The organism is Sphingobacterium sp. JUb20 (assembly GCF_004342035.1).
GTDB classification, from domain to species: domain Bacteria; phylum Bacteroidota; class Bacteroidia; order Sphingobacteriales; family Sphingobacteriaceae; genus Sphingobacterium; species Sphingobacterium anhuiense.
On sequence record NZ_SLYV01000001.1, the window covers coordinates 461,372 to 519,042 of the forward strand.

Annotated in this window: 55 protein-coding genes and 1 tRNA gene (1 of these 56 cut by a window edge); 24 read left to right on the forward strand and 32 right to left on the reverse strand. The window is 35.5% G+C overall.

Annotated features, from left to right (window positions below; all coding sequences use genetic code 11):
• The first annotated feature begins 264 nt into the window (after nucleotides 1-264).
• From EDF66_RS02100 to EDF66_RS02110, 3 genes are all read left to right on the forward strand, one after another.
• Nucleotides 265-525 (forward strand): SemiSWEET transporter, encoded by a 261-nt coding sequence (locus EDF66_RS02100; protein ID WP_021188382.1) that lies wholly within the window; start codon nucleotides 265-267, stop codon nucleotides 523-525.
• A 259-nt stretch (nucleotides 526-784) separates the two neighbouring features.
• Nucleotides 785-970, forward strand: coding sequence for a hypothetical protein (locus tag EDF66_RS02105; protein WP_021188383.1), 186 nt, complete (start codon nucleotides 785-787; stop codon nucleotides 968-970).
• Between the two features lie 99 nt (nucleotides 971-1,069).
• Nucleotides 1,070-2,956 carry a PAS domain S-box protein gene (locus EDF66_RS02110; protein WP_132840224.1) on the forward strand — a complete coding sequence of 629 codons (1,887 nt, stop codon included), beginning with the start codon at nucleotides 1,070-1,072 and terminating at the stop codon, nucleotides 2,954-2,956.
• A 33-nt stretch (nucleotides 2,957-2,989) separates the two neighbouring features.
• Here EDF66_RS02110 and EDF66_RS02115 read toward each other — a convergent pair whose 3' ends face one another.
• The gene (locus EDF66_RS02115; protein WP_132840226.1) at nucleotides 2,990-3,568 is read right to left on the reverse strand and encodes a hypothetical protein; all 579 of its coding nucleotides are present in this window, start codon (nucleotides 3,566-3,568) and stop codon (nucleotides 2,990-2,992) included.
• 411 nt (nucleotides 3,569-3,979) lie between these two features.
• On the opposite strand from EDF66_RS02115, the gene EDF66_RS02120 reads away from it, so the two are divergent.
• A complete protein-coding gene (locus EDF66_RS02120) occupies nucleotides 3,980-4,192 on the forward strand; it encodes a hypothetical protein (RefSeq protein ID WP_021188388.1) in 213 nt (70 codons plus the stop codon).
• A gap of 106 nt (nucleotides 4,193-4,298) precedes the next feature.
• On the opposite strand, the gene EDF66_RS02125 is transcribed toward EDF66_RS02120, so the two are convergent.
• Nucleotides 4,299-4,496, reverse strand: coding sequence for a hypothetical protein (locus EDF66_RS02125; protein ID WP_021188389.1), 198 nt, complete (start codon nucleotides 4,494-4,496; stop codon nucleotides 4,299-4,301).
• 296 nt (nucleotides 4,497-4,792) lie between these two features.
• Between EDF66_RS02125 and EDF66_RS02130 the strand changes: the two genes are divergently transcribed.
• A complete protein-coding gene (locus tag EDF66_RS02130; protein WP_132840228.1) occupies nucleotides 4,793-5,041 on the forward strand; it encodes a Rho termination factor N-terminal domain-containing protein in 249 nt (82 codons plus the stop codon).
• Between the two features lie 96 nt (nucleotides 5,042-5,137).
• Nucleotides 5,138-6,181 carry a DNA topoisomerase IB gene (locus tag EDF66_RS02135; RefSeq protein WP_132767789.1) on the forward strand — a complete coding sequence of 348 codons (1,044 nt, stop codon included), beginning with the start codon at nucleotides 5,138-5,140 and terminating at the stop codon, nucleotides 6,179-6,181.
• A gap of 107 nt (nucleotides 6,182-6,288) precedes the next feature.
• On the opposite strand, the gene EDF66_RS02140 is transcribed toward EDF66_RS02135, so the two are convergent.
• From EDF66_RS02140 to EDF66_RS02150, 3 genes are all read right to left on the reverse strand, one after another.
• Nucleotides 6,289-6,762 (reverse strand): ferritin-like domain-containing protein, encoded by a 474-nt coding sequence (locus EDF66_RS02140; RefSeq protein ID WP_021188392.1) that lies wholly within the window; start codon nucleotides 6,760-6,762, stop codon nucleotides 6,289-6,291.
• Between the two features lie 169 nt (nucleotides 6,763-6,931).
• Nucleotides 6,932-7,600 (reverse strand): DUF421 domain-containing protein, encoded by a 669-nt coding sequence (locus EDF66_RS02145; RefSeq protein ID WP_243655973.1) that lies wholly within the window; start codon nucleotides 7,598-7,600, stop codon nucleotides 6,932-6,934.
• A 21-nt stretch (nucleotides 7,601-7,621) separates the two neighbouring features.
• Nucleotides 7,622-7,837, reverse strand: a complete 216-nt coding sequence (locus tag EDF66_RS02150; RefSeq protein ID WP_021188394.1) for a hypothetical protein — start codon at nucleotides 7,835-7,837, stop codon at nucleotides 7,622-7,624.
• Between the two features lie 238 nt (nucleotides 7,838-8,075).
• On the opposite strand from EDF66_RS02150, the gene EDF66_RS02155 reads away from it, so the two are divergent.
• Together EDF66_RS02155 and EDF66_RS02160 are read left to right on the forward strand one after the other, a co-directional pair.
• Nucleotides 8,076-8,570: a hypothetical protein gene (locus EDF66_RS02155; RefSeq protein ID WP_132767783.1), complete on the forward strand. Its 495-nt coding sequence runs from the start codon at nucleotides 8,076-8,078 to the stop codon at nucleotides 8,568-8,570.
• Between the two features lie 96 nt (nucleotides 8,571-8,666).
• Nucleotides 8,667-9,278 carry a hypothetical protein gene (locus EDF66_RS02160; RefSeq protein ID WP_132840231.1) on the forward strand — a complete coding sequence of 204 codons (612 nt, stop codon included), beginning with the start codon at nucleotides 8,667-8,669 and terminating at the stop codon, nucleotides 9,276-9,278.
• A 172-nt stretch (nucleotides 9,279-9,450) separates the two neighbouring features.
• On the opposite strand, the gene EDF66_RS02165 is transcribed toward EDF66_RS02160, so the two are convergent.
• Nucleotides 9,451-10,164, reverse strand: coding sequence for an HAD family hydrolase (locus EDF66_RS02165; RefSeq protein ID WP_132840233.1), 714 nt, complete (start codon nucleotides 10,162-10,164; stop codon nucleotides 9,451-9,453).
• A 621-nt stretch (nucleotides 10,165-10,785) separates the two neighbouring features.
• Here EDF66_RS02165 and EDF66_RS02170 point away from each other — a divergent pair.
• The 5 genes from EDF66_RS02170 to bglX all read left to right on the forward strand — a co-directional run bounded on the left by EDF66_RS02170 (nucleotide 10,786) and on the right by bglX (nucleotide 22,346).
• Nucleotides 10,786-13,671 carry a transcriptional regulator gene (locus EDF66_RS02170; protein WP_132840235.1) on the forward strand — a complete coding sequence of 962 codons (2,886 nt, stop codon included), beginning with the start codon at nucleotides 10,786-10,788 and terminating at the stop codon, nucleotides 13,669-13,671.
• Nucleotides 13,672-14,030: 359 nt separating this feature from the next.
• Nucleotides 14,031-17,144, forward strand: a complete 3,114-nt coding sequence (locus EDF66_RS02175; RefSeq protein WP_132767777.1) for a SusC/RagA family TonB-linked outer membrane protein — start codon at nucleotides 14,031-14,033, stop codon at nucleotides 17,142-17,144.
• A gap of 19 nt (nucleotides 17,145-17,163) precedes the next feature.
• A complete protein-coding gene (locus tag EDF66_RS02180; RefSeq protein ID WP_021188399.1) occupies nucleotides 17,164-18,591 on the forward strand; it encodes a RagB/SusD family nutrient uptake outer membrane protein in 1,428 nt (475 codons plus the stop codon).
• 86 nt (nucleotides 18,592-18,677) lie between these two features.
• Nucleotides 18,678-20,024 carry a glucoamylase family protein gene (locus EDF66_RS02185; RefSeq protein ID WP_021188400.1) on the forward strand — a complete coding sequence of 449 codons (1,347 nt, stop codon included), beginning with the start codon at nucleotides 18,678-18,680 and terminating at the stop codon, nucleotides 20,022-20,024.
• A gap of 33 nt (nucleotides 20,025-20,057) precedes the next feature.
• Entirely contained in the window at nucleotides 20,058-22,346 is a 2,289-nt protein-coding gene (gene bglX / locus EDF66_RS02190; protein ID WP_132767773.1) for a beta-glucosidase BglX, read from the forward strand.
• Between the two features lie 139 nt (nucleotides 22,347-22,485).
• Here the strand turns inward: bglX and EDF66_RS02195 are convergent, their stop codons facing one another.
• The 10 genes from EDF66_RS02195 to EDF66_RS02240 form a co-directional block, all read right to left on the reverse strand.
• Complete coding sequence (locus EDF66_RS02195; RefSeq protein WP_132840237.1) at nucleotides 22,486-23,172, reverse strand: hypothetical protein; 687 nt, start codon at nucleotides 23,170-23,172, stop codon at nucleotides 22,486-22,488.
• A gap of 243 nt (nucleotides 23,173-23,415) precedes the next feature.
• Nucleotides 23,416-23,489 (reverse strand) — tRNA-His (locus EDF66_RS02200).
• A 115-nt stretch (nucleotides 23,490-23,604) separates the two neighbouring features.
• Nucleotides 23,605-25,494 carry a molecular chaperone HtpG gene (htpG, locus tag EDF66_RS02205; protein WP_132840238.1) on the reverse strand — a complete coding sequence of 630 codons (1,890 nt, stop codon included), beginning with the start codon at nucleotides 25,492-25,494 and terminating at the stop codon, nucleotides 23,605-23,607.
• Between the two features lie 129 nt (nucleotides 25,495-25,623).
• Nucleotides 25,624-26,484 carry an energy transducer TonB gene (locus EDF66_RS02210; RefSeq protein WP_165902335.1) on the reverse strand — a complete coding sequence of 287 codons (861 nt, stop codon included), beginning with the start codon at nucleotides 26,482-26,484 and terminating at the stop codon, nucleotides 25,624-25,626.
• 4 nt (nucleotides 26,485-26,488) lie between these two features.
• Complete coding sequence (locus tag EDF66_RS02215; RefSeq protein WP_132840241.1) at nucleotides 26,489-27,613, reverse strand: DUF2891 domain-containing protein; 1,125 nt, start codon at nucleotides 27,611-27,613, stop codon at nucleotides 26,489-26,491.
• 86 nt (nucleotides 27,614-27,699) lie between these two features.
• On the reverse strand, nucleotides 27,700-29,202 hold the full coding sequence (locus EDF66_RS02220; protein ID WP_132840243.1) for an alpha-L-fucosidase: 1,503 nt from the start codon (nucleotides 29,200-29,202) through the stop codon (nucleotides 27,700-27,702).
• A 10-nt stretch (nucleotides 29,203-29,212) separates the two neighbouring features.
• On the reverse strand, nucleotides 29,213-30,838 hold the full coding sequence (locus EDF66_RS02225) for a beta-N-acetylhexosaminidase (protein WP_132840244.1): 1,626 nt from the start codon (nucleotides 30,836-30,838) through the stop codon (nucleotides 29,213-29,215).
• A 177-nt stretch (nucleotides 30,839-31,015) separates the two neighbouring features.
• A complete protein-coding gene (locus tag EDF66_RS02230) occupies nucleotides 31,016-31,717 on the reverse strand; it encodes an SIR2 family NAD-dependent protein deacylase (protein WP_132840246.1) in 702 nt (233 codons plus the stop codon).
• Nucleotides 31,718-31,731: 14 nt separating this feature from the next.
• A complete protein-coding gene (locus EDF66_RS02235) occupies nucleotides 31,732-32,178 on the reverse strand; it encodes a hypothetical protein (RefSeq protein WP_165902336.1) in 447 nt (148 codons plus the stop codon).
• A 42-nt stretch (nucleotides 32,179-32,220) separates the two neighbouring features.
• Complete coding sequence (locus EDF66_RS02240; RefSeq protein WP_132840250.1) at nucleotides 32,221-34,062, reverse strand: alpha-L-fucosidase; 1,842 nt, start codon at nucleotides 34,060-34,062, stop codon at nucleotides 32,221-32,223.
• 107 nt (nucleotides 34,063-34,169) lie between these two features.
• Here EDF66_RS02240 and rnhA point away from each other — a divergent pair, with 107 nt between their 5' ends.
• Complete coding sequence (gene rnhA / locus EDF66_RS02245; protein ID WP_132840251.1) at nucleotides 34,170-34,667, forward strand: ribonuclease HI; 498 nt, start codon at nucleotides 34,170-34,172, stop codon at nucleotides 34,665-34,667.
• Between the two features lie 77 nt (nucleotides 34,668-34,744).
• On the opposite strand, the gene trxB is transcribed toward rnhA, so the two are convergent.
• The 6 genes from trxB to EDF66_RS02275 all read right to left on the reverse strand — a co-directional run bounded on the left by trxB (nucleotide 34,745) and on the right by EDF66_RS02275 (nucleotide 41,263).
• On the reverse strand, nucleotides 34,745-35,695 hold the full coding sequence (trxB, locus tag EDF66_RS02250; protein ID WP_021190301.1) for a thioredoxin-disulfide reductase: 951 nt from the start codon (nucleotides 35,693-35,695) through the stop codon (nucleotides 34,745-34,747).
• 47 nt (nucleotides 35,696-35,742) lie between these two features.
• Complete coding sequence (locus EDF66_RS02255; protein WP_021190300.1) at nucleotides 35,743-36,693, reverse strand: 3'-5' exonuclease; 951 nt, start codon at nucleotides 36,691-36,693, stop codon at nucleotides 35,743-35,745.
• A gap of 92 nt (nucleotides 36,694-36,785) precedes the next feature.
• The gene (locus EDF66_RS02260) at nucleotides 36,786-38,090 is read right to left on the reverse strand and encodes a M16 family metallopeptidase (RefSeq protein WP_132840253.1); all 1,305 of its coding nucleotides are present in this window, start codon (nucleotides 38,088-38,090) and stop codon (nucleotides 36,786-36,788) included.
• Complete coding sequence (locus tag EDF66_RS02265) at nucleotides 38,080-39,333, reverse strand: M16 family metallopeptidase (RefSeq protein WP_132840255.1); 1,254 nt, start codon at nucleotides 39,331-39,333, stop codon at nucleotides 38,080-38,082. The genes EDF66_RS02260 and EDF66_RS02265 overlap by 11 nt, the downstream gene beginning before the upstream one ends.
• Nucleotides 39,334-39,352: 19 nt before the next feature.
• On the reverse strand, nucleotides 39,353-40,252 hold the full coding sequence (hemF, locus tag EDF66_RS02270) for an oxygen-dependent coproporphyrinogen oxidase (RefSeq protein WP_132840257.1): 900 nt from the start codon (nucleotides 40,250-40,252) through the stop codon (nucleotides 39,353-39,355).
• Between the two features lie 6 nt (nucleotides 40,253-40,258).
• A complete protein-coding gene (locus EDF66_RS02275) occupies nucleotides 40,259-41,263 on the reverse strand; it encodes an NAD(P)H-dependent glycerol-3-phosphate dehydrogenase (RefSeq protein WP_132840258.1) in 1,005 nt (334 codons plus the stop codon).
• Nucleotides 41,264-41,576: 313 nt separating this feature from the next.
• Between EDF66_RS02275 and EDF66_RS02280 the strand changes: the two genes are divergently transcribed.
• Together EDF66_RS02280 and EDF66_RS02285 are read left to right on the forward strand one after the other, a co-directional pair.
• Nucleotides 41,577-41,894, forward strand: coding sequence for a hypothetical protein (locus tag EDF66_RS02280; protein WP_132767745.1), 318 nt, complete (start codon nucleotides 41,577-41,579; stop codon nucleotides 41,892-41,894).
• 314 nt (nucleotides 41,895-42,208) lie between these two features.
• Nucleotides 42,209-42,451, forward strand: coding sequence for a DUF1456 family protein (locus EDF66_RS02285; RefSeq protein WP_021190295.1), 243 nt, complete (start codon nucleotides 42,209-42,211; stop codon nucleotides 42,449-42,451).
• A gap of 81 nt (nucleotides 42,452-42,532) precedes the next feature.
• Here EDF66_RS02285 and EDF66_RS02290 read toward each other — a convergent pair whose 3' ends face one another.
• Nucleotides 42,533-43,021, reverse strand: a complete 489-nt coding sequence (locus EDF66_RS02290) for a hypothetical protein (protein WP_132840260.1) — start codon at nucleotides 43,019-43,021, stop codon at nucleotides 42,533-42,535.
• Nucleotides 43,022-43,425: 404 nt separating this feature from the next.
• Between EDF66_RS02290 and EDF66_RS02295 the strand changes: the two genes are divergently transcribed.
• From EDF66_RS02295 to EDF66_RS02305, 3 genes are all read left to right on the forward strand, one after another.
• Entirely contained in the window at nucleotides 43,426-44,406 is a 981-nt protein-coding gene (locus tag EDF66_RS02295; protein ID WP_132840262.1) for a helix-turn-helix transcriptional regulator, read from the forward strand.
• Entirely contained in the window at nucleotides 44,406-45,434 is a 1,029-nt protein-coding gene (locus tag EDF66_RS02300) for a helix-turn-helix transcriptional regulator (protein ID WP_132840263.1), read from the forward strand. Before EDF66_RS02295 ends, EDF66_RS02300 begins: the two co-directional genes overlap by 1 nt.
• A 366-nt stretch (nucleotides 45,435-45,800) precedes the next feature.
• Complete coding sequence (locus EDF66_RS02305; protein WP_132767738.1) at nucleotides 45,801-46,034, forward strand: TIGR04139 family peptide modification target; 234 nt, start codon at nucleotides 45,801-45,803, stop codon at nucleotides 46,032-46,034.
• 281 nt (nucleotides 46,035-46,315) lie between these two features.
• Here the strand turns inward: EDF66_RS02305 and EDF66_RS02310 are convergent, their stop codons facing one another.
• From EDF66_RS02310 to EDF66_RS02330, 5 genes are all read right to left on the reverse strand, one after another.
• The gene (locus tag EDF66_RS02310; protein WP_132840265.1) at nucleotides 46,316-46,867 is read right to left on the reverse strand and encodes a hypothetical protein; all 552 of its coding nucleotides are present in this window, start codon (nucleotides 46,865-46,867) and stop codon (nucleotides 46,316-46,318) included.
• 156 nt (nucleotides 46,868-47,023) lie between these two features.
• Nucleotides 47,024-47,548 (reverse strand): hypothetical protein, encoded by a 525-nt coding sequence (locus tag EDF66_RS02315; protein WP_132840267.1) that lies wholly within the window; start codon nucleotides 47,546-47,548, stop codon nucleotides 47,024-47,026.
• A gap of 276 nt (nucleotides 47,549-47,824) precedes the next feature.
• Nucleotides 47,825-49,291, reverse strand: coding sequence for a sigma 54-interacting transcriptional regulator (locus EDF66_RS02320; RefSeq protein ID WP_132840268.1), 1,467 nt, complete (start codon nucleotides 49,289-49,291; stop codon nucleotides 47,825-47,827).
• A 59-nt stretch (nucleotides 49,292-49,350) separates the two neighbouring features.
• Nucleotides 49,351-50,472, reverse strand: coding sequence for a vWA domain-containing protein (locus tag EDF66_RS02325; RefSeq protein ID WP_132840270.1), 1,122 nt, complete (start codon nucleotides 50,470-50,472; stop codon nucleotides 49,351-49,353).
• A gap of 357 nt (nucleotides 50,473-50,829) precedes the next feature.
• Nucleotides 50,830-51,147, reverse strand: a complete 318-nt coding sequence (locus EDF66_RS02330; RefSeq protein WP_132840272.1) for a hypothetical protein — start codon at nucleotides 51,145-51,147, stop codon at nucleotides 50,830-50,832.
• A 308-nt stretch (nucleotides 51,148-51,455) separates the two neighbouring features.
• Here EDF66_RS02330 and EDF66_RS02335 point away from each other — a divergent pair, with 308 nt between their 5' ends.
• The 3 genes from EDF66_RS02335 (at nucleotide 51,456) to EDF66_RS02345 (ending at nucleotide 54,189) form a co-directional block, all read left to right on the forward strand.
• A complete protein-coding gene (locus tag EDF66_RS02335; protein WP_132840273.1) occupies nucleotides 51,456-52,070 on the forward strand; it encodes an MCP four helix bundle domain-containing protein in 615 nt (204 codons plus the stop codon).
• Nucleotides 52,071-52,356: 286 nt separating this feature from the next.
• Nucleotides 52,357-53,049, forward strand: a complete 693-nt coding sequence (locus EDF66_RS02340) for a DUF1080 domain-containing protein (RefSeq protein ID WP_132840275.1) — start codon at nucleotides 52,357-52,359, stop codon at nucleotides 53,047-53,049.
• A gap of 300 nt (nucleotides 53,050-53,349) precedes the next feature.
• Nucleotides 53,350-54,189, forward strand: coding sequence for a DUF5694 domain-containing protein (locus EDF66_RS02345; RefSeq protein WP_132840276.1), 840 nt, complete (start codon nucleotides 53,350-53,352; stop codon nucleotides 54,187-54,189).
• Nucleotides 54,190-54,420: 231 nt separating this feature from the next.
• Here the strand turns inward: EDF66_RS02345 and EDF66_RS02350 are convergent, their stop codons facing one another.
• From EDF66_RS02350 to EDF66_RS02365, 4 genes are all read right to left on the reverse strand, one after another.
• Nucleotides 54,421-54,813 carry a hypothetical protein gene (locus EDF66_RS02350; protein ID WP_132840278.1) on the reverse strand — a complete coding sequence of 131 codons (393 nt, stop codon included), beginning with the start codon at nucleotides 54,811-54,813 and terminating at the stop codon, nucleotides 54,421-54,423.
• A gap of 74 nt (nucleotides 54,814-54,887) precedes the next feature.
• A complete protein-coding gene (locus EDF66_RS02355) occupies nucleotides 54,888-55,538 on the reverse strand; it encodes a hypothetical protein (protein ID WP_132840279.1) in 651 nt (216 codons plus the stop codon).
• Between the two features lie 243 nt (nucleotides 55,539-55,781).
• Complete coding sequence (locus tag EDF66_RS02360) at nucleotides 55,782-56,267, reverse strand: hypothetical protein (RefSeq protein ID WP_132840281.1); 486 nt, start codon at nucleotides 56,265-56,267, stop codon at nucleotides 55,782-55,784.
• A gap of 82 nt (nucleotides 56,268-56,349) precedes the next feature.
• Nucleotides 56,350-56,685: a hypothetical protein gene (locus EDF66_RS02365; RefSeq protein ID WP_132840282.1), complete on the reverse strand. Its 336-nt coding sequence runs from the start codon at nucleotides 56,683-56,685 to the stop codon at nucleotides 56,350-56,352.
• A gap of 134 nt (nucleotides 56,686-56,819) precedes the next feature.
• Between EDF66_RS02365 and EDF66_RS02370 the strand changes: the two genes are divergently transcribed.
• Together EDF66_RS02370 and EDF66_RS02375 are read left to right on the forward strand one after the other, a co-directional pair.
• Nucleotides 56,820-57,278, forward strand: coding sequence for a Crp/Fnr family transcriptional regulator (locus EDF66_RS02370; protein WP_207898393.1), 459 nt, complete (start codon nucleotides 56,820-56,822; stop codon nucleotides 57,276-57,278).
• A gap of 175 nt (nucleotides 57,279-57,453) precedes the next feature.
• Nucleotides 57,454-57,671: the beginning of an MFS transporter gene (locus tag EDF66_RS02375; protein ID WP_207898395.1), read on the forward strand. Its footprint extends 1,012 nt past the window's final position; only the first 218 of its 1,230 coding nucleotides appear in the window; it begins with the start codon at nucleotides 57,454-57,456; the stop codon falls past the right edge of the window.

Here is a 57,671-nt window from a genome sequence, read left to right on the forward strand (position 1 = left end):
CTGGTAAATCTTTTTGAAAACCATCATATTTCTATAGCAAGATAGTTTCGCAAAAAAAATAGGGTCACAGCCTGTTCAAAGCTGAAACCCTTTTATATACCAAATTAATAGCACGGTGATGAACCGAATATCAAAATTAATATCTATTACTTCTTATTTTCAACAATGCGTCCTAAAACCCGTATTTAATTTCAACATACGGTACAAATACGAAAGCGAACATAAAGAAAATGGATATTCACGCACTTTGTAAAAATAAAAATTATGATCCTAGAAAATATAATCGGAATCACTGCCGGAATTTTAACATCAATATCCATGTTGCCTCAGCTTTTAAAAGTGATAAAGGAAAAAACCGTTGAAGACCTTTCTTTGCCCATGATCATTATTCTGATAACGGGCTTATCCTTATGGGTGTGGTATGGAATAATAAAGAATGAATTACCGATTATTATTTCAAACGCTTTTGCTGTCCTAGTCAATTTGTTTTTACTGAGTTATTACCTGAGATTTAAGGACAAATAAGTATAGCAACTAGGATCTTCTCTCCTTATTACCTATTTACTTTTTTACTAATCTCTAAAACTCGAACCTTTTGCATTATCAGTTGTTGTATAAGAAATGCATCAAAACCAATACGAAACAAAAACCATGACTAGCAACCAAAAGACAGCAACCGAATAAGGGTAATCTTAATTGCTATCCATAACAGTTTACTATTCTGGGTGGAAGTATGATGTTGGTAAGATAAAATTTCAAAAAAAATCACTTATAATAAAAAAAGATGAATGTAAAACGAATTTTCGGAACGATACTGACGCTATTAGGTGTTGTAGGAATGATTTATACGGGCTATGAATTGGTTAATAAGAGTACGGCCTATACGACGCTCATCGTAGTCGGAATTATTGGACTAATCTTTTTCTTCTCTGGAATAGGCTTGGTTAAAAACACCAAGGACGAAGCGTAATGCAATTCCAAAAACTTCCTTAATTGCTAATTTATATGACTATTAGTACAAAATTGTGCAGTTATTCTTTATCTTTAAATACAAAAAGAGACGTACAGCATGAATAAGATTGATATATCTAATAATTTAGCAATTCTGGAAAAGGAAAATAATGAACTTAGAAATCGCGTTGCTGAACTCTCCGACTTTATTGAAAATGGTTCTGTCCCATTACATTGGGTGGATGAGAGCGGGATTATTATTTGGGCAAACCAAGCAGAATTAGATCTATTGGGTTATGACAAAGAAGAATATATTGGCCATCCGATCAGTGATTTCCATAAGGATGCAGCAGTAATCGAAGAAATTCTTAACCGCCTTACCGCCAAAGAAACCATACGGGATTTTCCTGCAAGATTGAAATGTAAAAATGGTTCTATTAAGTATGTTGTAATCAGTTCAAATGTACTTTTCAAAGATGGAAAGTTTATACATTCGCGCTGTTTTACAAAAGATGTAACGCCGCTGGTTGAAGAAGAAAAAAGGAAAAACAAGCTCATGACTTTACTGGAAGAGAGTGAAGAACGACTTAGACTGGCCATTGAGGCCACTGATCTAGGCACTTGGGACTGGGATTTTGAAGAAAACAAACTCTATATTTCTAAACAAGCCGAAAAAATTCTTGGATTACACCTCAATGACCTTAACTACCACCACATTTTAGAGCTCCTTCACCCAGAGGATCAAAATAACGTTAACCTTATAATACAAAAGCTAAAAGAAAGCAGTTCCAATTCACACTTTGATTTTGTATGCCGGGTATTAAAGAGCGATAAAAATAGTACCATATGGATACGCGTTCAAGGAGCTACCTATATGGATAATACAAATAAGATGCATAGAATTATTGGTTCGGTACTTGATATTACTGAACTTAAAAATTCGGAAACTAAAAATGCTGAACTGGCGGCAATTGTTAATTCTTCCAATGACGCCATTGTCAGTAAAACTTTAGAAGGCATCGTAACAAGCTGGAACGCTGCAGCAGAAGAATTATTTGGGTTTAAAGCTGGTGAAATAATCGGTCAGCCTATTTTGAAGTTAATTCCTGAAAACCGCAAAAGTGAAGAGGATCATATCCTTGCGAAATTACGAGCTGGTCAATCATTAAAACACTTTGAGACTATTCGTATCTCCAAAACGGGACAGCTGCTGGACGTGTCTCTAACCATATCACCCATTAGGGATATTACTGGTCAAATAATAGGAGTTTCAAAAATTGCTAGGGATATTTCTGAAAAAAAACAGGAAGAAAGGAGGAAAAATGATTTTATCTCCATGGTGAGCCATGAACTGAAAACTCCGCTTACCTCCATTTTATTATTTACTCAGATCATGCAGAAAAATTACCAGGACAATAAAAATGATTTGGGTAAACAGATGAGTAACAAAATTGAAACCCAGTCTAAAAAAATGATTGCCATGATACGGGATTTCCTCAGCCTCGCCAGGATTGAAGAAGATCAATTGCAAATAAATAAAGAGTCCATAACACTTCTATCTTTATTTGAGGAAGTGCGAGAGGAAGCGCAATTGATGATATCTAAGCATAAAATTAAGTTTGCATGCGCAGAACCAATTACAATCTTTGCAGATCATGATAAAATAGCACAGGTCTTTACCAATTTGATTTCAAATGCAATAAAATATTCACCTGCCGGTGGCACCATCACGATTGGTTGTGAGAAAAAAGACGGGAAAGTCAAATTGTTTGTTAGTGACGAAGGTATCGGAATTGCTAAAGAAGATCAAGAGAAGTTATTTAACCGTTTCTACAGAGTTGATAATGATGAAATTGCACACATATCAGGGTTCGGCATCGGGCTTTACATTGTTTCTGAGATCCTGCGTTATCATGATTCAGCAATTGAAGTAGAAAGCGAGAAAGGATCTGGAACGACCTTCTACTTTTCACTTGATGAGATCGGTGATCCAATCCCTAGCTAGGAATAAACATAAATAGAAACGTCCAATTAGTCATTAAATTATCCTGGGATCTATCCAGAAAATATCACGTAATAACACGAGTTCTTGCGGGTTAATTAGATTATAGATCATTTCCTCTGTATCATCTAAAATTCCCCAATGATGGTCATGCTCTTTCACAGCAAGTACTTTGAGAATAGCATCTTCGTCACATATCCAAATATCTGATTCCATAACGGTTACATGATGCTTTTTAAACCATTTTTCAGCTTGATTTGCATCCAGACACATTAGCGTTCCGGTCAGTTCTTCTATATCCCGCCTTTCATAAGTCACATGCTCCTGATAGTACATCGCTAGGTATTTAAAATAAATGTCGTGGTCACCCGTACGTAAGGCATGATTCCGGATCAGTAGCCGTTGTGGATCGAATGAAAAATCGTAAATTTCAGGATTGGCTGTGAAATGATAACGAAGATCATATAGTCTACATTTTTGTTGCAAACGTTGCGAATGATCATCTTCGACAAATACTTCTCCACCAAATTTATTATCATCTATGTGTTTTAAAACCTGATCTATTACGAGAATGGTCGGCTTTTTTAGATAAGTATTACTTCCATTAAAATTCATTTGTAGAAGATATTCGTGTACATTGTGAACCCGGAGAGGTTGCCATGTCGAGTTAGATAAATCAAGAGAATTATAGGACGTCAATAAGTTATATCCTCTGCACTTGAGATCTAGAAGTAAGGGTCGGGATAAGGAAGTGAATCGCATAACATGTAGGATTAGGTAAATAAAAAATTTTACTTCATAGAAGTTTGTTGTTATTATAGAACAAATCTGTAATTCAAGTTGTTTGCTTTTTTATTCGGTTTTTGAAGAAAATTTATAATTTCTCTTTATCTGGAATATAAGAATCAACTTTATAAGCGCTTATGTGTTATATAATTACAGTTCACAAAAGATTTTAGTGAGTCACCGACTTTCTAGAACTCATTGCTTTGATATTGTTTATTTAACTACTAGAAAGGAGAATTTATGCCCTGGTACAATAATGATTATCCACCGTCCTATAAAAACCAACCCGTTGAAATTCGTGATAAAGCTGTAGAAATTGCGAATGCGCTATTAAAAGAAGGCGCCAGTGAAGGAACGGCTATTGCAATAGGACTAAAGCTTGCGCGAGAACATTTTGCAAAAAAGGAGGCTGATAATAATATCGCAAAACTTATGGATGATCACGATACGTGATCATCTACCAGCTTCACTCTAATTTATATCAATAATTTGAAATTTACCTAAATGGTTCATTAATATGATAATAATCACAATACGATGCATTCTTAATGGCAGATTGTTACATAAAGATCGTGTCGCTATTGTAAATTCCATTAATCAGGACTGCAGTAATGAAATTTTTCTTACCCTTGTCTTCTGATTTAAAAAATGAATATGCTCTTAGTCTGATGCGGGTTAGCATAGCAATAAGCAGATTAATCACTAAGCCTAAAAATGACAGGACCGGAATAAATAAAAGTACAATCAGGTTTTTCATATTTAAAAGTTATAACGGAAATACTATTATAAAACAAAGTGAAATAAAAGTGGTTAATAAAATATTTTAAAACAGGTATAATTTGGTAAGATATCATTGTATGTACGTGAGACTACAAGTCAAAATACCTGATTGATAAAATCATAACTTTCTGTCCAGAATAGTAAGAAAATACCTGTTTTTTTCAAATACTACGCATTCGAAGCGTCTTCTTAAACATTGTTCGTTTCAAGCCGTTCTTACTTTGGGAAATCTCAGCTAAGAAGAGAGTAATGTAAACTTTAAAATGTAAAACAATGGCAAAAGATCACGGAAAACAGATTAAAGACGATGCTCAATATGAAGCATTACGCAAGAAAGGAATGAGTAAGGAAAAATCCGCACGAATTGCAAATTCTCCGGATGCCAGCAAGAAAGGCGGAGAAGCTACTGACTTGGATTCGAGGACAAAATCAGACCTACTTGCAGAAGCAAAAAGAATTGGCATAGCCGGTAGGCATTCAATGAAAAAAGATGAACTGATAAAGGCTATTAGGAACCATTAAATTTATTTCAATTAATCAAAATAATTTCTTCCGCATATTACATGTGGCGGCGGAATTGAATATTAACAAAACATTTCCTTCACAAATTTGGAGCACATGAAAACATTAACACCTTCATCTCATCCATCTGTCGCTCTAAATCTACGTTACGTTACAGATACGGAACCTGGTTATTGCCGCACATACACAAAAGGCAAATTCACTTATCTATCCAAGAACAAGCCTATCAAAAATAAAAATACCTTAAAGCGGATAGCGTCTCTTGTGATTCCACCAGCATGGGAAAATGTCTGGATATGCAAATTTAAAAATGGTCATATACAGGCAACAGGTATTGATAAGCGTGGTAGGAAGCAATATATTTATCATCTGGACTGGTCAACCATACGCAATGTCAAAAAATTTGATCGTTTACTGGGCTTTGCAAATAAGATGAAATTACTCCGCACGCAATTGCGGAAAGATCTACGGAAAAAGAAATTATCCAAAGAAAAAGTCTGTGCGATTGCAATCTCTACCATGAATGCAACTTACATACGTGCAGGAAACAAATCCTATGAACATAACTACGGCTCATATGGGCTCACCACATTGAAAAACAGACATGTCAAAATTGACAAAAATGAAATCTTTTTTAAATTTAAAGGGAAAAAAGGCGTACTTCAGCAGGTTTATATCAAGGAAGCAAAAATAGCTAAAATGCTTAAAAACGTCAAAGAAATCCCCGGTCAGGAGCTTTTTCAATATTACGATCATGATGGTGCTATTCAACGGCTTGATTCAGGAGATCTGAACCGCTATTTAAAACAAGCGATGCAAGAAGATTATACCTGTAAAGATTTCCGTACATGGGCAGGTTGCACTCTTGCCTTTATGATGATGGCTAATGAGCCTTATGGCGAACTTATTTCTGAACGTAAAAAAGTACTGGTCACCATCCTTGATCATGTCGCTAAACAACTCGGCAATACCAGATCAGTTACAAGGAACTATTATATTCATCCGGAATTGCAGAAACAGTATGTAGATGGTGATTTAAAAAATGAATTATTAAAACTTAAACGGAAAATGGTGCAAAACACAGATGGTGCGACCGAAAAAGCGCTGCTGAAATTTATCAGATCACGTTGTGAAAAATAACCTATTATATTTGATCATCGTGCAAACTATGAAAAAAGGGGCAATTGCCCCTTTTCCCTGTTAACCTCAATATTGAAATGATTTTTTATACTAAACGCCTGATATAATTAAATCGTATCGGAAATGGTATCTCGTAACAATTTAATCTGGTCGTGCGCAACCAATTGTTTACTTAATTGATTTTCAATTAAGCTGACCACATGGATGGATAAAGCCTCCCGATCTTCTTCAAGGGTCTTCCTATAGGTAGCTTTAAAAGCATCTTCTCCTTTTTCACAGCTTTCCAATAGACTTTTACGATCATTTCCCGAAATATTAACTTTTATATTCATCCAAAGTCTAAAAAGTTTACCGCTCAACATCGTACTGTCTGTAGGTTGTTCACCTTCAAGTGTGACATATGGAGTAAGCTCGGTAATAAATTGTTCTGACTGCAGGATATATTTGGCAAATATACCACCTAGATCATCGATCCGCATACTATGTGCTAGATCTAATGCTTCTCTATATCCAGCTATCCTATCGTTGTTAATTTTTATCAGATCATTGATAATTGCCGGATCATTTGCTCTGTTTTCCATAGCTCTATTTTTTGAAATATAAATTTAAAACTCTTGATTTATCTAGAAAACAACCTCAAGGCAGAAATAGTTTAAATCATAATCATTTCGGGTATTTAGAACATTTGAATCGTATTTATAACCCCTAGGGGAAGTACTGAAGCATGCATGATGGCTTTAAAAGAATAGATTAATTTCGTTTTGTGTTGATTGCTTTACTCCATTCTGTATGTCTACATCGTGGACATTGTGATTCTCTATTATGCAATTGTTCGATAAAACCACAATACATGCAGGCGTGAAAGTCATATAACTGAAATGATTCAAATTTTTTATAATCATCTGGAAATAAAGGCAGACCATACTTCACCTCATCTTCTGGGTAAAATAAAATACTCATCGAACCATCAATTTCTAATAAGGCCATTCTCACTTGACCTAAGTGTTCAACCGACTGATTACGTAGTTCGGAAAAGAATTCCATTTTTGAAAAGTCACCATCATGTTCATGTTTTAAATCAAACATTCCATCCCTCACAACTACCATCGCTTCCCCTTCTAAAATCTTATTGATAAATACCGATTTTGATGATAACCAAGTTATAAATTTATAGATAATGATAACCGAAAATAATACAACAAAGGCATAAATAACGGGTAATTCTTCTTGAAACATGGGATCACCAGCCGCCGATCCGAGACTCAGAATAATCGCCACCTCGAAAAGCGTTAATTGCCTTACACCTTTTTTTCCTGAAAGCCTAAGAATCACCAATATCAGGATAAACATGATGACTGACCGTCCCACAATTTCTAAAAGGAAATCCCATTCCGCGCCTTCCCAAATTATCTTTTTCATTTCAAACATACGTCCTCTGCACTAAGGTTTTACCTGCTCACGAGGAAATGTATCTGGCTCTGGCATATCATTCAATTGATCATTTTGAGGATCAACGCCGGCTTCCCCGTCACCTTCCTGCTTTTTATTTCTCTTATCTACAACTGAGGTAATTGTTTTCTTTTTCTTCGGTTGCTTGTCCTTATCAACAATACCGACTTTTGCATTTTCATTTTTAGTAGCCATAATCGTATTCATTTAGTTTATTGTAATGATATAACGTGGTGCTATGTCAAAAGTTTGTATTTCAATCACCGTAACAAATACCTGAAATTAACGACAGTATACCTGATCAATGCTTCAAAAATATACTTTAAACGTGCATCACGTATCCTTCTACTTATCCTAAAGTATTCTTAAACAAACTTTTAGTCTTTCAGAATTGTTCTTATGGTGATGACATCATAAATACGTTATAGCTTTAAATCAAATCACTATGGATGAGACTTATGCATATGTACATGAATTGCTGAATCGCCAGATGGCACTTCGAGCAAAAATTGAAGATAGCCCCATTGCAGGTGATATTCAATTTGAGTATGGACATGATTATTATCAGGAAGAAACGAGGTGCATGGGATTGCGCATGATCAGAGATGGATTGGATAAAGAAGGCGAAAAATTAATCTTAGATTTTACAACTGAACACTACCCTGGCAATGAAGAAAACGAAAAGAAATGGATTGGTAAGATGATGCGGTACCTAAACGCAATTACTCCAACACTTATTGACAATTTACTTGCAGAGGGTTATACTGCTTTACAGAGTAATGTAGAACTTCCAAATGAGAATGCCATCTTCTATCCTATCTACGATTTAAATACGGACACAAAACGCCTCTTATTTATGGATAGTAATATTTTAATCGATCTGAAGCAGGCAGATGCATATGAAAATTTGCAGGGTTGGGTCTATTATACTTCTACATAATGGAGAAATTACAAAATCAGATAGTTCCTCAACCCAAGTAAATCTATTGATTCACATGAACATAAGTTCATTTTTAATTGTTATTCTATTAAAAAGATGAAGAATATTATTCCAACCCAGAAAGAAGGCAATAAACTTGACTGTTTTGAAACAGTTGAGTTTACAAGCACTGAAATTGCCAGCGAGGCTTTTATTATAGCATCCTACAACCTATTGGCGGTCAATGAATGGCACAAAATTGCAGAACTTCCTGCGGCGGTATTTAAGCTTGTTGACAACAATGGTATCGAATTGCATCGTCCACTTCAGTTACACGATTATATCAAAATTGATATTCCAGGACCTGGATTACCCCGAACAAAAGGTTATGACTGGGTTAACGTTGTGCATATGGAATCTAAGGAAATGGCCGAATTTAAAATCCTATCAGTTAGTCTAAAGCCATGTCCAGATCCTACTGATCCTGAAAATAAAGAAACAGCACATTTTTTTGAGGGAATAGCGACTTCGACTTTGATTGTTGAGCAAAGAAATAACAGTTTATTGTTTCAGTATGCTGGACGAAATGAGGTTTTAAATACCGAAAATACGCATATCATCGATAATGTCCGAAACTTTATGGTAGGACTTGGTGCGGTTTTGGGGGCATCTTATCCGCAATGGAAGGCTCTTATTAAAGGTTTTGCTAATGATGTTAAAGAAGTGTAATTACAAATCAGATGCTTTAATTTACAAATATTCAAAATACTTCTGCTTCTTGCCTTTTTAAGGATCAAACGTTAATCAGGCATATTAAAGACTGCATAATCATTAACATAAACCTTCGTTATGAATAAAGATGCTGTGATCTTCATTTCTAAAAATCACAGCATCAGTTTTTTTATGATACTGCGGTACTGTTCTTACTATAGTTTTCAATTACAGATAGGATATCCAACAGATCACTAATAACCTGATCCGGATTGGCAGTAGCCAATTGTACAGCGGTATGTGCTCCTGTGGTGATACCTATGCTCAATCCACAGCCTGCATTTTGTCCTTCTTGAATGTCAATCGTTGAATCGCCAATTTTTGCAACTGTTGAAGCATCGGTAATACCCATCTTCGCCATTGCTAATTGAATCATATCTGGTTCTGGTCGATTATGTTCAACATCCGAAGCAGTAATGAGAAGATCAATGTCTTTACCTACTTCCCAATTCAGTTTTTTCAATAATGATTCTGCTGTCAATCGATCATACCCAGTATTAAGTACTCTTAAAATACCCATATCTTTTAACTTTATGAAAAGTGCTGCCGCATTATTACATGGATAAATGGTTTCCACTTCATAAGCACTTTTAAGCTGCACAAGAAACAATTGAAAAATCTCTGTTGCCAATTGATCATTTTCTAAATCTAAACTATTTTTCAAGATAGTTTTTATAGCTTCCAATTTTTCTTTACCTGCACCATGTTCTAAAACTTCTTCTAAACTAAGATCAAAACCACCAACGCTATTGATTGCATTTCTAAGTGTTTTATAAACGATGTTATCTTCATTAACAGTTGTTCCCGCCATATCAAATACGACCATCTTAATTTTACTTTCCATATCTTTCTATTGTGTTATTATGCTATTATTTATTTTAATCAATCTATATAGGCTGTATGAGGCCTTTATGCCTATTTCGGCTACATTTAAAACTCAATGATAATTAATTTCCACCTTTGTCCTCAAAGCATGTCCGTATTCCTTATTCTCAGTATTTACAGGCGCTATACTGTCAAGAGGATGTAAAACAAACCTTTTAGAAAAGGTTCTAATCTAAAAACAAGTCGATTATAGCCTTTAATTTCCTTCCATACAGTTATGTATGAACTTACATGAGCCCTGTTACACAACAATCTTCCTTCAAATACGATCTCACATTTCTATATGTTTAACAAAACTAAACTTTGTTCATTAAAACTAAACAAAATTTATGTTAAATTTTTATTAATTATTTTTAAACACGATCATGAGTAGCTAAAAGTTTCGAAAACGGTGTGCTTAGATCCTTAAGGAATTGCTGAATAGACATCTTAATACTTTATAATGACTCATACAGCTAAATTTATTGTTAAATTTGTCTAGGGAATAATTCTTTCAATTTCTATTACATAAATACGCTCAGAGACACTTTCGTCTTTTTAGCATGGTAGAATTATTGCTAAGGCAAACATAATTTTGTGCATGAAATTTTTATTTAAAATATTTTTTCTTTTTTTTATAATCTTCGGGATCTTCTTTGGTGAAAGCAAGGCCAATGATATTCAATATCTCGCTAGCCCTTGGGTACAGCAATTTACAAAATCTACTTACAAAGCCGGCAATCAAAACTGGGGCTTGAGTGTCGATCAGAATGGTCTGATTTACGCCGCTAATTCTGATGGTTTATTAGAGTATGATGGCGCATACTGGAATCTCTATCCTCATCCTAATAAAGGTATCGTCCGTGTTGCACAGGTACATCCAGATGGGAAAATCTATACGGGAGGCCAATCAGAATTTGGCTATTGGCTGAAAAATAATAATGCTCGTTTAACCTACCATTCCATAAGTAAGCGCTTACTTAAAGATCTTAATGATGAGATCTGGAAAATAATCATTCAAGACCAACGGATTATCTTCCAATCTTTCTCTACGATCTATATTTATGAAAATGACAAGATCAAAACTATTACTGAAGATGGAGAGCCTTTTCTATTTGCATTTCAAGCCAATAAGAGAATTTTCGTAGAAAAAATACCGAGTGGACTTCATGAACTAAAAAATAATAAGCTCATTCCTGTTTCGGGTAAAGAGCAGTTAAAGGGACATAACATTTTAAGTATTCTTCCTTTTGATGCAGCGTCATTCTTAATTGGAACAGCTAAAGGCGGATTATTTTTAATGAGCAAATCTGGAGAAATAACGCCCTGGAAAAATGACATCAATGAAGAATTAAAAAATGTACAGATCAACAATGGGATCAAGCTACTCAACCATTATTACGTATTCGGAACGATCTTAAACGGTATCTACATTCTTGATGAAAATGGATCTTTTGTTCAGCATATTAATAAAAGTGTTGGTTTGCAAAATAATACCGTTCTTAGTTTAACAGTAGATAAACAGTCAAATATATGGTCTGGTCTGGACAATGGTATTGACCGCATTGCGATTAATGCTGATCTCTACTATTATTCGGATAACTCAGGAAAACTTGGTACCATCTATTCTGCAAAAATTTACCAAGGATATCTTTATTTAGGGACTAACCAAGGTCTATTTTATACTTCATGGAATCCGAACAAAAAATATCAGTCTATAGACTTTAAGATGATCCATGGCTCTCAGGGCCAAGTATGGAATCTAGAAGTAATCAATAACGTATTGGTATGTGGACATAATACAGGTACCTTTCAAATTCAAGGTACAGCGATGTCCTTACTATCACCAAAAACAGGTGGTTGGGTTATCAAACTGCTTTCCCCTCATGCACCATATGTACTACAGGGAAATTATACAGGTGTGTCCCTATTTAATAGTTTACCTAATGCATTAACTTATCAGACGCAATATCCTAATTTCAGATCTGGCGTACAATTATTAGAAACACAAAGTAAAAATTCGGTTTGGGCGGCAGGTTACAATGAACTGAATCTACTTAAATTTTCAGATGATTTTAGTGTTATTAAACAGATTAAACCCTATGCCCAAAAAAATGGTTTACCCAAATCGGGTTATTTAGGTGTTTACAAATTGGCCGCCATCAATGTTTTTACGACTGATAGTGGGCTATATGTTTATGATGAGCTTATTGATAAATTCACGCCCTATCATCAATTAAACAACAAATTGGGCACATTCTCCAAAGCAAATAAGATCATACCAGCAGGAAATAATAGCTATTGGTTTATTAATAAAACCAGAATTGCTTTAGTCGATTTATTACAAGGAGGGCAAATTCGGGTTGATTCCATCAAATTAGCTTCTCTAGAAGATAATATGATGAAATATTATGAAAATATCTCGGCTCTCAATCCTAATCAATACCTGATCAGTATCGATAATGGCTTCTCTTTGCTCAATTTGGGAAGGGATAATTTTAAACCCACTGATGTGCCGGCTCCCCTCATCAGGAATATTAGATCTCTTTTCTCAACGGACAGTATAGATTTTAATAATGATAAAGAAATAGTTGAGATAAAATACAAAAACAACAGTATACAAGTATCTTATGCGCTACCTTATTACACTGAAACTGCTGTTCAATATCAATTTAAATTAACAAACACGCAGGAGGAATGGTCTGATTGGTCTAAATTACCCTACAAGGAGTTTACGAATCTGGCAGTTGGTCAGTATATATTTACAATTCGTGCAAAACTGCCAAACGGTTTTATCACTAAGGAAACAAAAGTTGAAATCGAAATCCTACCTCCATGGTATAGAACCTGGTATGCTTATTTAGGGTATTTAATATTACTGGTTTTAGCAATAAAAGAAGTCCGTAAATGGTACAACAAAAAGCTAATTAAACATGAGAAACAGGTAAAAAAGGCTTATTTGCTTAAACAAGAGGAACTTTTAAAGCAGGAAGCAATCCGAGCACAGCAACACTTGATCGAAATTAAAAATAAGCAACTGGAACAGGAATTATATAATAAGAATAAGGAACTGACTAATGCTACGATGAATATTGTGCAAAAGAATGAATTATTAAATGCACTGAATCACGAATTATTACAGTTGAAGGATGAAAATGGAAATAAACTGCAACCTGAGCAATTACAAAAAGTGGCCAAGATCCTTAAAAATGCTTATGAAGATAATATGGACTGGCATCTGTTTGAGCAGAGTTTTAATGAAACTCATGAGAATTTCTTTAAAAAGTTAAAGCATCAATTTCCCGAATTAATGCCCAATGATTTAAAACTCTGTGCCTATCTGAGGTTGAACATGAGCAGTAAAGAAATTGCCAGCTTATTAAATATAACGACACGTGGTGTCGAGATTAGACGTTACCGATTACGTAAAAAATTGAATATAACAACTGAACAGAATTTAACTGATTTTTTAATGAATATTAGTTAGAAAAATGCCCTTAATCGTGGAACCCTATCTACGACATGAGATCATTTTGTTATTAAAACACACTAAAACACTACATCATTACCTCTCACGCGCTATAGTGTGCTTTAAACACTTAGTATTAAATAAAGTAATATATCACTTACTTTAATAATCTGACTATCAGCAAAGTTATTTCTTTAAATTGAATTTTTACGTTTAGCTCAAATGGTGATGTATTAATGTATAAGTGTTAAATTATACATTTCGCATACTACATCACATCTTTGCTGTATCAAAATTTAATGAAAGGGTTAAATTTTGTTAACAAACATTCAGATTAATTGGAATTGATAAATTAAAATAACACAAAAGTCACACCTATGAGGAAGTTATTTACATTACTATTACTCCCAGCATTTTGCCAATTCAATGTGTCAGTTTATGCACAGAGTGGAAAAGTGATTACTGGAAAAATTACAGCTAAATCTTCAAACGCTGTACTTTCAGGAGTAACCATTGCGGTTAAAGGAACTAGCGTTGCTACGCAATCTGACGCGAATGGAGAATTTAAAATTACAGCAGACCCCAATCAGGTTTTAATTTTCCGCTATATCGGTTATGATGGAAAAGAAGTTGTAATTGGTCAACAGAACAATGTACAAGTCAATCTAGAAGAACAAAATACGGCTTTAGATGAAATCGTGGTTATTGGTTATGGTACAGCTAAGAAAGTCGATCTAACTGGTTCTATAGGCCGTGTTACTTCAAGTGACATTGTAAAACAACCGGCATTGAATGCTGTTCAATCTGTACAGGGCAAGATATCTGGTGTTAACATCATTGCTAATGAAGCTCCGGGTTCTGCTCCAACAGTGATTATCCGCGGTCTAGGAACAGCTTCAGGTGGTCGTAATCCATTGTATATTGTTGATGGATTTCCAGTCGAAAATATCACCAATATCAACTCAGCAGATATCGTTTCTATCGATGTCCTAAAAGATGCTTCATCGGCTTCTATTTATGGTCTGCGTGCCGCAAATGGTGTGATCTTAGTGACAACTAAAAAGGGGAAAGCAGGACGTGCTCAGATTACGTATGATGGTTATGTAGGTGCCAAAGGCATTCTAAACCGTGTTAAAATGGCTGATGCGAATGAATATGTGACCCATTACAATGAAAACTTAGCAGTAGTTGAAAAAAATGGATCTCCTTTAGCATTAAATCAAAAAAACAATACCAATTGGTACGACGAACTTTTACAGACTGGTATAGTGACCAATAACGTCGTTAGCTTATCTGGAGGTTCAGATGCAGTAGATTATTTCTTTAGTTATAACAACTTTACGGAAAAAGGAATTACGGAAGGCTCTCAATATGTACGTAACACGATCCGTAATAATAATACCTACAAATTCTTTGATAATAAATTAAAACTTAGTCAGACTTTAAACATCTCTTTTGCTAACGACCGTAATAAACCGCTAAGTGCTTTTGATGCGGCCTACCGTCAGTCACCCTTAGTTCCTGTTATGTATGAAAACGGACGCTACGGAAGACCTATATACAATAAAACAACCGGAGAGGCTACATATATTCTGGCTGCAGGTCAGCAGGGAGGAAGGTTAAATGATGTGGGCAATCCTGTTTACGAGAACAAAATGCAACAGCAGTATAACAAGAATCTGAGCATCCAAGGTGGACTTCAAGCAGAATACCAGATCACCAGCGACTTAAAATTCACCTCTCGCTTGGGCGTAACAAAATACTTTTCACAAAATAGAGGTTTTAATGATATCAAGGATCGCTACTTAAATACAGATCCTCTCAATACTGCTGCAGAATTTGAAAGATTAAAAGCACAAAACCCGAATTCATTGACCTATGCAAATAATAGCTTAAATATTGCTAAAACAGAAACATTCAGATGGGTATGGGAAAATTTTGTTTCTTACCAAAAAAGTTTCGGTAAGCATAATATAGATGCAACATTAGGAAATTCAAGAGAGAAAGTCGATATCGGAAATATGTCTGATTTGACCGGATATGATGTTCCTACTCAATCACAATACTGGAATATTGACTTAGCAAAAAACAAAGAGAAGCAAATTAGACAAACTTCTTACACACCTACTGCATTAATTTCTTATTTTGCTCGTGCACAGTATAATTACGACTCAAAATACTATTTAACTGCTACTGTACGTCGTGATGGATCTAGTAAATTTAAAGCATCTGGCGAATATTTTGACATCTTTCCTTCCTTTGGAGCGGGTTGGACCGTATCCAATGAGAGCTTTATGCAAGGCTCAGGCATCGATTTCTTAAAAGTAAGGGCAAACTGGGGTAGACTAGGTAACCAAAACATCCCTTTGAACGTTTCTCAGATATTATCATCGCCAGGATCCGATAATTACAATTATGTCTTTGGCCCGAACCAAGATCTTGTTTTTGGAGCAGCATATGGAAGTCCAGCGAGAAATTTAAGATGGGAAGTAACTGAAGAATCAGGATTAGGAGTTGATTTCACCTTATTAAATAACCGTTTAAGTGGTAATGTGGATTATTATAATAAGACCAACACTAATGCTATTTTAGAAGTAAAACCTTTATTGAATTCGCCATTTTCTCAAAAATATTTTGATCATGGCGGAAAAGTATCAAATCAAGGGGTGGAGATTGGTTTAAATTGGACCGATCAAATTAATGAAAACCTATCCTATAGTATTGGTGGTAACTATTCTTACAACAAAAATACTTTAAAGGATGTTAAACCTGCCTATGATGGTACTGAGGGAGGAAGTTTAAATAATGGTCAGCTTACAAAACAGTTAAAAGCTAATCAACCTATTTATGCTTGGTACATGTACGAAGCAGTTGGGGTGTGGCAAAACGAAGCTGAAATTGCAGATGGCGCTGCAACAACCGGAGCAAAACCTGGGTACCTAAAATACAAAGATCAAAATGAAGATGGTGTTATCGACGCAAAAGATAAAACATTCCACGGATCATATCTTCCTTCTTCGACATTTGGTTTAAATCTAAGTGTCAACTATAAAAAATGGGATTTCACAGCTCAAGGTTATGGGGTTGCAGGAAATAAAATTTACAATGGTCTAAAAGGTACCCGTGTTAATGGTGGTGAGAACGTAACTAAAGAAACTTTTGATAACCGCTGGACTGGCGCAGGAACGTCTAATACACATCCTGGAGCAGCTCATGATGCCTTAGCTTCCAGTTACTATTTAGAGTCAGGAGCCTATTTTAGAATCAATAACTTAACATTAGGTTATACCATTCCAAAATTATACAATTCAACTTCTAAAATTAGAATGTACGTAACAGCACAGAACCCTTTTATTTTCACAAAATATACAGGTTTCTCTCCTGAAATAACAGGTGCAAATTCTGGTGTTCCTTCGGAAACTGCGGGAATTGAGCTTTCGGCTTATCCAACAACACGTAATTTTATTTTCGGAGTCAATGTTTCATTCTAACTTTTAAAAATTAAAAATCATGAAATTTAACAAATTACATATAGCCTTAATTTTAACAGCAGGTTTGAGCATGTCTGCCTGTAAAGATTCAGCATTTTTAGATGTTCCTTCTCAAGAAATTGTAGAAGAAGCTGATAAGGAACAAGCGTTCACACCGGAGGGTTATGTGAATGCAATCTACGGTATGTTTACAGACTGGAATTACTCCTTTTCTTATGTTGCGATTACGGATATGCTTTCTGATAATGCCGACAAAGGCTCTTCTCCAACCGATCCAGGAGGTGACAAACAAGAAATCGACAGATTAGAGTATACAAGTTCATCCGGTTCCTTTGGAGCATTATGGTCACATTGGTATAAATCAATCGGACGTGCCACGCAATCTATTGAAGTGACTCAATCATCAACGATAGAAGATGCAACTTATAAAAATAGATTAATCGGTGAAGCTAAGTTTTTACGCGCCTTAAATTATTTTTATTTAGTGCGTGGCTGGGGTGATGTCCCTATCCAAGAGCAGGATTTAATAATTCGTGCGCCTAAAGCTGATGTTTATGCTTATATCATTAAAGATCTAAGAGAGGCTATAGACGCTTTGCCTTTAAAATCTGCTTATGAATCTAAAGATCTGGGTCGTGCTACCAAAGGCGCCGCGCAAGCTTTATTATCAAAAGTATATTTATACAATCAAAATTGGAATGAGGCCTACACGTTAGCGAAAGAAGTGATTAACTCCGGTCAATATGGTTTGGAATCGAAGTACGAAGTTCTTTGGCGCGCAAGTTCTGAGAATGGTACCGAGTCGATCTTTGAATTCCAGGCGCGTGGAGAAGCGATTGCACATGGTGTTCAACAATATTCTGAAGTACAGGGTGCACGTGGTGTTACCGGCTGGGGCTGGGGATTCAACACACCATCTGAGAATTTGTTAAACGCATTTAATGCGGAAAAAGATAATATCCGTCGCGACGCGACCATTATCTTCCGTGGAGAAACTTTGTGGGATGGCCGTGTTGTTGGAACAGGAGTTGAAAATCCAATGTACAATGAGAAAGCATACTCATCGGCAAATGCAGGTGCGGCTGATGGGGATAAAAATGTACGCTATTTACGTTTAGGCGAGGTATATTTGATCTTAGCAGAAGCAGCTAATGAAATGGGCAACACCGGAGAAGCGACAGCTGCTCTTAATACCATTCGTACTCGGGTTAAATTGCCTAATACCACAGCGATCAATCAAGCGGACTTACGCAAAGCAATCTGGAAGGAACGCCGTCTAGAATTAGCTTTTGAGCACGATCGTTGGTTTGATCTAGTTCGTACGAAACAAGCCTCTGAAGCTATGAAAGCGGATGGAAAAACATTCACCGACAAAAACTATTTGTTCCCAATTCCATATGAACAATTAACACAAACACCAGATATGGTGCAAAATCCTGGTTTTTAAGCCAACATCTTAATAAAACATCGAAACTGGGACTTATTAGCACTAAGTCCCAGTTCTTTAATATCCATCGCTCTACTTACTCTACTATGAAATTAAAATTTAATCCCAAGCTTATCTTAGGCTTAATCTTAATTGGCACAAGCATTACTGCGTGTAAAACACCTCAGACCTTGCAAAAGACCAGTATTTCTGATGATTCTTTAATGACTTTGGTACAGAAGCAAACCTTCAACTATTTCTGGGAAGGTGCAGAACCTAATTCGGGAATGGCAAGGGAAAGAATCCATATCGATGGTCAATATCCGTTGAATGATTTTAATGTTGTCACTGTCGGCGGATCCGGATTTGGTATAATGGCTACAATCGTAGCTGCCGAACGTGGTTTTATCTCTGCTGAAGAAGCGACTAAAAGGTTTGATCGCATTGTCGATTTTCTGGCAAAAGCCGATCGTTACCATGGCGCATGGTCACACTGGATCGATGGCCCTACTGGAAAATCGAAGGTTTTTGGAAATCAGGATGATGCTGCCGATATCGTAGAAACTGCTTTTATGGCCCAGGCCTTAATCTGTCTACGTGAGTATTACCAAAATGGAAACGACCAACAAAAACAAGTCGCTGAAAAAGCAGACGCACTTTGGAAAGGTATTGATTGGAATTTCTTTCGCAATGGCAAAGATGTTCTGTACTGGCACTGGAGTCCAACACATGGTTGGGGTATGAATCATGCGATACAGGGTTATGATGAATGCTTGATCAGCTATGTGCTGGGCGCGAGCTCACCGACACATCCAATCCCTGCCTCCACTTATCATAAAGGTTGGGCAAGAAGTGGTGCAATCGTATCCAGTGCTGAGAAGTTTGGAATTCCACTGGTGCTAAAACACAATGCACCTGAAAATGCTGTCGGTCCACTATTCTGGTCTCATTACTCCTACTTAGGTTTAAATCCGAAGGGCTTACAAGATGAATATGCTGATTACTGGAAAGTGAACGTTAATCACACTAAAATTAACATTGAATACGCTAAACAAAATCCTCATCAATTTAAAGGATATGGCGAAAACTCATGGGGATTGACCGCGAGCTATTCTGTAAAGGGATACGATGCTCACCATCCTGATAATGATAAAGGTGTTATTTCTCCTACAGCAGCGCTATCATCAATTCCATATGCTCCTAAAGAGAGTTTGCAAGCGATGCGCTATTTTTATGAACAAAAAGGTGCAGAGCTTTTTGGTAAATATGGATTTTATGATGCTTTTTCAGAAACAGAAAACTGGTATCCACAGCGTTATCTAGCAATTGACCAGGGACCTATTGTTGTCATGATTGAAAATTACAGAACTGGATTGATCTGGAATTTATTTATGCAGGCTCCCGAAGTTAAAGCAGGATTGAAGAACTTAGGTTTTAAAGGTCCGAATCTATAAGCATTTTATTCACATACAAATAACTACTAGAACATGAAACAATGGACTTCCCTATTAGTCGCTGTTGCATTAGTTCCGACTCTGGCATTCACACAGCCGGCGCACAAACAAGATCCCAAAATGGATAAGTTTGTTTCAGAACTGATGAAAAAAATGACAGTTGACGAAAAAATTGGCCAGCTGAATCTAGTTACTGCAGGCGAGGTGACCACAGGTGCCACTGCCAGTACTGGAGTTGAAGCAAAAATTGCTGCTGGTCAAATTGGCGGAATCTTTTCTATGACTACACCTAAAAAAATTCGTGCTGCTCAAGAACTTGCTGTCAACAAAACAAGACTTAAAATACCGATGATCTTCGGTCTAGATGTCATCCATGGTTATAAAACTACTTTTCCAATTCCATTAGGTCTTTCAGCTACGTGGGATATCCCTCTAATCGAAAAAACTGCACGTATCGCAGCCCAAGAGGCTACTGCAGATGGAATCAACTGGACCTTCTCTCCTATGGTCGATATCTCTCGTGATGCCCGTTGGGGAAGAATTTCGGAAGGTTCCGGAGAAGACCCTTACTTAGGCTCACAGATTGCAAGCGCGATGGTTAAAGGTTATCAGGGCAATGACTTAAAAGCAATCAATACCATGATGGCCTGTGTGAAGCACTGGGCTTTGTATGGTGCAGCGGAGTCTGGAAAAGATTACAACACCACAGATATGAGTCTGCACCGCATGTACAATGAATACTTCCCTCCTTACAAAGCGGCTGTAGAAGCTGGTGCAGGTACAGTTATGACATCTTTCAATGATATCAATGGTATCCCGGCAACAGCTAATAAGTGGTTAGTAACTGATGTTCTTCGCAAGGAATGGGGATTCAACGGTATGGTGGTTACAGATTATACCGGTATTGCAGAGCTGATGGATCATGGTTTAGGAGATTTACAACAAGTATCTGCACTTTCGTTAAAAGCAGGCGTGGATATGGATATGATTTCTGAAGGTTTTTTAAATACCTTAAAAAAATCTTTAAAAGAAGGGAAAGTCTCTCAACCTGATATAGACCGCGCATGCCGTTTAGTATTAGAGGCTAAATATAAATTAGGTTTATTTGAGGATCCATACCGTTACTGTAATGAAGATCGTGCTAAAACCGAGTTACTGACGCCTGCAAATCTTAAAGTTGCCCGTGATGCGGCTACTAAATCATTTGTCTTGTTAAAGAATGACAAGCAGCTTCTTCCTTTACAGAAAAAAGGTACAGTTGCTGTAATAGGTCCATTAGCGAATACACGTGCGAACATGGTGGGCACATGGTCAGTAAGCTCTGACTTAGTGAATACCCCTTCTTTGGTTGAGGGTATGCAGTCGGTATTGGGCAACCAAGTGAAGATCGTTACACATTTAGGTTCAAATTTACTTGAAGACCCTGTTTATCAAGAACATGCTACCATGTTTGGACGTACGATCCCTAGAGATAATAGACCTGAGTCGGATATTATTGCTGAAGCGTTACAAACTGCTGCTCAAGCAGATGTGATTGTAGCAGCATTAGGTGAATCTTCGGAGATGTCCGGTGAAAGTTCTAGCCGTACAGAGATTGGTATTCCGGCTATTCAACAACGTCTTTTAGCAGCGCTATTAAAAACAGGAAAACCTGTTGTCTTAGTTTTGTTTGCAGGAAGACCGATGACTTTAACTTGGGAAGATGAACATGTTCCTGCTATCTTAAATGCATGGTTTGGTGGATCTGAAACTGGAGCTGCTGTAGCTGAGGTATTATTTGGAGATGTTAACCCTTCAGGTAAATTAACGGCAACTTTCCCTAGAAATGTTGGTCAGTTACCTATTTATTATGGACATAAAAGTACCGGAAGACCATTAGCAGAAGGTGGTTCTTTCCAAAAATTTAGATCTAACTACATTGATGTGATCAATAGCCCGCTTTATCCATTTGGATATGGTTTGAGTTATACAACATTTGATTATTCAGATCTGAAATTGGATACGTCTTCTTTTAAAGCTGGACAATCCATCCAAGCATCGGTGACGTTGCGTAATACGGGTAAATATGACGGTGAAGAGGTTGTTCAACTTTATATTAAAGATCTGGTTGGTTCAATTACACGTCCTGTTAAAGAATTAAAAGGTTTTCAAAAAGTATTCTTAAAAGCTGGAGAATCTAAAGTCGTAACTTTTACTGTTTCGGAAGAAGATTTAAAATTCTATAATAACGATCTCAAGTTTGTCGCTGAACCGGGAGATTTCACCTTATTTATCGGTAAAAATTCGCAGGATCTTTTAGCTACTAAATTTGAATTAAAATAATATCATTTCCCCTTATATTAGAGGAGTTATCTTTAACCGGATAGCTCCTTTTTTATTTTATTAAGCCTTCATCGATCTTTATTGTTAATCTTATAGGGTAGTAAATGATCTACCATTTCGAACGTTTCGCTCTTCGCTCCTACGCATTGTTGTCAGATCTTTGAAATAAAATTTTCTCCCATTTGATATCACGACTCGGCTGCCAATGTTCAATCGTTTCAGTATATCCAGATTTATAGATCTCTTTCTTCGATATGAGTATTCCTTTACGCGGATCTGCAAAATCAATATCAGTAACCACATTTAAATATTCGTTTAACTTCTCCGGTAAATCATAAAAATTTTGACAATCATTATAAAGAGTAAACTTTCTCATCTTTACATTCACCGGAAATAGTCTATTTAACCACCATTGCTTCTCATTTTTAATAAATTCAGGGAAATCGTTCAGATAAAAGGTATAATAAGCATGATCATCGCCGGGATAATCGAAATAGACGATCTTGTCAATAATAGACCAATTAATGCTATAGGTGCCGTCAACTATGGGCTTATGAATCCAAATTTCTTGTTTTGAATAAGTGATAATATTCCGATGTGCTTCACTAGATCGCTGTTGTTTTTCAGATAAGTGGAAACCAAATATAAAACCATAAATACAGATCGCTGGCAAAAGTACAAACAGGATAATGGTAATCCATCCATAGACCGGTATATTTTCTGGATATTTCACGGCGAAAAATAATAGCAGGATTCCAAGAAGCAGAAAAATACCTAATGGTATGACAAATATCAGTTTTGGATTTTTATTAATGAATTCTTTCATAATATCGGATACTAATCACTTATAATTGCTGGTTGTCGAATTAGTTACTTATTAGAAACGGCTACAATCTTTCGTAATAAAGATAACCATTCTTAATACTAAGTTTCAAATCATAACCTTAAGTATAGCAATGCAAGAATTAAACCACTCGAGTACATTTACAAACATATCGTTTATATCGGATTTTGAATATCATAAAAGTTTAAAAAAAGAAAAGGCGAAAGATAAATCTTTCGCCTTTTGGGTAAATGATGGGGCTCGAACCCACGACCCTCGGTACCACAAACCGATGCTCTAACCAACTGAGCTACATCTACCGTGTTTGTGCTACAAAAGTAGAATTTTATTTGATATACTCCAAATGTTTTTAAGCAAAAAATCCTCATTACAACGTATCGTAATGAGGATTAAGCTATTATTTTTTAATTTTTATTAGATCATCTCAACACTGCGTTTCACGAATGATGTTAATGCAGCACCTGTTAACAAACCGCGTGATAATAAAGCCAAGTCAAACGCTTGTTTTGCCAATTGTGCACCTTCTTCTTCAGTACTTGATAAAATGCGTTTCACCAGTGGGTGGTTACCATTTACCGTTACCTTATAGTTATCAGGTAAGTTACCATAAAAGTTCATACCGCCATTGGTTTTGGCCATATCTTTCATACGACGCATAAATTCATCGATCGTTACTGATACTGGTAATTCTTCTGCAGATAAGGCATCCACTTCAACTTTCATGTCAGGACGGCTGATTGCTTTTTCAAAGATTGATAAGGCTTGTTTAGACTCCTCTTCAGAAATTGACAATTCTTGCTTCTCATCTTTTTGAATCAACTTATCGATGACATCGGCATCTACACGTTTCAACTGTACCTTTTCACCTCCTTTTTGTTCCAAATAAGAAGTGATATGCGTATCCAGAGGTCCGTCTAAAATCAATACATCATAGCCTTTTGTTTTTGCTGTAGCAATAAAGCTATCTTGTTGAGCAGCATCATGGGTATATAAATAAATGATATTTCCATCTTTATCAACTTGAATATCTTTTACTTTTTCGTAATACTCTTTAATTGTGTAGTTCTCTTTATTTGTATTGGTCAATAAACAGAATTCATTTGCTTTTTCAGCAAATTTCTCATCGCTCAACATACCATATTTGATAAATAGACCGATATCATTCCATTTTTCTTCAAAACCTTTACGATCCGTTTTAAAGATTTCCTGCAACTTATCAGCTACTTTTTTAGTGATATAATTGTTGATCTTTTTCACATTACTATCTGCCTGCAAGAAGCTTCTTGAAACGTTTAACGGGATATCCGGTGAGTCGATTACACCATGTAACAACATTAAAAATTCAGGAACAATATCTTTTACTTCGTCGGTAATGAATACTTGACGTGAGTATAATTTGATTTTATTACGTTGAATTTCTAATTCATTTTTAATTTTCGGGAAGTATAAAATTCCGGTTAAATTAAATGGATAATCAACATTTAAATGGATCCAGAATAATGGTTCGTCCATTGAATATGGATACAACTCTTTATAGAAAGCCAAATAGTCTGCATCTGTCAGTTCAGATGGAGCTTTGGTCCAAGCTGGGCTTGTGTTGTTGATGATGTTATCAACTTCAACAGATTTATATTTTGGTTTTCCTTCTTCATCTTCGCCATCTGGTTCAGAAGTTGTTTTCGTTCCGAAGCGGATATTTACAGGAAGGAAACGCGCATATTTGTCCAAGATCTCCTGTAAACGCGATTGACTTAGGAATTCTGAAGACTCTTCATTAATGTGTAAAATGATATCAGTACCACGTGTCGTACGTGTACCTGCAGAAATTTCATACGAAGTACTACCATCACATGTCCAATGCGCAGCCTCTGCCCCATCTTGGTAAGATAACGTTTCGATTTCAACGTTATCAGCAACCATGAATGCGGAATAGAAACCTAATCCAAATCGACCGATGATTTCATTTGCATCATTTGCTTCTTTGAATTTTTCCATAAATTCAGTTGCACCTGAGAAGGCAACTTGATTGATGTATTTTTTAATCTCGTCAGCTGTCATACCGATACCATTATCCGAAATGGTAATCGTTTTTGCTGCTTCATCAAGTTTTACATCAACTAATAAATCACCCACTTCACCCTGGTATTGACCTAATGAAGCTAAGCGTTTTATTTTTTGAGAAGCATCTACCGCGTTTGAAACTAACTCGCGTAAGAAGATCTCATTATCAGAGTATAAGAATTTTTTAATGACAGGAAAAATGTTTTCCGTGTGGATTGAAATAGATCCTTTTTCTGTGTTCATATATATTTTATATTTAATTGCTAATTGATTTCACAGTTAAACATCAATCTATATTCCAAACAGTCAATTTGAGACAAGATGTCATATTTTAAGTTAAAATGACAATATCAGGGCTGTTCATTGCTTGACTTAATCTTTATTTTTTATTGTCGTCAACAATTCATTTGCATTTTTATCAAATGCTATTGAAATTACTGCATTTGTACAGTTCCAAATAACAGGATTTGCTTCCAATTGGTTCAAATCGGTATCCTGATCTATTTTCCTAAATTTTATAAGCGAAGGTTCTCCATAAAGAAGTATCATTTCTTGCAAAAAACGATTGTAATTAGAGATTATCTCGTCTTTTCCATCGTTAGAAAATTTATAAAGAAGTACATACTCATCGACTTTTTCTTCATCTGTAGCGCTTATTCTAAAAAATTTAGCTCTTAAACTCTTGAATGTATAATCGGGCACAAATACAGTATGGCCTTGATCATGAGCAGCGATTTTTTTCTGATTTAAGAGTCCAATTATTTCTTCTTTTTTCCAAGATAACGGCATATCATAGATTGCTTTGATAGGCTTATTAATCAACGGCACTTCAAAATTATTCTTCGTATTTAGACGTATTGGAAGTACATAAGCCATACGAACAGCTTTCTTGTCTTTGTAAGCTGGAGTCCATTTCCCTGCATTTTTTAAAACGCGTACACCTTCTTCACCAGTTCCATAACCAAGATTTCTTAGAATTGTACAATCGGAAATCGAACCATCTTTTTCGATAATAAACGCTATTTCAATTATACCTGAAATTTGATTATCGATCATCTCCTTAGAATAATGAAAATTATCTCCAATATAGCGCATAAATTCATCCATACCTTTAGGTGGTAAAGGATGCTGATCGACAACATCGGCAGCACTCTCCTTCTTATTTAAAGAAATCGGGCTACATGAACTGATCATGCTCAATGCGATTATAATCGAAAAAATAAACTTGATCATAAACTTACTGATGTGTAATAGCATATAATGCAAAAGTTCCTAACCAATGCGAGCCCATATAGTCATCATTGCTGATATTTGGCAACGAGTAAGTGAGGTGGTTATTCGCCTGTTGATGTAAATGATTTAATTCCGGTAATTTTGTCGCGATGCCATTTAGACAAGTTGCACGGCTAAAATTCAGTCCATCTAAATGAACAAGCTTACCATCCGTACGGTCTTTAACAATACCCGGCTCTAACTTAAACTCTTTAACAAACAAATCAGGCATAAAGCCTTTTAGCCATTTTTTATATTCGTCATCATTTAAAACTTTTGTCATCAACAATGCCTCTTCTAAGCAAGGAGAAAGAAAGTCGCTACCACTTGGTTCATATGCGAGCGAGCAGGATTTATCGTTTATAAAAAGGCGCTTTGCATGTTGTGTAATTAAATTTTGAAAAGCTGTATCTTGCGTTACCTTCGCATAATCCATTGATAAGGTAAATCCAAAAGCGGTGTTATCATGCTGTCCCGAACGAATTGGGTAAACGAGTTTAGGCAAGTACCCCTCGTAGCGTTTTACGAGCAGATCTGCCAAAGGTTGCAATGCTGTGGCCCACTGTTTCCCTTCAGCATCATTCCAAGTCAATAATTCAGCCTGTAACTGCAAGAGCCACGCCCATCCATAGGTGCGTTCGAAGCTTGTGTTATTACTGTCTAGAAAGAAAGCAATTTCCTGATCAACATTCGTTTTAGTTATTTTATCGTTCAAGATCAGTCGCGCCTGCTTACTTTCACTGAGATTAGGAAATGTTTTCAATATTTTAACGATGGACCAATAACCATGAACGGATGAATGCCAATCAAAACAGCCATAAAAAATGGGATGTAATTGTTTTGGTGATTTTAGATCCTTAGCAGATCCGATGACCTGCCCCAATTTATTTGGATACTCCTGTTCAAGGCAATGTAACGGCAGTGCCAATATCCTTTTTGCTTCAGTAGAATCCAGTACGACCTGTTGATTTTTTCCTTCTGTGCTATTTTCTGTTTCTGTTTGTTGAGAAGTTGTTCCTTGATTTTTGTTGTTATTGTTGCATGACAATAAAACAGTACAAGTAAAAATGGTAACTAATATTTTGAACATTTGCGGTGCATTAATTGATTTTTAAAAGTAATAAAAAAAAGCCAAAATCATTAAATTTTGGCTTTTTTAGACGTTTATAATAGATTTTACATCTTAGCATCCATTAGTTTCTCTGCTTTTCCTTTAGGTGCGTCGGTTTTCATTTTAATGACAAACGCTTGATTCGACTGGAAACTTTTGGGCAATAGCACGTCATAATAGGTGTTTTTATCGAGATCAATACCAAGATCTGAATGACGCACCTCTAACATTTGTCCATTCGCTAATAACGTGGCAGACACAGGAACCTCTGTCGCAGTTTTGGGCACAGATATCCGGACAATATTGTTGACGGGCCTGTTGAAAACTGTGAGGTATAAGTTATCAGCTTTTTTAGTGAAGTATCCTAGTTTAGAAGTGGTCATCCCAGCATGTTTGGCTCCATAAATTGCTTCACCATTTATTTTCATCCATTCACCAAGCTCTTTTGCTATTTTATCTTCCTCAGGATGCATATTTCCTTGGCCATCTGGACCGAAATTTAAAACAAAATTACCACTTAGGGATGCTGAATAGGTCAGCATATCGATAATATCGTCTGTCGTTTTGGTATAAATACCCGACCAATCTTTCATGTATCCCCAGCCGTTTGGTGGAATTGTCATCACACAATCCCAATCACGTCCCTCTAGCCAAGTAATATCTCCCGGCAATTTGCGTTCCCAACCTTGTTCATAATCGCCCAACATCTGACCATTTGAATCAAAATGACGTTTCCCAAATTCATCATTTCGGAAACGGGAGCCGATGATAAGACCAGGGTGCTTTTCCCGAAGTTCTTTTTCAAGATTATAAGTAAAATCATAAGACTTTATCCAAGACTGATCCCAAGTGCCATCAAACCAAAATCCTTTCATCTGTGGATAATTTGTCATCAACTCCAGTAACTGATTTCTAGTATATTTCAAGAATTTATCAAACTTTTTCTTTTCCTCTTCCGTTTTAGGTTCTTTACCCATGTAATCTGGATTGTTCCATTCTAATACAGAGAAATAAAGGTAAACATCGATACCTACTGCGGTATAAGCATCTACTACCTCTTTGACTATATCTTTTTTATAGGGTGTTTTACTGATATTATAAGGGGAATATTTGGTTGGCCACATCGCGAAACCATCGTGGTGCTTTGTCGTAAAAATTACATACTTTGCTCCCATGTCTTTTGCCTGCTTTGCCCAACGCTTTGCGTCAAAATCTTTGGGATTAAATTGTTTGTAAAGATTGTCGTACGTATTCACCCAATCTTTTGGAGCTGATGATCCTCTCCATGAACGGATCCATTCGGATGCTGCTGCACCACCACGGGCACTCACTCCTTCCCATTCATTACCCGGTATTGCATAGAGACCCCAATGTATAAATTGACCTAATCCATAATTGCGGAATGCAACCATTGCCTCATCTGTCCGATTGGCAGGTGACAACGGTCCATACTTAATTTCTTTGATTTCTGTTGATTTAATTTTAGGTCCAGTCCATTGTGCCTGTATTGAATTAACTGTAGCTAACAATGCCACAGCAAGTACAGACTTTTTTAATAAGTTATTCATATTTAGTTGGTTATTCAGGATTATCAATATAAGCACGTTGTGTCTTTTTTATCACCACAGGTTCAGGATGTGCATTCGTAAATGGATCGTAGTAGTATAAATTTGCTTCACGGTACAAGTTCAAATGTTTTTTTAATGATTCTGAAAATTGCACGTAATTTTTATTTGAACTTTTTGTCCATCCGACCTCCGCCAAAGCGGCTAATCGTGGAAAAGTTAAATAGTCCAATCGATTGGTATTGATAACTGTTTCTGTCCATAAATTACCCTGAATGCCTAAGATTTGATTTTTCTCGGTGGTCAACGAAGCGTAATTATCCGGAGAAAAATTATAAACATTTTCCAAAGGATTGTATAGCTTTCCCCATTTTCGTCCATACTTATGTGATTCTTCCTGTACAAAATCAAAATAAAGCGGTAATCTTGGTGTCAGTATTGTTTTATAGCCAGCCTTTAATATTTCTTTTAACTGTTCAGGTTTATCATGTCGCCACCACATGAATATAGTTTTCTCTTTTGATAAATCGGCATCTACCATTTCATCCCAGGCAAGCAAAGTGGCATCCATTGTTTTTAGCGAATCTGCCATGCGACGCATGAAGTAATTTTCTACCGCCTTGTTATCATTGAGATGATGTTTCTGCTTCAAATCCTGCACTTTGGTATCTGAATTCCATGCCTCACTGCCAAATGATACTTCATCTCCCCCTAGATGTATTACCGAAGAAGGAAACAGCGCTTTTGTTTCGCGCAACACCTGAGTTAAAAAAGAATACGTTATATCTTTCGCCGGATGAAAAGTAAAATCTGGGTGTTTATCATTTCCACCACCACTTAATTGGGGATAAGCTCGATTTGCCGCTGTGGCATGGCCGGGCATATCGATTTCAGGAATGACTTCGATGCTCCTTTCTTGTGCATAAGCTACAATCTCTGTAATGTCTGCCTGCGTATAATAGGCCGCGGGAGCATATGGATCAGTCTGGGAGCCAATCCCACCGATCAATGTTAGAAGTGGATATTTTTGAATTTCTAATCGCCAAGCAGGCTCATCAGTTAAGTGCCAGTGAAACTTATTGAGCTTATAAAATGCCATCCAATCTAAAATTGATTTCACTTTTTCTTTTCCAAAGAAGTGACGTGATTCATCTAACATAAAACCTCGCCATACATATGCAGGTTTATCTTTGATCTCAAAAATATTTACACTGATTCCCGATGTTGATTTTTTTCCAAAGCTCAATACCTGCAAAAGCGAGCTTACTGCATAAGTAGCTCCTGCAGGAGAGCTTGCATAAATAATTAACGTATTGCTATCTGTCTTAATTTCATATTCTTCAATTTCAAGATTTTCCTTATGAACAAATCGAATGTTTGAAACCGTCTTCTTATCATGATGAATAAGTCCTGTATAACCAAATTTTGATAGAAGCTGCTTCTGCAGATATCGACCTACAGGGGTAAACTCCTTATCTTCAATCTGTATTTTACTAAACGAAGGAAAGCAATACAGCCCGTCCCTAATCTGTATAAAATCTGGTTTTGGAATTAGGGATAGCTGTGCTTTCGTAACACTATAGTTAATCGTAAGCAAGACGATAAATGCTGCTGCTTTGCCCAGTTTTTTTGTGATCATAAAATTTTATTAAACCTATTACGACTACGCCTTGATTTTCTCGAGGTGTGGTCAGAAAGAACAACGTATTAATTCGATTTATAAAATTTAAATATATGCTTCTTGCGGATCATCTCAGGGAATATCGAGGATGCAAACGATTGTGCAAACAACGAAAACGTTAGCGTAATGAATTGCTTACAAAGTAGTATATCGCTCTATGAGCTGGTCAACTAGATATGGAACTGCCTCCGATGCAGTACTTTCTATGGTACTGGCTCTTTTGGGTATCCGCGATGTGTTAATTTGTTTATCAACAACATACAAATCGCAGGTCGGAGCTATGACATCGACCAAACCAGCAGCTGGATATACTGCCAAAGAGGTCCCGATAACAATCATTATGTCGGCCTCTCGTGCCATGTAAATGGCGGTCTCCATATTTGGAACTGCCTCACCGAACCATACTATATTAGGTCTTAATTGAGAACCTTTTTCACATAGGTCACCCATTTTGATCTCGTAACCGTCGATTGGATAGATTAACCTTTTATCTTTCGATGAGCAAGCTTGATCTAATCTTCCATGCAAATGAAGCACATGATCAGAACCTGCCCGTTCATGTAATGTATCTACATTTTGCGTAATAATCTGTACATCAAATGATTTCTGCAAAACAACTAAAGCTTGATGTGCAGCATTCGGTTTAGCCTGCATAGCGACTTGTCGCCTCATGTTATAAAAATCTTGAACAAGTTTGGGATTACGGTACCAGCCATCAATACTAGCAACTTCCTCGACATCATGGCCCTCCCACAAGCCATCGGCATCTCTAAATGTCTTTATACCACTTTCTGCTGAGATACCGGCTCCGGTAAATACGATGATTTTTTTCTTCATATCTTTTTTATCTATTACCAAGTTAATACCGAATCTTGGAAATTTGTTGGCAACTGTAGTTTAATTGAGTCTTTGCTGCTGATGACACTATTGTTGGATGTTAAAAATGCTCTTTCAAAACTCACAAAAATTTTATTCGGTATATGCAATTCTAAGGGAGATTTGGCTTTAAAAACATAACGGTTGTTTTCCAAACTAAGATTCTTATAGATCCGATAAGCCACTACCTTAGCTTTTATTTTTTCGATTCCAGTAAGTTTCTTTATATCAGTTGTATTTTGAGCTTGGCTATCCTCATAATACATGAAATGATCGGAATTTGCGAGATCTCTAATATCCAAGCGTTGCTCTACCACTTCGAGGGCAAGTGAATCTGCACGTTGCTTTTGCGCTTTACTTCCGTTTCCGTTATTACAGGAAATTAGCAGTGGTAAAAATAACAGTGGTAATAAAAATTTCATAGTCATAAAAAAAGAGGCATTTTTAATTGCCTCTTTACAAATTTATAAATTACTTTCAATAGCTCCTACGTGCTCTCGATACAATTCAATTGGTTTATCTAATAAAACAGCAATTATTGTCATGTTTTTATCGATCCGTTCTTTGGGAACATCAATATACACAATACCTGGTGTCGAGCTCCAGTATAATTTATTGAATATATCATGTCCGATCATAGAACCTTCACCTACTATGCGTATACGTGCTATGGTATTCTTAAGCCCCTTTAATGCAATAGGCCCCGTTGGAGTTCCTTCAACAAAAAGATAAAGTGTCTGCTTATCTTTAGATAGTGCACTTAATCCCGAGTAGTGTCCATCAGCAATTCCAGCTTCAGCATCATGTAAGATTTCTGCATTTTTCGTTACCCACTCTTTAATTTCGGCAGCTGTAAATTTTAAGTTTTTATCTAATATATCGCCGTCTGCACTGATCTTGTCTTTAAACAAATTGGATCCTATGGCTGTAGATTTACTAATTGTTGCAATCGCATGCGCTACTTGACTTTGGCCTGCAATTTCATAAGCAGTATAATTCACTTCTTTTCTTTCCAAATCAATAGCTGGCTTCTCATTAAAGGTAATGGCTACAACAGTTACAGCTGGATCGAAATTAGCTGTAGGTAGATTTAATTCCAGTGTATAGTCATCATACTGATAATCTATCTTATCTGGGTTTCCAACAAATTTAACTGAAGCAGGTTTGGTTTTCAGACCTTGTAAAACTAATTTATCTTTTACGTTATCCAAGTAGATGTATAATGTTTTTCCATCTTTAGAAAAAGCATTTTTATCATTCCAAAACCGAGATTGCACTCCTGCACGCGTTCCGTAAATCGCATCTTTATGTTTAGAAGTCCATCTTCCTAATTCTTTCAAGATCTGCACCTGTTCTGTAGGTATTGTCCCATCGGCTTTGGGGCCAATATCCAATAAAAGATTTCCGCCCATTGAAATACAATCTACCAAAGTACGGACGATCATGTTTGGAGTTTTATAATGATGGTCAAAATGCTGATATCCCCAAGAATCATTCATGGTATAGCAGAGCTCCCAATAGCGTGCTTCAGGTTTTACAACCGGAATACCCTGCTCTGGAGTATCATAGTCACCATGTTGATTCAGTCTGGAATTGATAATGATATTTGGATTATACTTACGCAATTGCGTCAATGTTTCTTTTGCACGCCATTCCTGATCATTGTGTTCCCAATCGCCATCAAACCAAATTAGATCTGGCTTATATGCTTTAGACAATTCTGCTAACTGTCCCTGATAGTAATTAACAAACTTATTCCAACGATTGGCATCATCACCTACGTTATAACGTTTTTTTATTCTCGTATTGACATCATAATCTGGATGACTCCAATCCGGTAATGAGTAATACAATCCGGTTTTAAGACCTTTCTTCTGAAGTGCCGATACAAAAGGCGTCAGAACATCCTTTTTAGCAGCAGCATCTTTCGCTGTTGTAATTGCATTATTCGATTTGCTATCCCAAAGAGATACACCATCATGATGACGTGTTGTAATGACCGAATACTTTGCTCCGGATTCCTGAATCAATTTTGCCCATTCTTCCGGTTGATATTGGTTGGCTGTAAAACCACCAAGTTGTTTCATGTAATTTTCATGACTGATATAGTTATTGAAAAAAGCCCAAGATTCAGAAATCCCCTTAACCGAATAAATTCCCCAATGGATAAAAATGCCTAATTTTGCATCTTCAAACCATTCCATTTTTTTGACTTCCTCATTCTTGTTTTTAGTTTCTTGTGCAAAAACGTTATAGCTAGAAAGTGCTAAAAACAACACTGCTAATATTGACTTCTTCCGAATCATAGTTACTTATTGAAATATCAGGTTTTAAAAAGGTGAAAAGTAAGAATTTATTCGTTCAATTCAAACTTAAAGTCGGTTTTTTGGCTTAATAATTTATCTTTGTATTGATGATTGAATTATACACGGATGGTGCTTCGAGCGGTAATCCAGGACCAGGTGGCTACGGTACGATATTAAGGACAGTTTATACGGGTGATAATGAAGCGTATAAAGGCAAACTGATTGAGAAAGAGTTTTCTGGTGGCTATCGTAAAACCACTAATAATCGTATGGAGCTGATGGCGGTAATTGTTGGTCTGGAAGCTTTAAAAAATCTCAACCAAAAGGTTACAGTTTATTCAGATTCCAAATATGTCATTGATGCCATCGACAAAAAATGGGTATATGGCTGGATTCAAAAGGGATTTGCAGGAAAGAAAAATAAAGATCTCTGGATAAGATTGATGCAGGTTTACAAACTGCATCAGGTTAAATTAGTATGGGTAAAAGGGCATGCTGGTCATCCTTTAAATGAACGATGCGATCAGTTGGCTGTAAAAGCTTCGAAAGATAAATCTTCCTGGAAGATTGATTCAGTATATGAAATGGAAGAAGCTAAAGCTTAACTCAAAAATTTTAAGCGAGCAGGGCATAAAAAAGGCCAGGAATAATTTCCTGGCCTTTTTACGTGATTACTTATTAATTACGCAACATCCTCTTTAGCTGCTAGATAACGTTCTGCTTCTAAAGCGGCCATACAACCAGTTCCTGCGGCTGTAATTGCTTGGCGGTATACATTATCCTGCACATCTCCGCAGGCAAATACACCCGGAATATTCGTTGCAGTCGTATTCGGCTGTGTAATTAAATAACCTGTTTCATCCATATCTAAGATACCGTTGAAAAGTTCTGTATTTGGCTTGTGTCCAATAGCAACAAAAAATCCTGTTACATCCAATACTTTTTCAGATTGATCTTTGTTATTTAAAACACGAACACCTGTTACCACTTGACCGTCACCTAAGATTTCCTTCGTTTCTGAATTGTAATGTACTTCGATATTTGGTGTGTTCATCACACGGTGAACCATTGCTTTAGAAGCTCTAAATTCATCACGACGTACCAACATATGTACTTTAGAACATAATTTTGCTAAATAGGTGGCCTCTTCAGCTGCCGTATCGCCAGCACCTACAATAGCAACTTCTTGGTTTTTAAAGAAAAAACCGTCACATACTGCACATGCAGATACACCAAAACCGTTATATTTTTGCTCGCTATCCAGTCCTAACCATTTTGCTGTTGCACCTGTAGCGATGATGACTGTATCTGCAGTGACAGTTTTAATTCCGTCGATTTCAACCTGATGTACTGGACCAGAAAAATCAACTTTAGTTGCATATCCGAAACGGACATCTGTACCAAAACGTTCTGCTTGCATACGTAGATCTTCCATCATGATCGGTCCTGTAATCCCCTTTGGGTATCCAGGAAAGTTATCCACTTCTGTTGTCTGCGTCAACTGACCGCCCGGTACCATCCCTGTATAGATAACAGGTTTCATATCAGCACGGGCTGCATAAATCGCTGCTGTATATCCTGCGGGTCCTGAACCAATTATTAAACACTGTAGGTGTTCTATTTCTTGAGACATAATATTATTTTATAAAATATTGTTTTCTAATTAACGAGTACTTTGACCTAACCAAATTTATTTTTTAGACTTGCTAACATATCATTTGTGATCGCTGTTGCTTGGCTTTTATTTTCTTGCTTTTGAAACTCTTTTTTAGCTTGCTTCTTATCTTCAGCTGCATGAATGGGTTCTGTCGATTTTGCCGCTTTTTTAGCAGAACGATGACGGTTCCAGATTATTTCTAAACACTTCTTCGTGTAAAGTGGGAAGTCGCCATTTTGCATCCACGCATAATAACTTGGTTCTACATCAAAAACTTCTGTAACCGGACGTCCTTTATGTTTTCCAAAATTGATGACTTCTACTCCGTCTTCATTGTACACAATCCGTCCTGCAAAATCCACTGGTTTTGTCATATTGGTAAAATCTGACAATGCTTCGACGTCATTTACAACAGGTACAGATTGTTTACCATGCTTATCTTCATACACAGCACCTTCATATTTGGTTAACTGTGCTTTCAAAACTTCATATGTAGCTCTTACGTCTGCTTCTGCACTGTGTGCATTTTCTAGGCTTTCATTGCAATAGAATTTATAAGCAGCTTTCAAAGTACGTTGTTCCATTTGATGAAAAATATTCTGTACGTCAACAAAAACACGATTTTCCAACGAAAAATCAGCTCCTGAACGTAGGAATTCTTCCATCAGCATAGGGATATCAAATTTATTGGAGTTATAACCCGCTAAATCTGCGTCACCAATAAAATCTGCTACTTCTTGACTAATCGCTTGAAATGTTGGCGCGTCTATAATATCTTCGTCATAGATACCATGGAACATGGAAGATTCTGCAGGAATAGGCATAAGCGGGTTAATCCGCTTCGTATATACTTGCTCCTCAGCATTAGGCAACACCTTTAATATTGATATTTCAACAATTCTATCTGCTGAGATATTGATTCCTGTAGTCTCTAAATCAAAGAATGCTAAAGGTTTCTTGAGTTTCAATTCCATTACGAATTTTATTTATTAAATTGTTCCATACATCATTGTATACAACAAAAATACAAAGTATGAATGATTTATTATTTATTGTCAGCCTTTAATTACAATTCAGAGACTAATTCTAGGGTTTTCATTTTTCCAACCACAATTTTAATCATCTTACTATAGTCAAAATACTGAATAGCGATTTCCTTTACTTTTTCAGGAGTCATCGCATTGATTTCATTCATATAATGGTCATAGTAAGTCAAATCCATGTTAGCAAGTAGCACATTTTTAAACTTATCTGCATGTGAAAAAATACTCTCTAAAGAACCTAGCATAGATCCTGAGAGGTAATTTTTCACTAAGTCTAATTCCTCTTCAGTCGCTAATTCTGTTCTTAAAATTTCAATTTCTTTTTCGATTTCCGTCAATGTCGCATCGGTTACATCTACACCAACCTCTGTCGCAATAGTCAGAAAACCACCATATTTTAAAGAACCCACAGCTGAACCGATACTGTAAGTATAGCCTTTTTCTTCTCGAATGTTACGCATGAGCCTTGACCCGAAAAAACCGCCCAGTAACGTATTTACAAATTGCAAAGCGGGATAATCCACATGGTTACGATTTATATTCGGCATACCGATACGTATGGCAGATTGCAATGCCTCTACTCTTTCGTCATAAATCAATTGTCCTGTATCTGCAGTTAAATTCGGTTCGGTCAATGGTACCACATCTGTAGCCAGCCATTGATCACCAAAATATAAGCTAAGCTCTTGAAGCAAAGATTCAGATACATTACCGGAAATAATTAAACGACAATTAGATGGAGTAAATTGCTTATGGTATAAATCGATTAAAGCATCTCTAAAAATCAAATCATATTCTTCTAAAGAGGGCGTTTTTCCATAACGGTTTCCAGAACCGAAAACATGATTATAATAGGTTCTTCTCGCTAAATAATCGTTTTTCTGAAGAGAAACCTGAAGCTTTTGCTTATTGTTTCTGAGATAGGTATCCAGTTCCTTCTGCGGTAAAACTGATTCTGTTAAAATCTCCTTGATCAAAGGTAATAACACATTACTATGTTTATTTAATGTGTACAATGTCAGCGAAGTGATATCAAATCCGTATTCTGGCATTAGAAAAGCCCCATAGAAGTCGACTTTATCCGCAATCTCAGCGCTGTTATAGTTTTTTGTTCCTTCCTTTAACAAAGCACTTAGGGCACTATTTAGGAGCGGATTTTCATCTTCATTGAAGACATTATTAAAAATCCACTCAATGCGTACCAATTCTTGATCAGGCGAATGAAAGACATAAACAGGAATTCCATTGTTGAAAGCAAGTACTTTTGGGCTTTTTAAATGAATATCACCAATCGGTTTGGCTTCAGGTGCTACTGCTCTATTCAGCATTTGCCACCTCCTTTGATTTATAATACAATATAGATGCGTTTTCTTTTCTAAATATTTCGTTTGCCTGTTGCTGTATATTCACCGATTGAACGGCCAAATACTTGGCTGTTTCATTGTTTAATTCATTGGCGTCACCAAGTAGCTCATAATATGCTAGATTCATAGCTTTATCCAAGATCGACAATTCGGCAAATACATGTGTAGACTCAATCTTATTCTTCACTTTTTCAAGCTCTTCTGCAGGAACAGGTGTAAACTTTAAGATATCCAGTTCTTTCCAGATGGCTTCCTCTGCTTGTTCCAGACTAATGCCGTCTGATGGTTTTCCCTCAATTAAGAATAAATTGGGGTCGATACTTCCCATCACATAGGCATTGATCTCACTGAATAGTTCCTGTTCTTTTACCAAACGACGGTATAGACGAGAAGATGATCCTCGAGAGAGTAGATCTGATACTAAGTCCATTGCATGGTAGTTTTCATCCATACGTGCAGGTGCATGAAAAGACATAAACAAACTATCAAGTGGTACATCAGCCTCTACCACTTCCCTACGCTCTGCTATTTGTTTTGGTTCTTGAGGTAAATTTCTCATGTATTTATTTCCTGCGGGAATATCTGCGAACCATTTTTCTACCAGTGTTTTGATCTCCTCAAACTTAACATCACCTGCAATGACCATAATGGCATTCTGTGGTGTATAATGCTTCTTGAAAAATGCTTTTACATCTTCCATTTTTGCATCTTCAATATGTTTAAGTTCTTTACCGATCGTTGCCCAGCGATACGGATGTACCTGGTAAGCTAAGGGTCTTAATTTCAACCATACATCACCGTAGGGTTGATTGAGGTAACGCTGCTTAAACTCCTCACATACAACACTTCTTTGTGTTTCCAAACTTTGTTCAGAGAAGGAAAGGCTCAGCATACGATCTGATTCCAGCCACAATGCCGTTTCTAGATTTGAAGAAGGTAGCGTGATGTAGTAATTGGTAATATCGTTACTTGTAAAAGCATTGTTTTCACCGCCCACACGTTGCAAAGGTGTATCATAGTCGGGAATATTGACTGATCCACCAAACATCAAGTGTTCAAATAAATGTGCAAATCCCGTTTGGTCTGGAGATTCATCCCGCGCACCGACATCATACAGTATATTGACACAGGCCATTGCTGTGTTATTGTCTTCATGAACAAGTACGCGAAGACCATTTTCTAGTTCAAATTTCTGATAAGAAACCATTCAGGTTATTTAAATTAATTTATTGTATCCAATTGATATCTTTTCTCAAAAGAGAAAGTGTTTTGACTTCTTCCGAGCCTTCTTCTGGTTGAAAATCATAGGCCCAATTTGCCTGTGGCGGTAAACTCATTAAAATGGATTCGATACGTCCATTAGTTTCAAGACCAAATTTCGTTCCTGAATCCCAAACAAGATTAAATTCAACATATCTTCCTCTACGGAGGTATTGCCAGTTTTTATGGTGTTCTGTATAGTCTTTATGGCGATTTTTGTTTACCAGCTCGGTATATGTTGGTGCAAATGTACGTCCAAGGTCACATGAGAACTGAAAAATTTCCTCAAATGACAGACCTGTTTTTTCAGGTGTTAGTTTATCATAGAAAACCCCACCTATACCACGTGTTTCTTCACGATGGCGTACATAGAAATAGTCATCTGCCCATTTTTTGAAATCTTTGTAAAAATCTTGGTGATGGATATCGCATACGTTTTTCAACTGTTGATGAAAAAATTGTGCATCTTCTTCAATAACATAATGCGGTGTAAGATCAATGCCTCCGCCGAACCACCGAATTTCATCATTCAATTCGAAATAACGGATGTTCATGTGGATAATAGGAACGAATGGATTGTTTGGATGAATAACAATTGATACACCTGTAGCGAAAAATTCATCTTCATAGACACCAAATGATTTCTTGATCATTTCCGGCAATTTTCCATGCACAGCAGAGAAATTCACCCCACCTTTTTCAATGATATTGCCATACTGCATGATCCTTGTACGGCCACCGCCGCCGCCATCACGTTCCCAAATTTCTTCTTCAAATTTTGCGGTACCATCAAGCTTTTCAAGTGCTTGACATATTTCGTCCTGAATTGTTTTATAAGTTTCAGCGATTTTTAATCTATCGATCATCTTGAATTAACTTAATTTTTCAGCCAGTTGGCTTATGATTGTTGCAGCAGATTTATGCTGATATAAGATTTGGTAAACGGCTTCACAGATAGGTAAGGCGATCTGATGCTTACGCATATAATGCTGTATACATGCAGAAGCATAGTAACCCTCTGCTACCATATTCATCTCGAGCTGGGCAGACTGTACACTATAGCCTTTTCCGATCATCGCCCCAAAAGTTCTGTTTCTACTGAACTGCGAATATGCTGTTACCAATAGATCGCCTAAATAAGCCGATTTATTAATATCGCGAAGCGGATTAGGATCAATGGTCTCGACATACGTTTCCATCTCACGGATTGCATTTGAGATTAAAACTGCCTGAAAATTATCACCATAGCCTAACGAATGACATATTCCTCCCGCCAATGCATAAATATTTTTCAATACAGCACCATACTCAATCCCATACACATCGTCCGAAATGATTGTTTTTATATACCGGCATTCTAATAAAGATGCCACTAAGTTCGCATTTTCTTCAGACTTGGAACCAAAAGTCAAATAAGATAGTTTCTCCAAAGAAACTTCTTCAGCATGACATGGTCCACCGACAACTAAAATATTCTCCAAAGAGACATCGTATACCTCCTGTAAATAATCGCCAATAATCAGATTTTCATCTGGTACGATACCTTTTATGGCAGAAACAATAATTTTTCCTTCCAGATCTGCTTTTGTCACATCCTTTAAGGCTGCTTTCAAGTAAGCGGCAGGTGTATTCAAAATAATAATATTTGATACCTGAATTACTTCTCTTGCATTTGTTGAAATATGATCTGTATCCAGTTTTACTTCAACAGCACTTAAATAACTTGGATTTTTTTTATGCTTTTTGATATAGTCAACATCTTCTTGTTTACGGACCCACCAATGTATATCCTTTTCAACGACGTTGTCACCCAGCATTTTAATCATTGCTGTAGCCCAACTACCACTACCAATAAGCCCTACTCTATTTTTTTGCATTAAATTTTGTTACTAGACAGTTTGAGCAAATATACTTAATTATATAATAATTAACATTCACCTGTATCCTAACTTGGTATATTATGCCTTAAAATAGGTCATTTTTGACGAAATTCCAACAGACTCATGAAAACATGTCATTTGGCGATCATGATGGCTTATATAAATATTCATTTAAATCGTAATGTGATAGATGAATATTATTAAAAGAATAAATGACCAAATTTTAAAGCATACCTATATGTACCTATATTTGTACTGAGTACGGACTCTACAAATAGGCATATCACTATAACTACTCGCTAATACCAAAATGGAACACATTAACTTTTCGAAAAACTGGAATAATAAATTGGACTGCGAGGCATTTACAACATTACGGATGCCCAATGAACGGTATAAGACTGGGCAAGTATTTGAGATTACATTAAATGAAGAAAGTAAAGGTTGCGCCACTCTTGTGGCAATCAAATACATCAATCTAGAAGATATCACTGAATACATCGCTCGGTTAGACACCGGCTGCAGTGCCGAAGATTGTAAAAACCTTATACGCGATATTTATCCTAAAGCTGATTTTACACAACAACGACTTGCATATCTTTTATTTGTAAAGTCTAAGGATAATTAAAATACTGTGTATAATATTTAAATTAAGATCTGCCTTACACTTAAGGGCAATTATAGTTACAGTAGTATTGATTATGATTTACTCTTGAATGTTGCTCAATCCATTCATATACACTTACATATTATCGATCTCGCACAAGAAATAATTATTATTTGTTGTAAAGAACCGATATTTATGTTTAATATAAGGTGTAATTATAATTGTATTATAAGACAAATATATCTAAGTTTGACAGGAATATTCAGTGCTAACAGCGTTTTGGCTTGGGCACGAATAATAAAATATAGAAAATTTTAAGGTAACATATTTATAAGATGAGCAATAATGATATCATGAAAAAGCTTCGAGTAGCTTTAAAATTCACGGACGACGACATTATTAATGTATTAGCGTTAGTCGATTTTAGGGCAACAAAAACGGAATTAAGTGCCATATTCCGTAAAGAAGATCATCCAAATTTCAAACCTTGCGGAGATCAGTTACTTCGGAATTTCCTCAATGGATTAATTATCTATAACCGTGGCCCTCGAACTAAAAATAATGACCAGAAGGCATAATATAATCTTAAAATTATAAATAAAAGCAAAAAAGTGTCGAAAGCATAACCTTCCGACACTTTTTTAGGATAAGATTAACTGCTATAATCTCTCTAAACCTACTGTTCCATAAATACGCTCCATCACCACTACACCTTTAGGGCTCGTTACTTCAAATACATCATTGTCCACTTTTGACCATCCACCTACTACAGCATCTTTGTTATCGTATAACGTTGCACCATAAATTGTAAGTTTGCTTCCACCTTTGAAAGTAAGTGTTTTCGTATCAAACGTACTTACCTTACTACTATCACCTTTTACCATCAGCGTTGCTTCCCTAACTACATTTATACCTATATTTCCTTCAGTAACGGCATATTTTATTTTTACCGAAGCTACTTTTGTTAGATCTACTTTTGATCCAGCTGATTTTTCATTGACTGTACTATCTGTAAATACTAATCTTACAGATGTGATTGCATTTGTTGGAGGTGTTAATTCATCGGCATCATTTTTAGTGCAGGCTGTAATGCCTATTGCTATTATTAATACTAATAATAATTGACCTAACATCTTTCTTGTCTTCATATTCATTATATTTATATATTAATTTTATTTAAGACAAAATTACGAGCTACTCCTAAGAAGTGATACCACCAAACCGTTATAAAATATCAGCTGAAGACCAATTTGCACTTTAACTAAATTTCTGATTAACAAAGTGTTTAAAATATTTGAGGACATGACATTTACATATTTCTATTATTTAAATATTGGTAAAATAATTGCGCTAATATTCAGATAAATAAATTATTATTTCATTTTAAAGCTAAGCTATACATGATCTCGTGTATCATCTCGATCTATTCACACGTTATAAAACAAAGTTGTTAATCAATTCACAAATGAAAGGGCTAACGTAATGCTAATCAATCATACAGTACCTGTTACCAAGTAAAATATTTAGTTACATAAAGGAGCATAATTTATATATGAAAGAAATCATCCATGAATTTGGTATAGAAACTGATTGGGTAGAGCCGATGGCAAAAGCTTTAGGTGGAGCTGTTAAGGGTAACCATATGCTAATTCCGGATACCGTCCATAGCGGAACCCGCTATGTGCTGTCTGTAAATCCAGATATCACGGTCATGTTTGCAGATGTCCTCTACCACCAAGATATCCATTTTAAGCTCCGCAATACAAATTCAGATTTTATTGGCATCTATTTTAATCTCACTGAAGGTGACTCTTCTCACATTACAAATAATGACACTTTAGCAATGGGAAGATGGAACTACAATCTTGCCATTGTTGAGAGCAGTGTAAACCTCGACTACCGTGTTAAAGCGGGAACCAAGACATACAACTTTTGCATTTTCATCCGTAAAACCCTTCTCAAAGAATACTTAATTGGTTCTGGACATTTAAAAAAACTGATCAATCGGGTCTTTGATCAGAATCAAAATACGATCTTTCACTATAATATCATGAGCAATAATAGTTTACAATATATTAATGAATTTCGAAATAACAATATTGACCCGCTAACCTTTGATTTGTTTCTAAGTGCAACGGTCTATAACTTATTAGGAGAATATCTTGATGAACTGATCAAAAAAGACCTTGTTGTCAGTAAACTTAACGACACTGATTTTACTGCTATCATATCCTCTCAGGAATTTCTGATCAGTAAGCTTAAAGATTCTTTCCCAGGAATCAAAACAATTGCTGAACATGCTTTTATGTCCGAAACAAAATTTAAAAAATTGTATAAAAAGATCACAGGTCTTACTCCTTATGAATTTTACCTTAATAACAAGCTGGAATTGGCACGTGATCTATTAGTAAGCGGGAACTATAACATTGGAGAAATCGCCCACGAACTGCAGTTCCCAACCGCATCCAATTTAACACATCTCTTTAAAAATTACTTTGGCGTTTTACCCAAGGACTACTTAACAAAATTATAATGGAGACATCTGCAAAAAATAGTATTCAATTTTCTCATACGGTAACCATGGATACAGACTGGAGGCAAGATTTTATCGAAAAACTTGGAGCAAAATATCTTAATCAACGGCAATTGGTTTTTCCTGAAAATTTAGCAAGCGGTGGCTCTTATCTTATGGAGGTCATTCCTGGCTTGACAGTTCTTGTGGTAGACCTCACCTTTCATCAAAGCATATCCTTTACTAAAGTTGCCTCATCCGGTGATTTCTGCATTGCATACTATGATATCAGTGACCAAATCAGCATCCACAAAGTCAATGATACGAAAAATAAAGTTGGTTATCATTCAAAATTAGGAATGGGGCTTGTTGATGCGGGTTTGAGCAGTACTTATATTCCCCCAATTTCAGAACGAATGTATTCTTTTCGGTTACTGATCTCGAAACAGCTTCTTCATAAACATCTGGGCAATATCGTTCCAGAGTCTATAGTTGAAAAGACGTATGCGAAAAAGAATACCATATATTTCTATAGTCACATGGATAGCCGTACCCGGGTGTTACTTCTAAAACTGAAAGATCGTCAATATGAAGACAGTTCCTACGAACTATTTCTCAAAGGAGCCACCTTACAGGCTTTTGGAAGTCTTATTGAAAGGTTAAGTGAACAGAAATTTGTAGTAGGTAAGCTATCTGAATTTGATGTGCAACAAGTTGTGAATAGTCAGATTTACCTTATGGAACAGTTGCTTGAAAAATTTCCAGGTACTGAAAAGCTAGCCGAAATAGCCTGTATGTCTGTGACTAAATATACCCGATTATTCAAAAAAATATATAAATGCAATCCGAATAGCTTCTTTCTATCTGAAAAGTTGTTATTAGCAAAAGAAATGGTAAAAAGTGGTCAGTTCAATACCATATATGAAGTCGCTTATGCTCTGGGCTATTCAAAATCTGACTATTTCTCGGCTATTTATAAAAAGAGATATGGTGTACTTCCAAATGAGGATTTTATTTCGTTGTGTAATCGCAAGGAAGCGACAGAGTAATGTAGTCGATGGTGTGTCGCAGTACTCTCCCCATGATGAATGACTTTTTCGCCAAGAGACTGACTTAAAGAGTCCTTCAAATTCTCCTTTAGCATTTCCTTGATATAAAATAATCACAAGAAGAGCGTTGGTAAACCATGAATACCGAAAAACCAACCACTAATCCAATAGTAATTATCGAAAATATAGCTTCTATAACGAATATCCATAAATAAACGACAGTTATAGTTTTAAAACCATCGAATATCAGTATTCGTTTGCTTCACCTGCTGTATATAACGAATTTTAGATCTAATAACTAGCAATTGCAACAAAAGCTCTTAGGTCAGGGTAAGGTAATCGCTAATAAAATCTTAAAATTTAATTATGAAAAAGTTAAGTGGAATGAAGAGCTTCTCTTCACTGGAAAACAATAAGTTAGATGAAACAGCTTTGGAAATGCTACAAGGTGGCCGTCGTTCTATTGGTGCTTCAGTCGTTTATTCTAACTTCCTGAATGCGCAAGGCCAACAAGATATTGATACTTATGATCAATATGGGGCTTTTGCTGGCAGAATTTGGGACAACTCTTCAGATTGTTCAGAAGCTAATACGTGGTAATAAACTTAGGGATATATTAGCTAAATATCTATTCTAAAAAATTAGATGGAATGAAGAAGAGCATCTCTTCTTTGAATAACAATCAAATATGTATTCTGACTAAGAATTACATATTTGATTGTTTGATGATTTTTTAATAAAATAATAAGTCTACCAAAATGCGAAGTCTTCATTTACTACTTATATATGATGACCAAAATATGATTGTAAAAAATAATTCTTTTTCAGTACTATTCTAGTAAAATCACAAAAACCGTTATCTTAATAACCTCTCCAAATTGCTATGAAGTGGCCCAAGTCAAATTTAGTAAGTTTTTAAGTAATTTTTTAGTTTCACACATCAAAATCGGGCTTTTACGAATATAATTCACATTAGATTCCGGAAATACATGTAAAAGACTGGCGTTAAATTTTATTGGAAACTGGGATTTGCCCTCTGAAGTGCTAATTTCTATAAAATGTCCACAATCTAAGTACGAATCTTTTTCAGCTAGATTGGATAAACTAATATTTAAACTGATTTTATCCATACTGATTTCCTCTGGGCAACTATCTTTTTTTAAATACAGAACACTTCTATTTATATAGCAATAAGATATTCTTTTGGAAATTCTCAGTATTATGGAAATCAGAATAAACAAAAATATGCAAATACAAAATAATGTTAATGAGATAGTCTGAATCATCATTTTTATTGATTCAAAAGAAAAAGGAAATTCCATTACCAATGCAATCGATAAATTTATAAAAGCTATGAGGCATAATAAATTTTGATATTTTTTTAATGAGTTAAAATTCTTTGGAGAAAACACTTCTATTACTGAATCTTCCATTTTTATTAATATTATTCTATAATAAATGATAAAAATTAAATTTGAACGCTGATTTTCTTAATCTTGCTTCTAATTTTTTGCCAATGATAATGAACGGCGGATCTTAACACTAATTTTTTAAAAAAATAGACTTCAATTTATTCGAAGGAGATCAAGTTAATTTTTAAAATAGTTCTTACTAAATTCACTGATAGAAAGTGTATTTACGGATGTGTTTTGTAAAAAATGTTCTACTCTATATGCCCTTAAGCGATCTTTTTTGGTTAATTTCAACATTAATATGTCAAAATTTAATTTCGAGAAATCTATTCTTAGTTTTTCTAATTCTAGTCGATGAACTTGCATATCCTTCTCTAAAAATTGATTTAAAAGAAGTAGCCTGTTACACAAAAAGTAAACATTATCTTGTTCCAAAAATATATTTTTTTTAAAAGAAGACAATAAGGAATCTTTAATTCTCACCCAGAAAGATTCTTCCTTAAGAAAAATTAAATTATCCACTTTTTCGACTTCTAAATTCAATCTATTCATTAGATAAGCAACAATATTTTTGGGTGAAATTTGATTTTTATAAAAATTCCTCAAATTATCAATGGATTCCCATCTACTTCTATCCAAAGACAAATCAATTTGATTTATATAAGCATATAAGAATACAACAAAAGCATAATCTATTTTCATCACTGCATTTCATAAGTTTACTATTTCCACCAATTCTTACTAAAAAAAGACTCTATTCTTTTCAGATTTGGAGGAGCGCCTACAATCACTAAAAGTTAAAAATCAGCAAGTCAATATAAGTGACTTGCTGATTTTTTATATCATCAAAATTTAGAATCAAACCTTTACATCATAGCTCGCCCAGTGAAGATAATAAACAGCAAATAAAACAAAGCATATTTTTTCATCATTTACGTAAGTAATGAAAAAAATAGATGATTTTCCAGTGCTAGCTTGCTATAGATTGTTCCTCAAATATTCTTGAAACTTATCTTGAAACTGCAAACCGCTACCTACTCTGTATTTACTTAACTTGTTATTGAGCGTAAGTCCCCATAGGATGAATTCGGTCAGAAAATAGAAATCTTCAGGCTTCGTCTGTGGCTGATACTGCTGTATTAAAATGCGAATAGGTGTCACATCGTCCAGTGCATGTTCGTAATCTACATCAGTGAGTTCATCGGATAATTCAATACCCTCAGATTCCGAGAACCAGCGGACAATATCATCGTAGGGATAGCGCTCATTTTCTTTTTCAAACTTCTCAATTTTGGGAAATAAAGTAAGAAATATACTTTTAACGGCATTCTCAATCAACTGAATTGCCACATTACCGGCCCCCTCCTGCTCACCTTCATATACGAGCTCCACTTTACCAGTGATAGCTGGCACAATACCCATAAAATCGCTCAATCTTACTGCTGTGGCTGAAGCTCCGTTTTTAAGCATCCGCAGTTCGGCAGTACTTAATAAATTTTGAAATGCGGTAATACTCATACGTGCGCTTACACCACTTTTTTCATCAACATATTCGCTATTGCGGGCTTCAAAACTGATCTGCTCAATCAATTCACGAGCCAGTTCTGGAACATATATTTTTTCTTTTTGTGCCGCTTCCAAATTAGCTTCCTGAGCAGTAATGGTTTTCGCAATCGCTACTGTTTCGGGGTAATGTGTTAATATCTGTGATCCTATCCGGTCTTTTAGGGGCGTTACGATACTTCCTCTGTTGGTGTAATCTTCCGGATTCGCAGTGAACACAAACTGGACATCCAACGGCAGACGTAATTTAAATCCGCGGATCTGGATGTCTCCTTCTTGCAATATATTAAAAAGTGCTACCTGAATTCTCGCCTGAAGATCGGGCAGTTCATTGATAACAAATATCGAGCGATTTGCCCGTGGAATCATACCAAAATGAATCACACGATCGTCTGCATAGCTCAGTCTCAGATTTGCGGCTTTGATCGGATCTACATCGCCGATCAAATCTGCGACAGTTACATCCGGAGTAGCCAGTTTCTCTGCAAAACGATCACTTCTATGAAGCCAATCAATCGGTGTATCATCACCCTTTTCCTTTAATAGTTCTACAGCATAACGCGATATTGGGCTATATGGATCATCATTAATTTCAGAGCCTTGTACCACAGGTATATATTCATCTAATAGATTAACCATAAGTCTGGCTAGACGTGTCTTTGCTTGCCCACGAAGACCGAGGAAATTGATATTATGTTTGGAGAGGATAGCTCTTTCTAGTTCTGGAATAACGGTGTCCTCGTAGCCGTGTACTCCGGTAAATACGGTTTCGCCGTTGCTTATCTTTGTAATCAGATTCTGACGCAATTCTTCTTTTATCGCCTTAGGTTTATAGCCAGACGCTTTTAGTGCGCCAAATGTTGTTATCTTCGTGTAATCCATATGTTTTTATAATGAAGCGCAAATGCTGCGCAAAATGTATATCTTATTAACGTAATTGTTTATCGTATTCTCTTTCTGCGATTTTCTTCGTAATCCTCAAAAATCATTTCTCCGAGATCTCCAAGTCCTGTATAGTAAGCCTTTCCCTGATTTGAAGCCGTAAATTCGTCAACAAATTCCTGCAGATAGGGATCTGAAGTGATCATGAAGGTTGTAATGGGTATTCCCAGCTTTCTGGCCTGTGCGGCCATACTATAGCACTTGCTGGTGATAAAAGGATCTAAACCCATCGGATTTTTATAATAACTACCATCGGGCATGTTTAAACAGCTCGGCTTTCCATCAGTAATCATAAATATCTGCTTGTTAGCATGCCGTTTACGTCTGAGGATCTCCATCGCCAACTTCAAGCCTGCGACCGTATTGGTGTGAAATGGTCCTACTTGCAGATAAGGTAGATCTTTTATCGCTATAGGCCAAGCATCATTACCAAAAACGATGATGTCCAGTGAGTCCTTGGGATAACGTGTCAGGATAAGTTCTGATAAAGCCATGGCCACTTTTTTTGCGGGTGTGATCCGGTCTTCACCGTATAGGATCATACTATGGCTGATATCAATCATCAACACGGTACTCATCTGTGATTTAAACTGTGTGTCTTCGACAACGAGATCATTTTCTGATAAGGCGAACTCTCCTATTCCATGATTAATCTGCGCATTTTTAAGGCTCTCCGTCAAGGCTATTTTCTCAAGGCTGTCTCCATACTGATAGTTTCTGAAATCGCCCATATTTTCATCACTCCGTCCTTGGTGATTGGTTTTATGGTTGCCGGACTTTCCTTTACGCATCTTTCCGAAAATCTGATCTAAGGCATGCTGACGTAATGCTTTTTCCAACTTTGAGGTAATAGCTGAGCTACCACTGCCACCTGGTTCCAATTTTTCTCTGATGTATCCTTTATTCTTCAGATCTGCAATGAAATCGTCAACGGTATATGCTGGAGTGGTCAGTTTAAACTCTTTGTCCAATTGCCGCAACCAATCAATAGCTTCATCAAAATCACCGGAGGTGTGTGTAATCAGTTCCTTGAAAATATCAAATAATTTGTCAAAAGGCGTTTGAAACGGCTCGTCAAATTGCTTGAAGATAAAACCCTTATTTCGTTTCGTGCTGTTCATGGATTCATTTTATTAGCATAAATGAAGCTATTCGTATATTTTAATCGGAATAACTTCGCAGGTTGAATTTACGAAATAATAATCCTTATAAAGAATCCTAGATTCTTTGTGATATGAGGAATTATTTTTGTGGCAAGAGGGTTTTGAACTAATGCTTTTTGTTGTTGTGCATAAAAGTTTCTGTGAACCTATCTGATCGAGCAACTTTGTATTTTAAGCGGTGGGAAAGTTAGACAATATTCATCTGCATGACCAAAATACACATAGCACTAAATGGTGCAGTGTGAAATGCTCATGATTGTTAAAAAAAGTGACGAAGTGCTCAAAAAGATTAGAATTTTTGTTAGTTCTTATATATCAATGAAAAATCGATCTATCTTTACGAACTAATATAAAACTCTTATTATCATCTGTACTAAAGGATACTGTCATTGCTTTTGGAACTGATAGGTCAATTTTAAGAAGTTTAGTATCTCCATAGACTTTATCACTGTATAGATCTTTAGAATACACTTCCAAAATAAGTTCCTTTGCAACCGACTTCTTTACTTTATAAAGTTTCTGATAACTTTGGGATTTTTGATCTTGTAACAAATTAAAAGTGACAATGTTCTCGCCAATAAAATTTATACTTTGTAAAATCCCCTCATTCTGATTTTCCCAATTTCCTTTCAATACCTCTTTATCTAAAATTGGCTCATGGAAATTGTAAAAAATAAACGCAAAAACAAAACTAAATATCTTTAATCACATAATACATTAATTTAAATACTCTAATCTACAAATAATCAGCAAATTAAAAAAGATATATAATTCATGACTTAACTGATATTCGATTATAGCAATACTCGCCCCTTAATGTCATAAATCTTTTCGAAACTACTGCTGCGAAGAAAACTCAGGATAAAAAACTACTTTTTCCTCTTTAGCTTAATTTTTATTAAATTGCTATTCTTCAGTTTTTTTACCAAAATATACGACCAATGTGGACTTTTACAGTGAAAAATAAAATTAAGGCTGCGATGTTGTTTTTCTCTGTCCTTTGCTTGGTGATGTTGACCAATATTCAAGAGCAACACTTGGTCAAAAGAATTAATGAATCGGTAACTTCTTTATATTCGGATCGCTTAGTGGTGGCTGATTATATTCACAAGCTTTCAAATCGCATGGAGAAATTACTTGTCTTACTATCTGCACCTCAATATTCATCTAAAGACGTTAATTTGGAACTAGATAAAATCAAGGAAATCACTACACTTTATGAAAAAACTGTGCTTACAGATAAAGAAAATGTCAATTTTAATACATTTAAAATCTATATTCAACAAATAGCGCAAAATGTTAATGCCACAGATCATGCTAAAGCTATTGAGATCAGCAAACAAGCACGACAAACTTTAGAAACATTGTCTTCGATTCAATTGGAGGAAGGAAAAGTAAAGCTGGACGAAGTAATCAGTATGACGAGCAGAAGTAGACTAATGTCTTACATCGAAATCGTGATCCTAATTGTTATTGCAATATTAATTCAAATTTTGGTGTTTTCCGCTAAAGTTGAGATGGGTGCAAAAGTTCCAAAAGATCATAACTTAAATTAATTGAAAGCCCAAATTCATTCCCCAGACCTAGTGGCTTTTAAATAGATCGAGTTGCGAGATTTCAATATAAATCCATCATTTTTACGACTTTTATAAACAAAACTAATTCTTGTTTTACAATCAGAATTGGAAACCTTCAGATCTTCGATTTTTTGAACTTTGAACTGATATTTTATTGGAGTTAGTTTTTCAAAATACCAAGTAAAAACTAATATTTCTCTTTTATTCCTATGAAAATTATTATGTATGTTTGTTTTAACGATAATCATTCAAACCTAAACCAAATATGAACTTTTATTATTCTGCTCTTTTTATTGTCAGCAGCTTAGCGTTTTCCCTATCTTCTTGTGCTCAATCAAAAAACCTATTTAACGGCAAGGACTTAACTGGCTGGCATATCGATGTTCCAGAAATGGACAAAAATACGACTGTAAAAAGTCCTTTTCTTGTCAGAGATGGGATGCTGGTAAGTATGGGTAATCCAAATGGCCATATTATAACCGATAAGTCGTATAAAAACTATAGTCTGGATGTCGAATACCGTTTTGCAGGAAAACCCGGAAACTGCGGTGTACTGGTGCATGCCTCTACTCCACGCGCGCTTTATGGAATGTTTCCAAAATCTATTGAAGTACAGATGATGCATGAAAATGCGGGAGACTTTTGGTGTATTGTGGAGGACATTAAAGTACCAAATATGGTTGAGCGTCGAGGTGAACCTGCTGAATGGGGCATTACAGAAGATAAAAAACGTCGGATTTTGAATCTTACCGACAATTCTGAGAAACCTCTTGGTGAATGGAACAGTATGAGGATTGAATGCTTAGACCGGAAGATAAAAGTATGGGTAAATGGTGATCTTGTAAATGAAGGTTACGACTGTACCGCAAAGAGTGGTCAGATTGCGCTTCAAGCTGAAGGTGCTGAAGTTGAATTCCGTAAGGTTTTACTAACACCAATAACGCATCTTTCTAAATAAATGATAATAGCAACAAAGCATTCATGCAAGTCTAAGCAATCATGCATTTGCAATAGTTAGTTCGCTGCTATAAAATCTAGAAAGCCATTCCTAACGGAATGGCTTTCTAGATTGATGACACTTTGTAGCATTCTGTTCAGATTTATTGTTTACATTAAAAATCGAAAGTCTCATGCGCAACTCTTTCCAGACCTGAAAAGGCATCATTTACCTTATAAATTATATCCTTTTTTATATTTAACAAGCATGTGATTTTATATATTTGCAAAAAATCAATAACTTAAATAAATATAAAAAAACATGGGCAAAATTAACTTCATCTTATTTTTCTTAATTTTTCAATTCTCATTTGTATCGGCTCAAGAAAAAGTAAAAGTCATATTATTAGGAACTTATCACTTTAATAATCCTGGAAATGATATGATCAAACAAAAAGACAGAAATATATTATCTAAAGAAAGCCAACAAGATTTAGAAGAAATTACCAATAAAATTAAGGCATCTGCTTATAAACCCGATCAAATATTTGTCGAGAGTAATTTTAACAAAAAGAACGAATTGAATGCAAACTACCAATCATATTTAAAAGATCAATATCACAAGTTCACAGATACAATAAAAAGAGAACGGTTAAAAAGATATTATATCGAAGGTGAAACTTTTCAGTTAGGTTATAGATTAGCGAAAAAATTAGAACACCACGAATTATATCCTATTGATAGTATAATAGAAATGAGATTTGATATTTTATTAAAAGAGGTGAATGCAAATCCAGCTTTGAAAGAAGAATTTAGTAAAATTAATGCCTCTTTGTCGGATAACTGCCTAGAAAAAAGCAATCTGAGTGATATATTTATATGTATAAATAAAAAGTCCAACTTGGATAAAAACATTGGTTTTTATATTTCATTTGCTAATAAAGTGATGACTAATAAAGATTATTTAGGGTCCAATCTCGTTACTGACTGGTATAAAAGGAATTTGGTTATGTACGCTAATATTCAGAATCAATTAAAACCTCATACCAAAACTATTCTTGTTCTGGTGGGGAGTGGACATGCTGCTATACTAAGACAGTTTTTTGAGGTCGACAAAAACTTTGAACTTGTTGACTTAACAAAGGTTTTCGATGCTAAGTAAGTCAAACTCTTCCTACAGAATTAGGAAATAGCATGAAAACTGTTTACCTGAATTATATAGCATAAAGAGAATGCCATTATCTTTAATAAATAATGGCATTCTTCATTTTTCGATCTTTGTTAATAATGAGGAGAATACCAAGAAAGTCAAGCGTATTTTTAGTAGTTTAAAATTGTACTGAAAAAAATATTAAAAATTTAAATACGATTTATATTCGCTGCTTGTTTTCCCTTATATCGAGTGCAATTTTTGCAATTCAAAACACCGCTTAACTGCTTTATCAATTTTTTCAAAAAACAACAGTTTGTTATTTTCAATGCGGTCTAAAAAAATAAGGTTTTTGATAGGACCAAATTTACGAACTTCAAGAGTAGAGGCATCAATTACTGCCAATTTAAAACCCCGCCCAATCACTTTGTTCACAAAAAGAGGGATATAAACATAGTGACCATCAATAATGGCAGGCCCACCAAATAATCCTGACATCTTAACTCCATTAATAGTGAGATGTCCAACTTCTGGTCCACCTTGACAAATTTCTGTTAACCTCGAATAGATTAATTCGATCTCTTTTGTACTTTTTTGAAGATTAAATTGAATTGGATCTTCATATTTATTCATCATAATATTTATTTTTCACAGTTTTAAGTTTAGCAATTCTTATTCAGTGAATGTAATCCAGTTAATGCTAAAATAATTTAGTTAAACGGCTCATTACCGAATTGTAGAATATGACAAGCAAACACTCTAGTAATTTCTTTCATTTCAAGTGGGTCATGAGTAACTATGAAAAAAACTCCGTTATTATTGACACCTAAAAAGTCTCCATCACTAAGCTCCTTTAAATGAAAATATTCAACTCCCTCTATACTTGAAATATAAACATCACTGCGATTTATATGCTTTAATTCCGCTGATGTCAAATATTTTTTAATTAGCCTAAATCCTTCTTCGCCCCACACTTTCTTTTTAATATCTCCATAAAAAATATTTTTATTATCGCATTCAAAAGTACTGTCTTTCAGATCACTTGAGTAACCTAAAAAGATATTATGAGCAAAATACAGTGTTATTACTATATTTCTAGTTGAATGCAGATCTTTTATTATCAGGTTCTCTAATATATAGTTGTATACCTTATGATTTTCAAATTTTTTATAAAAGGAAGTTGGGTATATGAAACTAATCAAATTTGGAATATCAGATCTATTAACACCTACTTTTTCAATAAAATTTAGTTGCGCTATATAATGTTTATATTCAACACCTAATTGATCTAATAGTTCACGGAAAACATCAATTTCCCAGCTTTTTAGTGTTCTAAATTTATTTTTAAATAACCTAAACATATTTATTTATTAAAACAGCTCATGATAGTTATATCTGTTTTTTTGTGATACTTATATATTATTGTACCCAAAAATAAAAACTTACATGTTTAAATTCGAATATCAGAAAGCTGTATTTCAATCCAGCAATTAATGCTTTGTTTATGTCGAATTTGCTGTGTATCTACTCCTTCTATACACAAATAATATTACCCAATGCGTCGTAAACGTAAATGATACAGCAGGAACTGGTGATATGAAACATCAAAAACTAAGCTCATATATATCCCCTTGATCACCATTACACTTAAGAAATATATCCTTTGGAATAGTTTCGAAGTCAATCGTAGTCATTATCGATTGATCACAATCAATTTTTTGCTTATTATCAAAGAGTAACTTATTGCAATCTAACTTAACAGGTAAATCATTAATTGCTCCTAGCACATATTTACCAAAGTATCTTTTCTTATAATCATATAACAAAATAGTTCCTGTTGTATGTCTATTTGGCCCCCATATTCTCCCCCAAGTTAAAATATGATATTTACTTTTATTTTTAGTTTCGACCTTTCCTAGATAGGTAATTATGACATCATTTAAGTAGTCTTTCCTATCACTCTGATTGAATGTAAAAGACTTACCAATAACATTTTTTAATATAACAGATATAACGATATCTTCTTTCTGCGGAGAAACATCAACAGAAGATAAACAGAGAAATATAAATCCGATTACAAACTTCATCATGAGATTTAAAAATCCATCAACTTAATTCTTAAGTGTTATAATAACCATTCCAAAAGTGCTAGCAAATTCTCCATAAAGGGCATCATCTTTTAGATTTCTTAAACGAGATTTCAGAGATATCTTCTTTCTTGATTCGTGCAAGCTCCCTACTTTTCATTAATTTAGTATCTAAAGCACTTGTCATAATCAGTACAGAAAAGTCACCCTTTTCTAAAGCTGGCTTCACACCATAATGAAATATTGAAGAGTTTAGATAGATATTTTCTACGAATGCTTGCAAACTTTCTTCTTTTGGATGAGAAACCAATGATTGACCGAATAATTTTTTCCTTGACGAAGGCATAATATTATTCTGCGCATAAATGACTTCAATAGATGCAACTAGTCCTAGCAAAATAAGCGTTTTGATTTTATTCATAATTAGCGTTCTTTATCTCCTACTTGATATAGACAAGTTAAAAATAACTTTTACATAATGATCATTCAAATATTATAAAGTCCCTTAATAAAGCAATATGTATTAAAAACGATATATATTCTATACCTTTAAATATGCAATCATTTGTTTCCATTTTATGCAACAAATACGGAGTTTCTTCCGAATTAGTCTCTCAGCTTCTATTGAAGATGGAGAAGAAATCATTTGGTAAGCATGAACTCGTTATGGGGCCTGATAATCTGAAGCAAAATTATTACATCATAAGCGAAGGGATTTGGAGGGGTTACCGTATCTTCGATGGTGAAGAAAGAACGCTATGGTTCGAGCGATATGGTGACATCCTGTATTCAGAAGCTTCTGCGGATTACAGGATTGAATCAATTTCCAGTAGTTCAGCTTATGTTATATCAAAAAATGATCTTGATGTACTTTGTCAAGAGTCTCATGAAATTTCAAATCTAATTCGTGCCATTTTAGAGCAATACTATTTTGAAATTACCGAATGGCTCATCATGCTCTGTCAACCTACTGCTCGCGCACGATATCTAACCGTATTGAAAAAAAGATCCTGAAGTATTTCAACTCGTCCCACAAAAATATATTGCTTCTTGTCTGGGTATGACTCCGCAATCACTAAGTCGCATTCGAAGGCAAATCGTAAAGTAACAGACGAAGTTACCAAATGTTCACGTTTGCAAATCTTCAAACCTCTAATTTTGCATTTCAAACTTATTAATGTAGAAAAAGATGGAAGCAAACGTAGAAATTAACAACTGGAAAAATAAATTCTCGATCATTTGGACAGGACAGTTATTCTCTATCTTGAGTAGTTCAATCGCTCAATTTTCCATGGTACTGTGGATCGGAATGGAAACCGGTTCTGCCGAAGCTCTTGCTTATGCTGCTATAGCCGGTTTGTTGCCACAGATACTTTTAGGACCATTTGCTGGTGTATTTATAGACCG

Coding starts and splice junctions, on each gene's coding strand:
- EDF66_RS02100 (WP_021188382.1), top strand. CDS start 265: ATGATCCTAGAAAATATAATCGGAATCACTGCCGGAATTTTAACATCA.
- EDF66_RS02105 (WP_021188383.1), top strand. CDS start 785: ATGAATGTAAAACGAATTTTCGGAACGATACTGACGCTATTAGGTGTT.
- EDF66_RS02110 (WP_132840224.1), top strand. CDS start 1,070: ATGAATAAGATTGATATATCTAATAATTTAGCAATTCTGGAAAAGGAA.
- EDF66_RS02115 (WP_132840226.1), bottom strand. CDS start 3,568: ATGAATTTTAATGGAAGTAATACTTATCTAAAAAAGCCGACCATTCTC.
- EDF66_RS02120 (WP_021188388.1), top strand. CDS start 3,980: ATGCCCTGGTACAATAATGATTATCCACCGTCCTATAAAAACCAACCC.
- EDF66_RS02125 (WP_021188389.1), bottom strand. CDS start 4,496: ATGAAAAACCTGATTGTACTTTTATTTATTCCGGTCCTGTCATTTTTA.
- EDF66_RS02130 (WP_132840228.1), top strand. CDS start 4,793: ATGGCAAAAGATCACGGAAAACAGATTAAAGACGATGCTCAATATGAA.
- EDF66_RS02135 (WP_132767789.1), top strand. CDS start 5,138: ATGAAAACATTAACACCTTCATCTCATCCATCTGTCGCTCTAAATCTA.
- EDF66_RS02140 (WP_021188392.1), bottom strand. CDS start 6,762: ATGGAAAACAGAGCAAATGATCCGGCAATTATCAATGATCTGATAAAA.
- EDF66_RS02145 (WP_243655973.1), bottom strand. CDS start 7,600: ATGAAAAAGATAATTTGGGAAGGCGCGGAATGGGATTTCCTTTTAGAA.
- EDF66_RS02150 (WP_021188394.1), bottom strand. CDS start 7,837: ATGAATACGATTATGGCTACTAAAAATGAAAATGCAAAAGTCGGTATT.
- EDF66_RS02155 (WP_132767783.1), top strand. CDS start 8,076: ATGGATGAGACTTATGCATATGTACATGAATTGCTGAATCGCCAGATG.
- EDF66_RS02160 (WP_132840231.1), top strand. CDS start 8,667: ATGAAGAATATTATTCCAACCCAGAAAGAAGGCAATAAACTTGACTGT.
- EDF66_RS02165 (WP_132840233.1), bottom strand. CDS start 10,164: ATGGAAAGTAAAATTAAGATGGTCGTATTTGATATGGCGGGAACAACT.
- EDF66_RS02170 (WP_132840235.1), top strand. CDS start 10,786: ATGAAATTTTTATTTAAAATATTTTTTCTTTTTTTTATAATCTTCGGG.
- EDF66_RS02175 (WP_132767777.1), top strand. CDS start 14,031: ATGAGGAAGTTATTTACATTACTATTACTCCCAGCATTTTGCCAATTC.
- EDF66_RS02180 (WP_021188399.1), top strand. CDS start 17,164: ATGAAATTTAACAAATTACATATAGCCTTAATTTTAACAGCAGGTTTG.
- EDF66_RS02185 (WP_021188400.1), top strand. CDS start 18,678: ATGAAATTAAAATTTAATCCCAAGCTTATCTTAGGCTTAATCTTAATT.
- bglX (WP_132767773.1), top strand. CDS start 20,058: ATGAAACAATGGACTTCCCTATTAGTCGCTGTTGCATTAGTTCCGACT.
- EDF66_RS02195 (WP_132840237.1), bottom strand. CDS start 23,172: ATGAAAGAATTCATTAATAAAAATCCAAAACTGATATTTGTCATACCA.
- htpG (WP_132840238.1), bottom strand. CDS start 25,494: ATGAACACAGAAAAAGGATCTATTTCAATCCACACGGAAAACATTTTT.
- EDF66_RS02210 (WP_165902335.1), bottom strand. CDS start 26,484: ATGATCAAGTTTATTTTTTCGATTATAATCGCATTGAGCATGATCAGT.
- EDF66_RS02215 (WP_132840241.1), bottom strand. CDS start 27,613: ATGTTCAAAATATTAGTTACCATTTTTACTTGTACTGTTTTATTGTCA.
- EDF66_RS02220 (WP_132840243.1), bottom strand. CDS start 29,202: ATGAATAACTTATTAAAAAAGTCTGTACTTGCTGTGGCATTGTTAGCT.
- EDF66_RS02225 (WP_132840244.1), bottom strand. CDS start 30,838: ATGATCACAAAAAAACTGGGCAAAGCAGCAGCATTTATCGTCTTGCTT.
- EDF66_RS02230 (WP_132840246.1), bottom strand. CDS start 31,717: ATGAAGAAAAAAATCATCGTATTTACCGGAGCCGGTATCTCAGCAGAA.
- EDF66_RS02235 (WP_165902336.1), bottom strand. CDS start 32,178: ATGAAATTTTTATTACCACTGTTATTTTTACCACTGCTAATTTCCTGT.
- EDF66_RS02240 (WP_132840250.1), bottom strand. CDS start 34,062: ATGATTCGGAAGAAGTCAATATTAGCAGTGTTGTTTTTAGCACTTTCT.
- rnhA (WP_132840251.1), top strand. CDS start 34,170: ATGATTGAATTATACACGGATGGTGCTTCGAGCGGTAATCCAGGACCA.
- trxB (WP_021190301.1), bottom strand. CDS start 35,695: ATGTCTCAAGAAATAGAACACCTACAGTGTTTAATAATTGGTTCAGGA.
- EDF66_RS02255 (WP_021190300.1), bottom strand. CDS start 36,693: ATGGAATTGAAACTCAAGAAACCTTTAGCATTCTTTGATTTAGAGACT.
- EDF66_RS02260 (WP_132840253.1), bottom strand. CDS start 38,090: ATGCTGAATAGAGCAGTAGCACCTGAAGCCAAACCGATTGGTGATATT.
- EDF66_RS02265 (WP_132840255.1), bottom strand. CDS start 39,333: ATGGTTTCTTATCAGAAATTTGAACTAGAAAATGGTCTTCGCGTACTT.
- hemF (WP_132840257.1), bottom strand. CDS start 40,252: ATGATCGATAGATTAAAAATCGCTGAAACTTATAAAACAATTCAGGAC.
- EDF66_RS02275 (WP_132840258.1), bottom strand. CDS start 41,263: ATGCAAAAAAATAGAGTAGGGCTTATTGGTAGTGGTAGTTGGGCTACA.
- EDF66_RS02280 (WP_132767745.1), top strand. CDS start 41,577: ATGGAACACATTAACTTTTCGAAAAACTGGAATAATAAATTGGACTGC.
- EDF66_RS02285 (WP_021190295.1), top strand. CDS start 42,209: ATGAGCAATAATGATATCATGAAAAAGCTTCGAGTAGCTTTAAAATTC.
- EDF66_RS02290 (WP_132840260.1), bottom strand. CDS start 43,021: ATGAAGACAAGAAAGATGTTAGGTCAATTATTATTAGTATTAATAATA.
- EDF66_RS02295 (WP_132840262.1), top strand. CDS start 43,426: ATGAAAGAAATCATCCATGAATTTGGTATAGAAACTGATTGGGTAGAG.
- EDF66_RS02300 (WP_132840263.1), top strand. CDS start 44,406: ATGGAGACATCTGCAAAAAATAGTATTCAATTTTCTCATACGGTAACC.
- EDF66_RS02305 (WP_132767738.1), top strand. CDS start 45,801: ATGAAAAAGTTAAGTGGAATGAAGAGCTTCTCTTCACTGGAAAACAAT.
- EDF66_RS02310 (WP_132840265.1), bottom strand. CDS start 46,867: ATGGAAGATTCAGTAATAGAAGTGTTTTCTCCAAAGAATTTTAACTCA.
- EDF66_RS02315 (WP_132840267.1), bottom strand. CDS start 47,548: ATGAAAATAGATTATGCTTTTGTTGTATTCTTATATGCTTATATAAAT.
- EDF66_RS02320 (WP_132840268.1), bottom strand. CDS start 49,291: ATGGATTACACGAAGATAACAACATTTGGCGCACTAAAAGCGTCTGGC.
- EDF66_RS02325 (WP_132840270.1), bottom strand. CDS start 50,472: ATGAACAGCACGAAACGAAATAAGGGTTTTATCTTCAAGCAATTTGAC.
- EDF66_RS02335 (WP_132840273.1), top strand. CDS start 51,456: ATGTGGACTTTTACAGTGAAAAATAAAATTAAGGCTGCGATGTTGTTT.
- EDF66_RS02340 (WP_132840275.1), top strand. CDS start 52,357: ATGAACTTTTATTATTCTGCTCTTTTTATTGTCAGCAGCTTAGCGTTT.
- EDF66_RS02345 (WP_132840276.1), top strand. CDS start 53,350: ATGGGCAAAATTAACTTCATCTTATTTTTCTTAATTTTTCAATTCTCA.
- EDF66_RS02350 (WP_132840278.1), bottom strand. CDS start 54,813: ATGATGAATAAATATGAAGATCCAATTCAATTTAATCTTCAAAAAAGT.
- EDF66_RS02355 (WP_132840279.1), bottom strand. CDS start 55,538: ATGTTTAGGTTATTTAAAAATAAATTTAGAACACTAAAAAGCTGGGAA.
- EDF66_RS02360 (WP_132840281.1), bottom strand. CDS start 56,267: ATGATGAAGTTTGTAATCGGATTTATATTTCTCTGTTTATCTTCTGTT.
- EDF66_RS02365 (WP_132840282.1), bottom strand. CDS start 56,685: ATGAATAAAATCAAAACGCTTATTTTGCTAGGACTAGTTGCATCTATT.
- EDF66_RS02370 (WP_207898393.1), top strand. CDS start 56,820: ATGCAATCATTTGTTTCCATTTTATGCAACAAATACGGAGTTTCTTCC.